This is a genomic window from Pontibacter sp. LHS1, assembly GCF_058932855.1.
The window spans coordinates 1-57,671 of sequence record NZ_JBZYWF010000018.1; the positions used below are offsets into that span (position 1 = coordinate 1).

46 protein-coding genes and 1 pseudogene (1 of these 47 running past the window's edge) are annotated in these 57,671 nt (G+C 47.8%); 27 read left to right on the top strand and 20 right to left on the bottom strand.

Annotated elements, in window-relative coordinates:
• The 3 genes from AC5FXQ_RS20655 to AC5FXQ_RS20665 all read right to left on the bottom strand — a co-directional run.
• A partial coding sequence (locus tag AC5FXQ_RS20655) for a hypothetical protein (protein WP_493604309.1) occupies positions 1–288 on the bottom strand: 288 nt, incomplete at its 3' end.
• A gap of 288 nt (positions 289–576) precedes the next feature.
• Complete coding sequence (locus AC5FXQ_RS20660; protein ID WP_493604310.1) at positions 577–4,215, bottom strand: RHS repeat domain-containing protein; 3,639 nt, start codon at positions 4,213–4,215, stop codon at positions 577–579.
• 1,709 nt (positions 4,216–5,924) lie between these two features.
• Positions 5,925–6,065, bottom strand: a complete 141-nt coding sequence (locus tag AC5FXQ_RS20665) for a hypothetical protein (RefSeq protein ID WP_493604311.1) — start codon at positions 6,063–6,065, stop codon at positions 5,925–5,927.
• A gap of 380 nt (positions 6,066–6,445) precedes the next feature.
• Here AC5FXQ_RS20665 and AC5FXQ_RS20670 point away from each other — a divergent pair, with 380 nt between their 5' ends.
• Entirely contained in the window at positions 6,446–6,619 is a 174-nt protein-coding gene (locus AC5FXQ_RS20670) for a hypothetical protein (RefSeq protein ID WP_493604312.1), read from the top strand.
• Positions 6,620–7,255: 636 nt separating this feature from the next.
• Here the strand turns inward: AC5FXQ_RS20670 and AC5FXQ_RS20675 are convergent.
• From AC5FXQ_RS20675 to AC5FXQ_RS20690, 4 genes are all read right to left on the bottom strand, one after another.
• A complete protein-coding gene (locus AC5FXQ_RS20675) occupies positions 7,256–7,411 on the bottom strand; it encodes a hypothetical protein (RefSeq protein WP_493604313.1) in 156 nt (51 codons plus the stop codon).
• 428 nt (positions 7,412–7,839) lie between these two features.
• The gene (locus AC5FXQ_RS20680; RefSeq protein WP_493604314.1) at positions 7,840–11,091 is read right to left on the bottom strand and encodes a DEAD/DEAH box helicase; all 3,252 of its coding nucleotides are present in this window, start codon (positions 11,089–11,091) and stop codon (positions 7,840–7,842) included.
• Positions 11,092–11,501: 410 nt separating this feature from the next.
• On the bottom strand, positions 11,502–11,867 hold the full coding sequence (locus AC5FXQ_RS20685) for a helix-turn-helix domain-containing protein (RefSeq protein WP_493604315.1): 366 nt from the start codon (positions 11,865–11,867) through the stop codon (positions 11,502–11,504).
• 112 nt (positions 11,868–11,979) lie between these two features.
• Positions 11,980–12,276: a type II toxin-antitoxin system HigB family toxin gene (locus AC5FXQ_RS20690; RefSeq protein WP_493604316.1), complete on the bottom strand. Its 297-nt coding sequence runs from the start codon at positions 12,274–12,276 to the stop codon at positions 11,980–11,982.
• Positions 12,277–13,179: 903 nt separating this feature from the next.
• Here AC5FXQ_RS20690 and AC5FXQ_RS20695 point away from each other — a divergent pair.
• From AC5FXQ_RS20695 to AC5FXQ_RS20720, 6 genes are all read left to right on the top strand, one after another.
• Positions 13,180–13,704 carry a Pycsar system effector family protein gene (locus AC5FXQ_RS20695; RefSeq protein WP_493604317.1) on the top strand — a complete coding sequence of 175 codons (525 nt, stop codon included), beginning with the start codon at positions 13,180–13,182 and terminating at the stop codon, positions 13,702–13,704.
• A 3-nt stretch (positions 13,705–13,707) separates the two neighbouring features.
• Positions 13,708–15,018 (top strand): nucleotide-binding domain-containing protein, encoded by a 1,311-nt coding sequence (locus tag AC5FXQ_RS20700; protein ID WP_493604318.1) that lies wholly within the window; start codon positions 13,708–13,710, stop codon positions 15,016–15,018.
• A gap of 262 nt (positions 15,019–15,280) precedes the next feature.
• A complete protein-coding gene (locus AC5FXQ_RS20705) occupies positions 15,281–15,841 on the top strand; it encodes an SH3 domain-containing protein (protein ID WP_493604319.1) in 561 nt (186 codons plus the stop codon).
• A 23-nt stretch (positions 15,842–15,864) separates the two neighbouring features.
• Positions 15,865–16,242: a DUF2511 domain-containing protein gene (locus tag AC5FXQ_RS20710; RefSeq protein WP_493604320.1), complete on the top strand. Its 378-nt coding sequence runs from the start codon at positions 15,865–15,867 to the stop codon at positions 16,240–16,242.
• A 154-nt stretch (positions 16,243–16,396) separates the two neighbouring features.
• Positions 16,397–17,401, top strand: coding sequence for a CBS domain-containing anti-phage protein (locus AC5FXQ_RS20715; protein WP_493604321.1), 1,005 nt, complete (start codon positions 16,397–16,399; stop codon positions 17,399–17,401).
• 160 nt (positions 17,402–17,561) lie between these two features.
• Positions 17,562–18,257 (top strand): hypothetical protein, encoded by a 696-nt coding sequence (locus AC5FXQ_RS20720; protein WP_493604322.1) that lies wholly within the window; start codon positions 17,562–17,564, stop codon positions 18,255–18,257.
• Positions 18,258–19,828: 1,571 nt separating this feature from the next.
• Here the strand turns inward: AC5FXQ_RS20720 and AC5FXQ_RS20725 are convergent.
• The gene (locus AC5FXQ_RS20725; protein ID WP_493604323.1) at positions 19,829–20,773 is read right to left on the bottom strand and encodes a hypothetical protein; all 945 of its coding nucleotides are present in this window, start codon (positions 20,771–20,773) and stop codon (positions 19,829–19,831) included.
• Positions 20,774–21,970: 1,197 nt separating this feature from the next.
• On the opposite strand from AC5FXQ_RS20725, the gene AC5FXQ_RS20730 reads away from it, so the two are divergent.
• From AC5FXQ_RS20730 to AC5FXQ_RS20745, 4 genes are all read left to right on the top strand, one after another.
• Positions 21,971–23,521: an esterase/lipase family protein gene (locus AC5FXQ_RS20730; RefSeq protein ID WP_493604324.1), complete on the top strand. Its 1,551-nt coding sequence runs from the start codon at positions 21,971–21,973 to the stop codon at positions 23,519–23,521.
• A gap of 5 nt (positions 23,522–23,526) precedes the next feature.
• Positions 23,527–23,907 carry a hypothetical protein gene (locus tag AC5FXQ_RS20735; protein WP_493604325.1) on the top strand — a complete coding sequence of 127 codons (381 nt, stop codon included), beginning with the start codon at positions 23,527–23,529 and terminating at the stop codon, positions 23,905–23,907.
• A 63-nt stretch (positions 23,908–23,970) separates the two neighbouring features.
• The gene (locus AC5FXQ_RS20740) at positions 23,971–24,948 is read left to right on the top strand and encodes a peptidoglycan-binding domain-containing protein (RefSeq protein WP_493604326.1); all 978 of its coding nucleotides are present in this window, start codon (positions 23,971–23,973) and stop codon (positions 24,946–24,948) included.
• 79 nt (positions 24,949–25,027) lie between these two features.
• Positions 25,028–25,825, top strand: a complete 798-nt coding sequence (locus AC5FXQ_RS20745; protein ID WP_493604327.1) for a hypothetical protein — start codon at positions 25,028–25,030, stop codon at positions 25,823–25,825.
• Positions 25,826–25,883: 58 nt separating this feature from the next.
• On the opposite strand, the gene AC5FXQ_RS20750 is transcribed toward AC5FXQ_RS20745, so the two are convergent.
• Together AC5FXQ_RS20750 and AC5FXQ_RS20755 are read right to left on the bottom strand one after the other, a co-directional pair.
• A complete protein-coding gene (locus tag AC5FXQ_RS20750; protein WP_493604328.1) occupies positions 25,884–27,674 on the bottom strand; it encodes a hypothetical protein in 1,791 nt (596 codons plus the stop codon).
• 90 nt (positions 27,675–27,764) lie between these two features.
• The gene (locus AC5FXQ_RS20755) at positions 27,765–29,579 is read right to left on the bottom strand and encodes an ATP-dependent nuclease (RefSeq protein ID WP_493604329.1); all 1,815 of its coding nucleotides are present in this window, start codon (positions 29,577–29,579) and stop codon (positions 27,765–27,767) included.
• 835 nt (positions 29,580–30,414) lie between these two features.
• On the opposite strand from AC5FXQ_RS20755, the gene AC5FXQ_RS20760 reads away from it, so the two are divergent.
• Positions 30,415–31,272, top strand: coding sequence for a HEPN domain-containing protein (locus AC5FXQ_RS20760; RefSeq protein ID WP_493604330.1), 858 nt, complete (start codon positions 30,415–30,417; stop codon positions 31,270–31,272).
• A 31-nt stretch (positions 31,273–31,303) separates the two neighbouring features.
• On the opposite strand, the gene AC5FXQ_RS20765 is transcribed toward AC5FXQ_RS20760, so the two are convergent.
• Positions 31,304–31,537, bottom strand: a complete 234-nt coding sequence (locus tag AC5FXQ_RS20765; protein WP_493604331.1) for a helix-turn-helix domain-containing protein — start codon at positions 31,535–31,537, stop codon at positions 31,304–31,306.
• A 551-nt stretch (positions 31,538–32,088) separates the two neighbouring features.
• On the opposite strand from AC5FXQ_RS20765, the gene AC5FXQ_RS20770 reads away from it, so the two are divergent.
• From AC5FXQ_RS20770 to AC5FXQ_RS20795, 6 genes and pseudogenes are all read left to right on the top strand, one after another.
• Positions 32,089–32,451, top strand: coding sequence for a hypothetical protein (locus AC5FXQ_RS20770; protein ID WP_493604332.1), 363 nt, complete (start codon positions 32,089–32,091; stop codon positions 32,449–32,451).
• 125 nt (positions 32,452–32,576) lie between these two features.
• Complete coding sequence (locus AC5FXQ_RS20775) at positions 32,577–32,810, top strand: hypothetical protein (protein ID WP_493604333.1); 234 nt, start codon at positions 32,577–32,579, stop codon at positions 32,808–32,810.
• A 94-nt stretch (positions 32,811–32,904) separates the two neighbouring features.
• Positions 32,905–34,257, top strand: a complete 1,353-nt coding sequence (locus AC5FXQ_RS20780) for a TlpA family protein disulfide reductase (RefSeq protein ID WP_493604334.1) — start codon at positions 32,905–32,907, stop codon at positions 34,255–34,257.
• Between the two features lie 231 nt (positions 34,258–34,488).
• Positions 34,489–37,689: a SusC/RagA family TonB-linked outer membrane protein gene (locus AC5FXQ_RS20785; protein ID WP_493604335.1), complete on the top strand. Its 3,201-nt coding sequence runs from the start codon at positions 34,489–34,491 to the stop codon at positions 37,687–37,689.
• Between the two features lie 20 nt (positions 37,690–37,709).
• A pseudogene (locus AC5FXQ_RS20790) lies at positions 37,710–38,327 on the top strand (RagB/SusD family nutrient uptake outer membrane protein); the annotation flags it as partial.
• 63 nt (positions 38,328–38,390) lie between these two features.
• Entirely contained in the window at positions 38,391–39,068 is a 678-nt protein-coding gene (locus AC5FXQ_RS20795) for a RagB/SusD family nutrient uptake outer membrane protein (RefSeq protein ID WP_493604357.1), read from the top strand.
• Between the two features lie 83 nt (positions 39,069–39,151).
• Here AC5FXQ_RS20795 and AC5FXQ_RS20800 read toward each other — a convergent pair whose 3' ends face one another.
• On the bottom strand, positions 39,152–39,460 hold the full coding sequence (locus AC5FXQ_RS20800; RefSeq protein WP_493604336.1) for a hypothetical protein: 309 nt from the start codon (positions 39,458–39,460) through the stop codon (positions 39,152–39,154).
• 272 nt (positions 39,461–39,732) lie between these two features.
• Positions 39,733–40,308, bottom strand: a complete 576-nt coding sequence (locus tag AC5FXQ_RS20805; protein WP_493604337.1) for a Crp/Fnr family transcriptional regulator — start codon at positions 40,306–40,308, stop codon at positions 39,733–39,735.
• 459 nt (positions 40,309–40,767) lie between these two features.
• Here AC5FXQ_RS20805 and AC5FXQ_RS20810 point away from each other — a divergent pair, with 459 nt between their 5' ends.
• The 9 genes from AC5FXQ_RS20810 to AC5FXQ_RS20850 all read left to right on the top strand — a co-directional run bounded on the left by AC5FXQ_RS20810 (position 40,768) and on the right by AC5FXQ_RS20850 (position 49,101).
• On the top strand, positions 40,768–41,370 hold the full coding sequence (locus AC5FXQ_RS20810; RefSeq protein WP_493604338.1) for a LytTR family DNA-binding domain-containing protein: 603 nt from the start codon (positions 40,768–40,770) through the stop codon (positions 41,368–41,370).
• A gap of 63 nt (positions 41,371–41,433) precedes the next feature.
• Complete coding sequence (locus AC5FXQ_RS20815) at positions 41,434–42,372, top strand: DUF8464 domain-containing protein (RefSeq protein ID WP_493604339.1); 939 nt, start codon at positions 41,434–41,436, stop codon at positions 42,370–42,372.
• Between the two features lie 136 nt (positions 42,373–42,508).
• Positions 42,509–42,898, top strand: coding sequence for a plasmid mobilization protein (locus AC5FXQ_RS20820; protein ID WP_493604340.1), 390 nt, complete (start codon positions 42,509–42,511; stop codon positions 42,896–42,898).
• Entirely contained in the window at positions 42,886–44,175 is a 1,290-nt protein-coding gene (locus tag AC5FXQ_RS20825; RefSeq protein ID WP_493604341.1) for a relaxase/mobilization nuclease domain-containing protein, read from the top strand. The genes AC5FXQ_RS20820 and AC5FXQ_RS20825 overlap by 13 nt, the downstream gene beginning before the upstream one ends.
• 5 nt (positions 44,176–44,180) lie before the next feature.
• Positions 44,181–46,175 (top strand): conjugal transfer protein MobC, encoded by a 1,995-nt coding sequence (gene mobC / locus AC5FXQ_RS20830; protein ID WP_493604342.1) that lies wholly within the window; start codon positions 44,181–44,183, stop codon positions 46,173–46,175.
• 338 nt (positions 46,176–46,513) lie between these two features.
• The gene (locus tag AC5FXQ_RS20835; protein WP_493604343.1) at positions 46,514–46,957 is read left to right on the top strand and encodes a hypothetical protein; all 444 of its coding nucleotides are present in this window, start codon (positions 46,514–46,516) and stop codon (positions 46,955–46,957) included.
• Between the two features lie 42 nt (positions 46,958–46,999).
• A complete protein-coding gene (locus AC5FXQ_RS20840; RefSeq protein ID WP_493604344.1) occupies positions 47,000–47,653 on the top strand; it encodes a hypothetical protein in 654 nt (217 codons plus the stop codon).
• Positions 47,654–47,677: 24 nt separating this feature from the next.
• Complete coding sequence (locus AC5FXQ_RS20845; RefSeq protein WP_493604345.1) at positions 47,678–48,442, top strand: sensor histidine kinase; 765 nt, start codon at positions 47,678–47,680, stop codon at positions 48,440–48,442.
• A 5-nt stretch (positions 48,443–48,447) separates the two neighbouring features.
• The gene (locus tag AC5FXQ_RS20850) at positions 48,448–49,101 is read left to right on the top strand and encodes a response regulator (RefSeq protein WP_493604346.1); all 654 of its coding nucleotides are present in this window, start codon (positions 48,448–48,450) and stop codon (positions 49,099–49,101) included.
• A 411-nt stretch (positions 49,102–49,512) separates the two neighbouring features.
• Here AC5FXQ_RS20850 and AC5FXQ_RS20855 read toward each other — a convergent pair whose 3' ends face one another.
• From AC5FXQ_RS20855 to AC5FXQ_RS20885, 7 genes are all read right to left on the bottom strand, one after another.
• Positions 49,513–50,019, bottom strand: a complete 507-nt coding sequence (locus AC5FXQ_RS20855) for a M15 family metallopeptidase (protein ID WP_493604347.1) — start codon at positions 50,017–50,019, stop codon at positions 49,513–49,515.
• Positions 50,020–50,041: 22 nt separating this feature from the next.
• Positions 50,042–51,889 (bottom strand): transglycosylase domain-containing protein, encoded by a 1,848-nt coding sequence (locus tag AC5FXQ_RS20860; protein ID WP_493604348.1) that lies wholly within the window; start codon positions 51,887–51,889, stop codon positions 50,042–50,044.
• Between the two features lie 48 nt (positions 51,890–51,937).
• The gene (locus AC5FXQ_RS20865; protein WP_493604349.1) at positions 51,938–52,462 is read right to left on the bottom strand and encodes an O-methyltransferase; all 525 of its coding nucleotides are present in this window, start codon (positions 52,460–52,462) and stop codon (positions 51,938–51,940) included.
• A gap of 115 nt (positions 52,463–52,577) precedes the next feature.
• Entirely contained in the window at positions 52,578–54,134 is a 1,557-nt protein-coding gene (locus AC5FXQ_RS20870) for a glycosyltransferase (RefSeq protein WP_493604350.1), read from the bottom strand.
• The gene (locus AC5FXQ_RS20875) at positions 54,131–55,426 is read right to left on the bottom strand and encodes a hypothetical protein (RefSeq protein ID WP_493604351.1); all 1,296 of its coding nucleotides are present in this window, start codon (positions 55,424–55,426) and stop codon (positions 54,131–54,133) included. The genes AC5FXQ_RS20870 and AC5FXQ_RS20875 overlap by 4 nt, the downstream gene beginning before the upstream one ends.
• Positions 55,427–55,440: 14 nt before the next feature.
• On the bottom strand, positions 55,441–56,727 hold the full coding sequence (locus AC5FXQ_RS20880) for an HlyD family secretion protein (RefSeq protein WP_493604352.1): 1,287 nt from the start codon (positions 56,725–56,727) through the stop codon (positions 55,441–55,443).
• A 51-nt stretch (positions 56,728–56,778) separates the two neighbouring features.
• A protein-coding gene (locus tag AC5FXQ_RS20885; RefSeq protein ID WP_493604353.1) for a peptidase domain-containing ABC transporter crosses the window boundary here: on the bottom strand, positions 56,779–57,671 show its final stretch. It continues 1,285 nt past the right edge of the window; the window shows 893 of its 2,178 coding nt (coding positions 1,286–2,178); its start codon lies beyond the right edge, outside the window — the gene reads right to left on this strand; it ends in the stop codon at positions 56,779–56,781.

Genomic DNA, 57,671 nt, shown 5'->3' on the forward strand with positions numbered 1-57,671 from the left:
AAGCGCCGCGCGCTCCACCGCGTCCGGCACCAGGTCGTAGCTGCTCACACTGGCCATCTGCATACTCAGGGGGCCTTCGGCCAGCGTCTCTCTTTGCTGCAGCATCTCCTGCCGCCGGAGCTGTACCGGCGCCTCCGTGTCCCCTTCCCGGGGGTGGGGGCTCTGGGCCAGCAGCGCGGGCGGGTAGAAGAGCAACAGGAGGGCCACAATCAGCAGACCTGCCACACGCAGCAGGCGGGGGCGGGAAAGGGAAAAAACAATTGAATTCATAGAAGGCGTTATTTGCATGATCCTGTTATCTTATAGATTTCAACAAAAAGCTTCCAGCTACCCGCTCCTAAGCTAACCTCTACTTTAAATTCCTGGCACTACACCTTCTCTCTGGTCTTCGGGTGGTAAAGACGCATGCCCGGCATTCAATTTCCACAGCGCGAAAGCATTTAAAAGGAATACTTCAGAAGTTGCTTGAGCAACTGGAAAGACATTTGGGTTCCTGTCTGCTTAGCCCACAACCAGTTCTAAGTACCGGTTTGTGCAGAACAAATTGGCAAGTATCCAGGTACCACTATACCAGGCTTACTGCCCGGCATAGTGGTACTCATAGCTCCTGAGTATATTCCCCTCGTGATCCTTTACAGACTTCAGCCGGCCATTCATATCGTATTCATAGTAAGTCGTTTTACCGTTGGAATCGGTTTCAGAGATTAAACCAAATAGAGGATCATAGGAGAATGTCGTCATCATGGCTCCTTTAGGGTACAGCTGTAAGTCATCTATCACCGCACCGCCATTTGTCTCCACTGTAACCTGGCCAGGGTTCTGAAGCGTTATCAACCGCTGCCCCCAGTCAACCGGTACTTGTATGGCATTGCCGTTTACATTGACGCTTCCCCCTCCTTTGGCCTTAAAGCTTACAATGTATTCCCCGGCTGGCAAAACAGTGTGGCCTGGGGTGAAAATAGAGCCGGAGAACACCCACCTGCCTGTCGTGGCATCGTGACTTTCTATCAGACTTCCCGCTTGTGACCAACCGGTTGTACCCAGTGCCAGCTCAAAATCACTATAGGCAACTTGGTTTGCTGCTGCTCCCTTTACCTGGGCAAGCAGCAGCATCTTTGTCTCATCCCAGAGCAGTGCGTTTGTGAGACCCTTAGTGGAAAACTCCAGGAGGTTGAGTTGACCGGAATACTGCTCAAACGCGTACTCCTCCCGATATTTGTTGTCATAGAAAAACATCCCCTGCCCGTTCAGGCCAGACCTTATGTAGTCCTCTCCCGCCACTGGCTGGCTTGACTCAAAGTTCAGCACCTGCCGTAGCACCGCATAGCCTCCAAAGGGCTCATATAGTGAAAGTGTACCACCCACCAGGAGTGAATCTACCCCCCGGTAAACCCATTCCTGGTTTTCTATGGGTTTACCAATGGCATGGGCATCCAATAGAACACGCAATCCCAGCGCCGGTCCACCCGACTGAGCCGGAGAGGCATTTGTAATAATATCTCCAGGGTATACCATCCGGGATCCCGTGCTATAACCTTTGCTGTCACTTCTCATAATCCTGGTGGTCTGGGCATGGCCGGGGTTGTCGTAATGGAAACGGGTAGTCGTCGCCACGTAACTGGTCGTGTCACCGCTGTTGAAGATCCGCTCTTCGGTGCTGGAGAGATACTGCCAGACGGACAGATGCTTAAATGACTCAACAAGAAAAACGGCAGACTCAAAGCACGCATGGCAGCCCCCCTTATGGTGCTGGTATGCCGGTCTTATTAACACTACCTGAAGCCCCAGGGCGTGCATTTCATTCGTGCCATTCGGAAGATAGTAATTGCCGCTTTCGCTGGTGCCAACGGGAAGCGTGTAATCGCGGCTATAGCTATATTTTTTCCGGCGCAAGGGCTGATAGGCGTGTGTTTCACTAGAATACAAATAGTCCGTCTCCTCCAGCAGCAGTCCCCGGGCCCATTCTTTGCTTGTCGGGGGCGTGAAAGGGGGGCCCTTGTGGGGGACATAGTCTTCCTCGAAGGAATAGCGGTAGGTAGAAAGGTTTCTTCCTGTGCCCGTCTCACTCAGCACACTGACTGCCGTGTAGGCCACACTGCTGCCCGACAGGGTGGAAAGCGGAGTGTTACTTCGTGTCGACTGAACAGTGTATTCGCAGAACTCCTCATGATTTGTTTGTGTTAGATCTTCCAACAGCCCTGTCCACACCGCATTTGGATAAGTGTATTCCGGTTGGTATAGAATCCGTCCGCTGGATTGAGTGGAGTCCTGGAGCGACCTGTAAAGAAATTCCCGCACCATTGGCTCACTTCCTCCTGAATAATCTGTTATCTTTTTCACTCGGAGCCCACCGGCAATCTGGTTAGCCGTGACGGACTCCATCTGAATTTCATACCAGTATAGTACCACATGGGCCTCGTCATAACTGCCCTGCGTCTCTATGACGAGCTTATACTCACCAGGCAGTAGCGCCAGCCGCTCCCCCTCGGGAACAGACTTGTTTGTAAAAACCCTATGGAAGCTTGGATCTGTAACGCCCCTGATCTCAGCCCGGACATAGTCCGGCGTGTAAAGCGTTGCATCCGAAACTTCGTATTTGGCTGTTACACCGTATGCCCCAACAGTCGGACCAACCTCGAATGGAAGCTCCCTGATAATAACAACATCACTGGGTTCATAGTCTGAGTTGTAGAAGGTCGTGTCCTTAAACACTTCATTGGCAACTGATTTGGTATGATAAGAATCGTGGGGTTCGAAATCGAATGTCGTATACCCTCCTGTCGGGTAGGTGAGTCTGCTGAGGGTCCACGCCCCCATCAAATCAGCGGATGCTTCCCGGTCTCCCCCATCCTGAAAGCCCCAGAGAATGTCCTTGGGTAGCAGGCTGGTGGTCCCGTTAAAGAAACCCCAGTGGTCCTGGGCCTGCGACATTCTTGAAGGGAGATTGACTGACTCGTTATAGTCTATCAGGTAGGGGGCTTTACCTTCCTCCTCGACAGCGAGCAGTTTTAAGCGCAGCATTTCAGGTGAGGTACCGGTGCTATCACAATCATCCTCACCGGGCACAGCTGATCCTTCAGAATAGAAATAGCTTTGGGACAGGCGGAACACTTTCCTGCTGGTACTCCCGTCGGCCTTCACTTCCACCTCTTTCAAAGCGGCACTCCCCGGGAGATCTGCCCGGTCACAGGAAGAGTAGTGAAACAGCACCTCATGCCCCCGGTTGCTTCTGATGGCTTTAAGCCGCAACGCCCACGTCACCTCTGTCCGGCTTTCTGTTCTGGTGTTATAGTTGGTGTTACAGAACTGACCGGGCTTTTTGAGATAGCGGGTGTAGGACACCTGGTTGCTGAAGCTGTAGCTGTACTGATCGTATTCAAACCGGATGGTGTCGCCGGATGGCGTCGTTATGAAGGAGAGATGATAAACAAATGAGTAGGGCGTGTAAGCCCCCTCAACCTGCGGTCCAAACTGAGGCCCGTATTGCTGGTAATAGGTGATGGAGATCTCGCGGTCTGCAAAGGTGTATTTGACTCCCTGCTCATCCGTAATCGAGTACTGGAGGTTTTGGGCATGCACTATCTTTAGGGGTTCAAAAGGGACCGTAAAAGCCTCTCCACTGGGCGTATGAAAGAACTTACCGGAACGCCCACCCAGGTTGTAATAAAAAAGGTCCGGCTGTAAATCGAATGCGGAGTTTGGGTTTATCCCGGTGTATGACGTCATCCCAATCAGCCTTGTCAGCAGTTCATAGTCCGCCGCTCTCAAAGAATCTTCATTAGGGGGAATGGGGATCATGCCACTGTAGGGACTGAGTTCCCTTTCCTTCGGGAAATCACCGGCCGGGTTGCCGGTCGCATAGCCGTTACCCTCTAAATCCGGTTTATCAAACACGGTACTCGAAATATTCCCCCCTGCAGAGAGTGTCCATCCCAGGCCAACGGAGGAGGCGATCTCATCTACCCGGATGCCACCGGCGTGGTAATTCAGGGAGATGGGGAGTGACACCTCTCTTAGTTTTATTTCATAAAGCGGAATTGAGATATTGGGCGTTCCGGTAGAGTAAGAAACAGGAACCTGCGCGAACTTCGCAAGAGCGGCCGCCTCAGGCGTAGGCGGAATCGGAGGTCTGAGTTCATAATTTTGGCCTAAGGCCGTTTTTACTGACAGGATAAAAAACGATAAAATGCATAGAACTAGCAGAGCGTGTTTCATTGTGATAAAGAGTGAATACGCGTTTGGAATATGTTTTTATGCTAATAGTTAAACTAGCTATAGAAAGTGCTAGATATAGGGTAAAAAAAGATAGTATCATCATTAGATGGAAGGTTGTGGATTAAGCGTCACTTGTAAATTTCCTGGAATAGACCAGGCACGTCAAGTATACCTTTATGATGCAAAAAGCCAATAATAAAAATATATTATTATATAATTATAGGATTAATACAGATATCAAAACAAATGGTTGTATTATTTTATTATTTTTATTTAAATAATTGCTTTTATTTATTGCTGACAGAGATTTTAATCGTTTGTTAAAGCTGGAATGAGGTGTCACTTTGGTATTATTACTCCATAAAAAAGACTAAGCTGAAATTATTAAAGCCAATTGAGGATATTGTTTGTGTAGAGCAGCCAATTACTTAAAGTAAACTATTGGTCTTGTGTATAAGGCGCACTGTGTTTAGGGCCTCAATTAATTCCATATAGGCGTAGCGGGGAGCGTTCTGATTGATATTATTCACAAGATAGACACACATACTCCTTTTGCTAGAACGATGATCTGAGCTCGTGGCACCTGCTAGCTGCAAGCGTTAAAAAAAGTCTATTTATCTAATAAAAGTAGGTTGTTTATAAGTCTCCCTACCCGTGTGGTGGACACTGCCATAAGAAGCTCTTTCCTTCCTGTTATCATTTTCAGCAGTTTTAAAATATGCTGTTTTGGGTTTCATATTATGCCAGGGAGCTGTGCTATGAATGGGTAGCCATCTGTGTTAGCTACTCCCCTGAGGTAGTGCTGCCTTACTCTTTTGATATTGTGCGCTGTGGTTGGCTAACTGCTTCATCATAATTACTATGAGTCTCCAGTTTTCACATGCTGATTTTATCAGTATTGCCTGCTGCAGTTGGTTACTATCGCAGCACTGATTCTCCTATTTATGTCGGTTCATCTACCCAGTTCTTATATTGTGAATTCCGGATTTATCAGAACCAGGCGATGATAAAGCTTAGTTCATGCCCATGGTATTTAACCTAATGGCAGTTATGTGTATCATTTCTGCCATTAGGTTAATAAATTTGTAAAGGACAAGCGATAGGGCTATATGCCTACTGTGATATTAGTTCATACCTTCTGATTATCGTCCTCCTTATGGCATTCAGGACAATAACACTTTTGGGCATATCGGTCTTCCTTAATGTGCCATCCTGAATTGATGGCCATCTCTGCAATGGTTACAGAGTCCCCCATAGCGGAATACCCGCGGTGATCATCAATGAATGTAGTGTCGCAGACATCGCACACGACACTGTACATGGTTACTTTTGTTATCATGACTGTTTCTTTTTTTCATTGATACTGAACCCGCTGTCTTTTAGCTGCGCATTTTACATGAATGGAGGACGTGTTTTGATGAATCTCTCTCGTACTTAGATAAAGCTTATAAAGTATTAGAACTTCTTTACAAGCATAATTTATCAAAACTATCCTTTCAGTCCACAATTCCGCACGTAAGGGAAAGTCGCAGACCATCCGTGAACCGGCAAGCCTCATTCTTACCACCTATCCTGGCTCGGTTGAGCCTGGCACCATCAGCATTCAGGCTAAAAACGACTTCCTGACCTTAATTAAGCTAGAAGGTATACGGGTATGCATTGCAAGCCAGCGCGACCCCGGTACCGGACTGTAGAGTAAGCTCAGGAAACTAGCGGATGAACTCAACTGTGATATCATCATCTGCGCGACCCGTACCAAGCGAGAGGCTGTCAGGATCATAGACCGGGTAGCCCGGAACAAGAGCTATGACACTATCCGAACTTCCACCTACCAGATTAATGCAGGCCACCGCGCCACAGCCAATAAGCTAAAGGCAAAACACCTGCTGGAACTACTTTAAAACCTAAAGTTACTTTTCATGCCGGATGCAGATTTTGCACTAACTTAAGCAAAGGAGCAGATCAGCACAAAATTTTATCTTTGGGGATCAAAATCTCCAATTTATCCGCTTTTACTATTATGTTATTCGATGACCTTCACGTTTAGGACCATAGTTTACCAACTTTATAGATTTCATTCGTTGGAGATGTTATTAGTAAGTTTGGTAGCTGATCTGACTTCAGCTGGCATCCAATTTGTTACCTGCTAACAGCCAGATGGATTCTTATAAGAAGGTGACAGTATACTTTACCAATAAGGGTATACTTTGAAACTATAAATTGATAGACCGTGAAACGACGAGACCGTTTCCCAACATTGCACGACGAGGCTTTTGTTCGCTCTATGGTGATCAAGTCTATTTACGGCTCCAGAATGCTGGAGAACCAGGTCGTGAGCAAGAAGCGCCTGGAGCAACTTTACGCCGAAGTCAAGCAGGAGAAGCAGCTTAAGGTTGCTTCCTGATCATTTGTCTCAGTTCTTAAAAATCATAGGTACCTGCAAGTTCTATCGCTTGCAGCTATTCTTTTCTCTCATCCCCATCCCGGTGGTACAATTCCACACTGTGGTGGCCGTGCATATAAGCTTACCTACACGTGAGTACTCACATTGAACGTCAATTCCCTTTTATAAAAGGACGAATATGTATAAGCTTGTAGTGTACCCGGCAGTCCATGATTTGAAGCCTTTGAAAAAACTTTTCCCAGGTAAAGACTGTCCCTGTTTTCAAAAAGCAAATTGTTAACCCCATTTTGAACCAGGTATCTGCTAAACCCGGCACTGATCGTTCCGGTATCCGAGCAGGGGACAATCATCAGATTGCTAGGTCGACAGTTAAATAAGTCTATGTTCCTGACCTCAACTTTCGGTTTTGTCTCAGGCATATTTGAATTGTCATCCATTGGTATGATTGTTTCAGTGCTTTGATAATTAGGAGAATCATGTGCTGACTCATGGTGCCATGCTCTTTCAGCTCCTTATTTCCTGAATAGGCAAAAACTGAATTGAAGGTAGAAACAAGATCGTTTTGTAGCTTATCCTCCCTAGTAGAGGTCAAAACCCACAAGTGGCCTCTAAGTGGACATCCATAATATTTCCTTTTTAGAGGTGAAAGGGAGAAATGGCCAGGAGTTGATCCACAACCATGTCCATGCGTTGTTGGTACCAGTGCAGGGCTATGCCAAAACTGCCGCCCCTCCGGGTAATCTTGGCCAGGGGAATCTCGACAATGGTCTGCCTGGAAGCATCCAGTTGCATGATTTGAAAAAATCTTTCCTGGGCCAGAAGTCTTCGTCCCTAACAGAGCTGATCAATAGGTCAAAACCAGCATGCTGGTCCTGAAATTGCTTGAGTTCTCGTATAAGCCGGGGAGTGTCGGTGGGGGTGTTGATCAGTATCCTAATCTGCTTCCCGTTCCTGTCTACCCCCTCCAGTACAGCCTTAAAATCTTTGAAGGAAGCAGGCACTGCTTTTAGCACATCCGTAAATCCCTTTGCCAGCAAGCGCTGAGTCAGCCGGTAAATACACTCGCTTTTGCCGACGGATTGCGCACCGCCGATTAGTAAACAATCCATAGTATAATTTTAAACAATAATTAATTAGGCTGGTTTAATTAGCCTGGGCAAGAGGATAATCCCCGTTACTGTTTATAAAGTGGATGCTCTTCAACGTAATGAAGTTTTTTCCTAATGGCTTGAATAAACTTTGAGTTCTACATTGCCCACGGTGTGGAGATAGTGATGTGTGTTCCCTAAGAGCAACAGTATACTATCGGAAGCACTTGCTTTGCTGAAACCCGGTTGCACGATATAGATGTGGAACCTCATTTCTTTCGTCCATTTTGCTGCATTCTGCAGAAGCTCCAATTGCTCTGCTGTCCCCTTCACCAAACGATTGCACGTGGCTCCCGCCTCTTTCTTCTCCAGGCGCCGAAGCAGATGGTCAAAGAAAAATTTCCCTTCCCTGTGTTTCCAGTTTAGGGACTTCTGAGCCTGTCCACAAACCTGGTACAGGTTGTTGATATCATTGCCCACTCTTCCCCCGATGGCATACTTGAGATGATACAGGTGAATGTCCATGTGCTTTTCAGCATCATTGATAGCGACAATGTCCGCTATCTCCCCTTTCCCATCATCATCATATACGATTTCATAGTCTGCTTTTATCTTTTCGATAAAGAAGTGCTGAATAGAGGTGGTGTCATAGGGCATAATCCCCTGTGACTCTTTTCTCAGGTTCACTCCGGTCCAGTCCATAGGGATTATACTGTCAAGTGGTATGTGATCCACTCTTTCTCTCAGCTTCACATACCTGTTCTGAAACAGGTGCGAGCCATCTGCAAACCAAAACGTGGGGGTAAATGTCTGGAAAAAATCAGCCAGGATTTCGTCTCGACTAGCATACCTGATCCGGGCTGGGGTCAAGTCCGTTTTTTTCACCTCGTAATACGGCACCTGTGCTCCATCACGCACCTCGACTCCCAGGATTAAATCAAAGCTGACCAGCTCCTGCTGTGTTTCCAGATAAAATTGCAATGGACTGCCAGCATCTGTCTCTGCTACGCCAAGCTCTATGGAGGACAGATCATAGGAGCGTCCGTTCAGCTCTAGCTGGTAACGGCTCTCCGGGTACATGAACATCTCTGGGTGCCATTCGACTGCAATCGGTGCAACGGCAGGCCGCTCCACAATTGTTTCCGGTACCAGTGTATGCTGCAATACCACGTTTGGATCAATGTTTGGATTCTCCACAATCTCCCCTATCTCCCGACACCACTGGGTTAACTCTTCCAGGTTTGCCCTGCTGTGAGACCAGATCTTCCCTTTTACCGAGCAACCCAGTGAAACCTTCTCCCCTTCCCTATAGCCTACCCCGAAGATGTTGTTCTTCACAAGCGTACCCTGTTCCAGTAACCTCAAGCCGTCCTGCACCCCGCGCCCAAAATAGGATTGGAACGTGATATCACGCCCAATACCCCTTCTGGCGCCTACATTAAACAATGAAAGCCGGTGCACATCGTGAAATATCCTGAAGACATTCATTCCGCTGATTTTGGTACTTCCCTCACCAAAAAGCGCTGTCACCAATTTCTCAGAGGCCAGTCCTTTGAAGGAGGTATTCACAAAAACCCTGTTGACATTTGGTCTGTAATCCCAGAATACCACGATCAGGTTCCAGTCCATGTTTTGCACAGTGTCAAAGTTACCCCAGTCGACCTTCGAGACTTTTCCCAGGATGATCACAAGTGTGTTGGTATGGGGGTTGTAGTCACTGAATTGGTGATCGTATGTATCCAGTTGCGTAATCCCCTTCTCCCAGTCCCGGGGATGCCACTCCTGTGCATCCGTCTTGTAAACTACGGTGCTCAATGCCGGGATAATGTGCTGAAAGGGAATCATCGACTCCTCCAACCGCCCGAAACCCTCCAGAAATGCCTTGAAATCAATCTCTTTCTGCGTTGCCCCTTCGCTCATTGTCGGCAGCAAAAGGTTCCAGTCCGTATCCTTTGCATACAGCTGATCCAGCTCCTCCTTGATAGGAGGATAGGCCAGGTTTGTAATGAAGCTCGCCTCCCCTAACCGGTCATAAGATGCCCTTGTGAAACGTCCGATAAACTGCAGAGTGATCGGAAGGCTCTGCCTTTCGTCGTGGATAGCGGCTATTTTCAGTTCCGGTAAATCAAAGCCCTCTCCCAGCATGTCCACACAGACAATGATTTTGTGCACTTTCCGTTTAATGGCGCTGATTTTCCCGGATAAACCGACTACCCCGGTGAATACCAGAACGGGGTTTAGATCTGCATGCTGCTCGTAGTACTGGAAAACCTCCCGCGCCCGGTCCTTTGTCCGGCACCGGGCCATCAGAATATGGTCGTAGCCGTTGGCCCGGTCCTCCCGCAGGCGCCCAACAGCCTTTATCGCTATGGCTTCATCGGCCTTCTGCCTGTCGTACTCCCGGATGGGCAGGTAGTTTATCTTCTTGTAGTACTGCTGCTCCTGTGCTTTCTTAAGTGAAAAGTTAAAAATGAATTTGCCCTCCAGTTTTTTCCCGTCATTCCGGTATGGAGTGGCTGTGAACAGGAAGACCTGCTCTTTCCTGAATACCCGGATCAAGTCTTTCCATGTACTTGCTTCAGAGTGATGGGCTTCGTCCACAAACAAGTGAGAAAACTCTTCTGATAGCAGCGCCTTTTGTGTAGCGGACATACCCGCCAGGATGCTCATGGTAGTGACCACCACATTGGACTGCGCGATAAAAGCCCTTAACGCGTCTGATTCTTCTATACCGCTGCTCATCATCCCGACAAGCGGGTGATGGGCCTGTTCCCCGAGTACACCAAACTTCTTCAGGAGCCCAAGCGACAGGAACTTGCCATACAACTGCCCTCGCAATGAGTCCGAAGGCACCGCCACCAGTAGCTTTTCACATTGGTTTGCCACCAATGCGCAGAGCATGGTTTCTGTCTTTCCTGTCCCTGTGGGCATGACAACAATTCCGATATCATCCGCGTTCTGAGTATGTGCCAGAATGGAATACAGTGCCCCCACCTGTGGTGGTCTAAGGCCGTCGGTCCTGGTTTCCGGCACTTCTTTGACAACCTGAAACCGGTCCTTCCAAGACATGGTAACTGCTTCAGGCCCCATATTTTGGATGTTCGGGTGCCTGAGCCATTCTTTTATTTTCAGGTCATCATTCCTGAAGTCCTTTCGCGTCGGCTTCCTGGAAGTTAGCAGAACGTAATCAAATGAGGCAGGAATCTCCTCCCCCCGATTGCTGGTCAGGTAATAGGTACTGTCTTCCGACGCTATCACAAAGGGGTGTATGCTTACCAGTTCACAGTTACTGATGGTCTCGGCTCCCCCAAAGTACTGTTGTATGTAATTTCCACCGCCTGCGTAAACTGTCCTGATAACGGAAGGTAGTTTCAATACTGTCATGCCCCTGCTGAAAAGTTGAGTCTCTAAATAGCACACACCTTGTGATTAAGACCTGAAAGCACAGTGCTTCAACGACCATAAGCAAGGGTCTACTCCTAGAAGAATTTATAAGGGCGCAATTTAGGGAATACTTTTTTGTAAGATCCTGATAAAATACCCGGTCTACTTGTGAAAAATCACACTAAACAGGACGATAAAATTTCACTGCATTCTTTCCCTGTACCATATTACTTACCGGCCTTTGCTGGACTGAATGTAATCTATATTCCTTCTTTTGAAGGCATTGTTGAGCCCGCGATGGTAAGTGCCAGGCTAATCATAGTGGAACAGGCATAGTGACAAAGAAAAAGCCACCCGGTTGGGGGTGGCTTCCTTAAGTTATTTCCTAAATATTAAATTACTGTTTCTGTCTAAGTTGTTAAACCTAACAGCAAATCAGCCGGTATGCGGAGCGCCACATGAAGGCGGCGAATCATGTCCAAGGTCAGCTCCCGCTTCCGGTTAAGAATCTTTGACACAACGGTTTTGTCACCTATCAGAGGCTCCAGGTCCTTGCGTGTCAAATCCAGTTCCTCCATCCTTACTTCGATGGCCTCGATAGGATCCAGTACATCAAGAGGATATTTCTCATCCTCGTACTTCTGTACCAGTACCACCAGGAGCTGTAGCTCTTTGGATTCTTCGCTGCCCGCTGGGGCATGAAATATCTCCTCAATCCTGTTGATTGCGTCTTGGTACTCTTTCTCTGTCTCTATTAACTTATTTACAGTCATCATATTTTTTATCTACAATTCCATTCGACAGCCCGGCCCTTCATTACCATTACTTCTTTGGCGGCGCTTGCACTAAATAGTCTCAGTAGTATATCGTCATTTCTCGTTTAGCGCTTTAGGAAACGCTAGAGGCATCTATGCCATCGTACTCTGCGTGGGTACCCACCCACTTAATCATTATGTTTTTGTACACAAAGCTGATTCTCACGATCAGGCGGTATTTATTACCTCCTATGTTAAAAACAACCCTGTCGTCTCCTACCCAATCTGCACTAGGGTAGTCCTTTCGTATGTCTGAAAAATTAGCCCACTGCGCTCTTTCAGCGTTTCTATACCATGTCAGTAGGACAGCCTTGGCCCCAGCGTGACGCTCACAGAACTCGAGTATCTTCTTTTTGCTTATAACATTCATTGACAGTTAGATTGTACATAGCGCAAAGGTAAAACAAAAGTTGCCTATATAGCAACTGAAAGTTGACAAATTAGCAACTTTTATACTGAGACATTTAAACTCAGACAGTATGGCACTATTAATCAAGCTGTTGCCTGTTTCTAAATCGAAAATTTTGAAAATCAATTAGAATTACGAAGAAAACCAACTGTGTACAATGTGAAAATTCACATATGTAATTCTTAAATTGAAATCCTATTATTGCAAGGTTATAATGATTTAACCTCTCCATTGTTTATGAATTACTACAATAACCTGAACGGTGACTCTGGCATTCTTGCTTATAATATCGGCCCTGACTTTATCGAAGTTCAGTTTCGGACCGGTAGAACATACTTGTATACATACGCTAGCGCGGGAAGCGGCAACGTAGAGCGCATGAAGCAACTGGCAAGTCAAGGAAGTGGCTTGAACAGCTTCATTAACCATTATGTAAAATATCGGTATGCCCGTTGATTTTCCTGAAACACCGCTTTGAGGGCCGCCCCCAATGAGCACTACTAAGCTGTTCTAAATACGGAATGACGTTCTCACTCCTACCTCTCTGCCCTCTGAGTTTAGTGAACACCGTCAGCTACGCTTTCACCTTAAGGCTAAGATGTTGAAAGTAGTGCCTGTAAATCCAAATACAGAAATACATGCGGGGAGATTAGTATTACAGTAGAAACTATTCTGAACTTACTATAACTGATTAGGCTTTGTAGGTTAGCTCCATAGTATTCCAGAACCTTGAAGCACTAAAGCCTTATTATTCAAAAGACGCCCTCAGTTTGCAGCAATCAGAGCCAAATGAATATAAATAGTAGTATATTTAATTTGAGTATATAGCACCTCTTCAATATGATACAAAATTTAGCTGCTTGAATGGATAACAAAGAAAAAATTACCCACATAAAATTTATTATCGGCCGGTATGATTTCTACGCCAACGCCGTCAACACAAAAGGCAGCTTCCTACTAGCGTTTAATTCATTTGCTGCAGGAGGATACATTATTAAGTACATGGACTTAGCAGAAAAGCTTCGGGAAGAATGCATGCTGTTGGCGTGGTTTCAGGTAATTTCGGCTCTGTTTATTGTCAGTTCGCTTCTGTCCATTTGGTTTAGCATCAGAGCCGTTTATCCGTCACTTGGCTCGGGCAATCGCAGAGGTGCCTATCAATCACTCATATATTTTGGCTCAGTAAGTGAATTAGAGCCAACGGTCTACATCGATGAGATTGCGAAGCAGGATGAGGCAGGTACCGTTGATGATTTAAGCAGGCAAGCACATCAGGTTGCTACGATAGTGAGTAAAAAGTTTAAGCTTATAAGCTGGGCCAGCCGAATCGTCTTTGTTGAATTAGCTCTTCTACTGGTGTTGTTTCTGTTATTTCTGGTTAACCTTTAATTTATGAGATTATTCGATAATTACTTGACAGGTTTAGACGAAGTCCTGTCAAAAAAAGTAAAAATTACGCCGGAACTTATCAACGAGCAGCGTCGATTTAGTGCCACACTCAATAAGGCAGTAGAAATAGAAAGGCTTTCAGGTGACAAGGAGCTCGCTGTACCCGAAAAAATTGGTGGTCCGAAGGTGCTGTTTAACTATGATAAAACATATCTGACCAAGTACTTCGGCATTAACTCCGATGCATTCAGTGAAATCACGATTGGGCCTCATCCTGATTTTGCTGCTATAGATTTTCACGAGCAAGTGTATCATCATTGTGTATCTGTATTTGTAGACATCAAAGGCTCTACACGATTGATAGAAAAATATTCATTAGCAGAAGTCAGGCTTATAAAGGATTCCCTACTGACCCTGGCCATACAGGTAGCAAACCAATTCGGGGGACACGTCCATCGGCTGCAGGGGGATGCCATCTTTATGCAGTTCGTTCGTCGAGACGGAACTCCAAATGATGCTATTATCAATGCCCTTAATGCCTCTGCCATACTTACACAGTTTGTCTCCACCGACTTAGCTAACATCATGGCACAAAACCAAATTAAACCTCTCAAAATACGAGTAGGCATTGATTTTGGGGATAATGATAATGTATTGTGGTCGCACTACGGAGTTCCAGGCTGCAAGGAGCTCACTACGACCAGCCTACATACTGACATGGCCGCTAAGCTTCAGGCGAAGGCAGCCGACAACTCTATCCTGATCGGCGGGAATGTGAAAGAGGAGCTTGATCTAAAAAAGGATTTTTGGAATTACTTTCAGGTCGAGGAAAGCATGGAGATGGTATATTATATTTCTTCAAGATTCACGTATTCCTTCTATCTGTTCGATTGGAAAAACTATCTTCTGTCTCTGCCATTTATGGTAAAAAGCTCAAACGGAAGGGATCTTGAGATGAGAAATAACAACGTTACGATCGCGTGCTACATTTCGAATGAAGATGGCAGCGCAGAAGAAAAGTATTACCCCAATTCAAAATCAATTCCTAAAGGAAAAAACATAACTTATAAGCTAATGAGGGGAAACAGTCCGTATTTCAAACAATCCTATGAGAAAATAGAGTGGTTTGCGAATAACTCAGGAAACCAGGCCGCTGAAAAAAAAGCAGAAAAACATGACTTTAACAAAAAGTACCATGATCTCAATTATTGCGAAACAACAGCTGCTTTCCTCGGACACCATTATGTGGAATGTAGAATAATTAAACAGCACTCTGGTGTAGAAAAAGTTTCTTTCCCCATATTTGTTCAGTAATAATTCAAAGTATTGATTGGCAAATTACTAATGACTTTTTCTCAGAGGCATTAGCGGCCAGTTCATCAACCTGGGCAAAGTCGGGCGTGACATCCTATGCTTTCTCTTCTGCGGGTCTTTCATTCCTTTGTTTCTCCCTTTAAAAGACTTTCTCCGGTTTCGGATCATGTCTGAGGGTAAGCTCAACAAAAGGTATAACGGTTACAAGTTATTTAAACAAGTGTTCATCTACTTCACAAAAAGAAGTCAAACCACTGATTCTATGCTGAAACTTTTACCTCTACTTTTTCTGATTGCTTTTAGCATTACGTCCAGCCTTAGAACAGAGGCAACTCCTTCTTCCCTCCTTCCTGTAGCCACAAGGCAATCAGGACAATCCATGTATGTGAATGCTTCAAAGCTAAACCTGCGGGAGGCTCCCTCGACATCTTCGAGAGCTCTACTTATTTTGAAAGCACCTACCTTGGTGGAGGTAATTGGCAAAGAAGGCGAATGGAGCAGGGTGCGTGTAGCCGAAGTTACTGGCTACGTCATAACTTCTTACCTGGTAGGTACGCTTGATGAGATTACGGTCAAAGACCTTGATCTGGCTTATGCCAGAAGACACCCCCGACTAACATACACAGAGCCGCTCACTGTTAAGAAGACACCCTCTACTGCTCAGGCAAAAGGAGCTACTGTCTATTATTGTGCCAGCGGAAATACTGTTAAATACCATAGAAGTTCCGGTTGCCGTGGCCTGAGCCGCTGCGGGGCTTCCATTGATCCGATTTCTCTTAGAGATGCTCAGCGCCGGATGGACCCGTGTAAGATCTGCTATTAACCACTTAACCCTAAACTCTTAACATGAAAGTCAGAAACGTTTTAATTGCTCTTTGTACCTTATTTACATTTTATGCGACCAGTTGCTCAGAGTCACCGAATGAAAGCGACATAAAAGGCACTGTTTACAAGGCAGAAGACTATGGTGATATGTGGCCATTCTCTGTAAAGGAGATAGAAGTATTTTGCCATGGCTATAAGCAGATTTATTTCCGAAGCGAGGGCAAAATATATGCATTGAACGGAAGCGCACGCAGCGCTGTACAGAACGGCAGAAACGAATTAAATGCAATTGATATGGAGGATGTATGGCTAGATAACCCCGAACTCGACGGCACCAAGATACCGCTCCTGCCTGGGATAATTTCTAATGCGCTGGAGAATTGTAAAAATACTGAATAAGCGCGACATAAAGCAGGCTATCAGGCATAAAGGAATCCGAAAACATAGTTCTGATACAACAAATAACGCCTAATATTTCATAACACCTCACAAAGTATAAATTACAAAAGTATCTTTCTGTAAGTAACCTACCAAATACTCTTATACCAGCAACATGCCTACTAAAGATTTTTTAAATATCGTAAAAGCGCTAGAAGAAAAAGAGGGGCACAAAGTTACTTTGACTCCTAAAGAGCTTTTACAGCATTTTGGTTACGAAAAAAGGACAAAGTATAATATCTCTACCATTAATAACTTTTTAAAGGAACATAGACTTGAAGTTATTCCTGACTATATCACGTCGTACATGTACGCAAAGGTTGAGATCAGACAAAAGGAAAAAGCAAGAGCCCGAAATAATAGCAAGGATTCGCAGGTAGATTTTGATCCGGTGAACAGAATTAAAGTATTATCTGCGGCAAACGCTAAACCAGTTTCGGTCAAGAAAGAATCAAAGCTAAGTGAGGCAATCACACTCATGATGATGCATGATTACTCTCAGTTGCCTGTCATGCAAAATGATCGAAGCGTTGTTGGTATTATAACATGGAAATCAATCGGTCAGGCACTTGTCCATAATATAAAGTCTGATACGGTTATTGACTTTATGTCAAAGGATATTGATATACTGGAATATGAAACCCCACTTTTCCAGGCGATTAAGAAAATCATAGAAAAAGAGGTGGTGCTGATCAAAGCAAAAGACAATACGATCTGTGGGTTGGTAACCACAACGGATATAAGTGATCAGTTTCTAAAGCTGACAGAACCCTTTTTGATTTTAGAGGAAATAGAAAACCATATCCGAAAGATTTTAGATAATCGATTCACTATCGAGGAAATAAAGGAATTCATCAAGAACACCTCCGAAAATGGAAAGCAGGTGAAACTTGTTTCAGATCTCACATTTGGACAATATATAAATATCATCGAAATGCCGAACAATTGGGAACGGCTTAACTTATGCGTGGACCGCAGTTTGTTTATCAGCAGACTTGATGAAGTCAGAAAGGTTCGCAATGATGTGATGCATTTCCATCCAGATGGTATTTCAGACCAGGACAAGGAGCTATTGCGTAAAACAGGCAATTTCTTTCTAACGCTTGACGAATTCGCGTAGCGCCTGAAGATGAGTCACAAATAGCCTGAACACTTTAAACTTAGTAAAGAACTAAGCTAGCCCAGCAGGCATTTTAATCAAGCAGACCAACTAAGCCTGCCTACATAATGCTTAAGAATACGAACATAATAATTAGCAAATCTAAAGCTACCTTTTACCCTTGGAGTACTTAGACAGATTTCTGGATTACATCAGTGACAACAGCAAGCACATCACTACGCGCGTTTCTGTAGTAGTTGTCAGCCTGCTCCTCCTCATCTTGATAGATGATGTGTTCTCTTTTTCTTACAATTACGCCATTAATAGCCGGGTGAATAATGCCCGGAACATTACGGAGCTGATTAAGGATGATTCCCTTGCTCCTGGCTCCAAAGAGGCACTTTTCAGGCTGCGAGAGGAAGTCTTAGCACATAAAACCAGCAGAGATTACGTGGCAGGTTTTATGAAGGATTTATTTTCAGCGGATAACCATAAAGATGATATAGAGGTTACTACGAGCGGCAAGCCTGCAAGAAACGAATCATGGCATCTGATTTCATCTGCTGGCATATACCTGCTATCTATCCTGTTGTTAGTGCCTGTTATTCTGTTCTATAGCAATCTCGATCGCGTAATGCAACGCATAGTATCGGCGTTGGGATTTACAGTGTTGGTCCTCTCAATTGTTTACCTACACTATAAGGCTTTCGAATTGCTCCCCGATATGCTGTTTGGTTCGTGGACATGGAATTACATAGCAAATGCACTACTGCAACTTCTCTCGGTGTTGTCTCTCCTGTATTTTACAGGTAAAATTGAAGAGAGAAGAGAAAAGAAACTTGCGTTTCAAAAGCTCGAGAAAGAATCTCAACTGTAAGCTAATCGGGACAAAGAAAAGTAACAAGATGAAATAAAGATGCTGGCCTATTCCTCTCAGTTACATTCTGGCACAAGTTTTTACATTTCTACGGCAGTTCATTTAGCAGGAGTTTCTTCTTGGGTAGATAGGTTATCCAAGAATAAGGATTTCCGGAGCCCTGATCCCGTAGAAAGCAGGTATAGGCACGCATCTGATAACAATGGATGTAGAATTTACGGCATGCCAAACGTGACACAGCCAGCTATTCCTACTTCTACCCATTGCACATGACAGCGAATCTTTAAAATCAAAGGGCGGAGAACTTGTAATGGCTAGAAAAGCAACCACCTAACGTTGTCACTTTTCGAAGAATACATCTACACAAATACCTAATTCAAGCTGTATGTCAGCTAATTACATAAAATAAAAATAATATAAAAAGGGCACTGCAAGCAGTGCCCTTTAAATTTTGCCAACCAAAAGTATGCTAGTCCGTAACTTTATCTAACTCTGACAGGAGGATAAATAAAGTATAATTTAAAACCAGCAAATTATGATGGACAAATTCATCAGATTGTGCTTAGCAGCAGCGCTGCTGATAGCACTCATTGTCATTCTTTTACAAAGCTGCGGTTAGCAGTAAGTTTTTCACCTGCCCCCTGCCTGTACATCAGGTAGCGGGGCTTTTTTTTTTTTCGGGTATCGCTTCTATGTTCATTCAAAAAGTTCTTCTCTAAATTTTCTCCTCGAACTGACATAATCTCCTCTTTCCCTTACTTTATCTTTTTTCTTTCAATTAAAGAATTACAAAATTTTTAGAAACCACCCTCCAATTTATCTTCACTTCCATGTTTGATAAATGCTCCCTAAAGTTATTATATCCTTTTGGGATAGATACAGTCAGTTGGATATCATTCAAAATATATTCATCTTGATTTTAGCGCTTCATATAAATAGGAATGAATAGAAGGGAAAACCTATCTGTTTCACATCTAATTTTTATTTCCCCTGGTAAATTACTCAAACTTCCATCAATTGTAAAATCTTCCATAAAAGCATTCTAAACATCTAAATCCAGATATTTAATCAAATATTTAGAATTTTAAATATTATTCTAAAGCCGCTTATAACGTTTCAGAAGCTTTATAATTTCTCAACCTAGGGTATTCTGAAACACCAAGTTTTCAAGCTTGTTAATTAATATAAACTTAATTAAAATCAATAAAGGGTACGAGGGATTTAATTAAAATGTTTATGATCATCTCTTTTATCATCTAATTGATTATCCCTTTCAACTTCTATTTGATCATCTTTTCCAATTTCTATTTGATTATCTGTGTCATCTTCTAACTCTTTATCTTCTAGATTTCCTTCCTGTTTCTCTGTCTTTTCTATACTTTGAAGAACTTCTTTATTCTTACTTATAGTATCTAATTCAACCCTAGCAATTTCCCTGGCATTATTAGCCAGGACAACATATGCATCAAATCAACTTTAATGGTATCAGCAGATGATTCTTTTACTACCATTAGAAAACAATAGTGTTAAGGGAATATCATTTGAATAATCAGCTGTTTAATCCTGCCATGCTATTCATCAAAGGGGGCAAAAGTTTCTCTATAAGGCTTAGGCTCGTATTCATGCAGTATAAAATCTCTGTAAAGATAATCAAGCAGGTGTCCTGGGAAGAAAGTAGCTATGTAGAAAAACTGTGACACTGAGGCGGTACTGTTATGGTTTTCTAAAATAGAATTGTGGTACCATTTTAACGGCATCTGTTTCTGGACTAGATTCCCTACATCAATTCCTAACCTATACATAACAATCTTTGAATCTTTCAGTGAGTCTATTCTGGTTGCATTTAAGTTTCTAAGTTCTGCAGTATCTTTAATCACAAATTCTGCCTCCCTTGTAAGAGTTTCCAGATACTCCACCCATAATTCAGAGATTCTTTTATTCCTGTCATAGACAAGACTTTCTCTTGATGATTTAGTCGAGTCCAATGCCCTATTCACCTTTCTTATAAAAGCTTGATTTGAAGCATTGTCTCCCGTTCCAACTTTATCAAATATAGAATTATGGAGAACAAATGAAGTAGTGACCTTTCCATTGTACACAATGGCTAGCCTGGATGTTGGCATTTGCTCCTTGAAGTCCAAGGGTTCAATGAGGTCCCTGTATTCCTGGAATATCGGGTCAATGCTTTGCGAACTGTCTTTTCCGTAAGGATCAATATTCAGCCTGCTTGCGCCAAAATAGAAAACGTTCAGGATTAAATAACTGGTAATTGATATCTTGATTGCCGTTGGTCTTCGGCTTTCTACAGCAAATCCCAGCATCAGAACCAAGTATAAAGTCGAAAGCCCGGTCAATAGGGAAGAAATATACCCGTAAAAGTAGTCTTCAGTATTTAAATAAGTTGCATATGCCAGAACAATCAACGGTGTGAATAATAACTGGTAGGTTAACACATAAAAGAATACTTTTTCAAAATAACCCTTGCCATAAATTCTTGTCACTAAAATAAACAGCATTAAGGTTGGCATTGAAAGATACAAGCTAAAAAGCAAGGGCTTCACCCATTCCTTCGCCGACACCCCCACCCCGAACAAGACGAAAATACCGCTGTATATTACTATGTAAAAAACATACTGGTTTACCAGATCCTTTCGGGGCTTATTAATTACACGTGAAATAAAAACTCCGGGCTTTCACAAAAACTCAACAGCCTCCTTTAGCCACTCAAGCACATCTTCCGCCTTAAAATTCTTTAGGTATTCTTGCAATGTCTTATTTAATCAGGTTATGTAGTACAGGGAATATCAATTTGACTGAAAACTCTGCTGTTAACTCCTAAAGATAATTATTTGTAATTTTAATATGCCGAAAGTGAAGCTTATTGTATTATAGCCAATGGAATATAAGGCCTGCTCTGTTCTAAAAAGCCTTGTGGCTTACCAAATATTCAAGCGATATAAATCCCTTCTGCCCTCCACTTATGACTCCAATCAACCTTATTCGCACAGCCCCTTTGACTTCTTTATTCGTAAAAAAGGCTTTCACATGCAGCATCAACTCCTCTCCCTTTGCCGTAAATTTCCAGTACTGGTCATCTTCTAAATACTTCCTCTTGTCATTAGTGTCAGTAATCAAACAGAGTAATCTTATCTGAACTAAGTTTGTATGTAAAACACCTGTCAGTAAGGCTACACACCCCTTGGACATGGATAACCCTACCTATGGCAAGGCTTTCTGGCAGGACACAGAAGAGGCATTTGTAGATTGATTTCCTATAGACGCCGCTGACAAGCAGATAGAAAGGCTGATCACAACGGTTCTTCCAAAATATGTGACACTAATTGCCTTCGGGCTTAATGCGTTTCAGGATGAATCCTTCGACCTCAATACCAGCCCTCAGAATTTCTGGTCGTTTCAGCATTGACCTCCCCTGAAAAACCGGGCCACTGTAAATACTAGCATCAATACAAAAGTGAGTTCTATAAACCTGCACCAAAGCTTCTACCTGCATCTGCCCGGTAGGCCAACAAAATAAATACCTGAAAATGTTTTTATATTATTTTAATATTTAATAATATTATACTCAACCTATTCACTGTAAAAAGTTCATCGTCACTACTCGGTGTTACCTACCAAACGTGATTTGAAAGAGAACACTTGCAGCTATAATTCCTCACTCTTCTTGAAAGTCAGAAAATCAAAACCGTATCTGTATGTCAAAGAAAATCACCCCTCCCTACTACCCTATCATTTATGTGAGGGGCTATGCAATGACCACAGGGGAAAGAGAAGATAACTTTCACGATGCCTACTATGGCTTTGCCACCACCTCTGTTGAAAAGAGGCAAGGCTCGCCCTCGGATCAGGGATATCTACTCGCCGATATTTTCGAGGGGCAGTTTATCCGTCTCATGAAGAACCACGGGTATCATGATTCTTTTAACCAAGGAAACGTTAATTCAGAGGATCCTGCACGCTGTGTCTGGATTTGCAGGTTTTATGACAGAGATCATTTAAATGGGAAGGTACGGGACATCAAGGAGCATGCGCAGGAGCTATACGAACTCATCACAACGCACATACCGCATCAGTTAAAAAATGACTGTGGCGTGGACCTCGGCCCCGAAGATCAGGATTTTAAAGTCATTCTTGTAGCGCACTCGATGGGCGGCCTTGTCTGCCGGACAGTGATTCAGAATCTGATGCCCCAGAATGGCAAGGATCCCAAATCCTGGATTCACCGTTTGGTGACCATGGGAACACCACATAGAGGCATAGACCTTGGAGTAGTGCCCGATGCCATTGAGCGACTTCTTGGGCAAACCATGAATCCCTATAATGCCGGTATTTTCCTGGACCCTAAGCGGATGCGCAACTACCTGAATCTCAAGCCTCACCACGACCTGCACAGCCTCGGAGACTCAGGCTTCCCCATAGATCGCTGCCTTTGTATCATCGGTAGCGACCATGAATCTTATAGTGGTGTCCGCCATTTGACGGGTGGGTTCAGCGACGGATTGGTCCGCCAGGATAATGCTTATATCGTAGCCGGCAATAGGCCCAAGGATGGGGTTTATACAGAGGAGAACACCTGCTTTTATGCTAATGTGCACCGTGCCCATTCCGGTGTCCGTGGAATAGTAAACAGTTATGAAAGCTATGAAAATCTTCACCGGTTCCTGTTTGGAAATATAAAAGCCAGCCTGCACATGCATGACCTCCAGGTACATACCTCGCTCAGCGATCCGCGTATCAGTGCCTTCTACGACCTCGAATACCATTTTTCCATCAGGGGAGCACTGGCTTACCTGCACCAGCGTGTCCAGAAACCGTCCGAAAATGCACGGCGCCTGACTGCCGAACAACTGAAGGATCTCACACAGAAAAAACGCGGGATACACCTGCACACAGCTTTCCTGAACTCAAACCTGAGCTTTTCCCGCTCCAAGAGTTCCCATTTCCAACTCGCCTTGAAAGTGGTAGAATACCATGTAAAGGACCGCCTGCTTTGGGACAGGCATTACGACGGACGAACGATTTACAGTGAAACATTAGAAATCAGGCTCCGGGATATCTCCGGCGATGCCGAAGCCGATACAGTAGAATACCGGTGGCTCTCCAGAATCTCGAATTGGGATGACAGCTGGATTACCTTAGGGGAAAAGGATGGTCAGTTGATCATCCCCTTGCTTAGTGGAAAGACTGTCACCGGCAACTTGGTCATCAGGGCTGAGGCCTGGCCTGCAGCATACCTGGAGGGATAAAGGGCATGCGAGACACTACAACAGGTATCACGGTACAGGTTCCAGCGAACCAGGAGAACTTCGATACCGGGATTCAGCTGGAAGGAGGATCCTCCTACAAATTGGAGGCAACAGGAACCTGGATAGATTTGTGTATCCCTTCTACCCCCGACGGGTTTGAAAAGTGGTACATGGCACCTTTTAAATTTTTCAGGCGCCACCCATCTTATCCATGGTTTGCGCTGATGGGACGAATAGAGGCCGGTGAGCCTTTCCTAATTGGTTCCTTAACCACACTTACACCTTTAGCCCCTGGCAGACTGTTCTGCTATGCCAATGATATACCCGGATTCTGGTACAACAATAATAAAGGCGCAGTTCACCTGACCGTGCTAAAATTGCCTTAGAATCTTCTATCTAGTTAGTTTCAGTCCATTTTTCATTTTACATCATCATAAAAATAATGTATCATGTTGAGACTTAACGACAGGAATCCCACAGTGGCAACAGTCCAGGAGTGGCTCAATTTTTTAGGATACCAATACAAAAAGCCTAACGGCAAAGTAGAGCCTCTCAAAGCTGATGGTCACTTTGGAGCAAAAACGGAGGCCGTGGTCCTGGACTTTCAGAACAGCATGGGGATTTACGCGGACGGGGTTGTAGGGCCCCAGACGATGAAGCTCCTGCAGGAAAATTACCTGGCCAGGGTCAGCGAACTCAGTTCGGTGGACACTGATCTCGCTCCTACCACTCCTTCCAAACACTGGCTCAGCAGGGTCAATGCGGATCCGATGTTGAACGGCTATGCCTATTTGTCTCTTCGGAACGATGCAGCCGAAGCTTATAATGCGGTGCGGCAGGCTGTGCTGTCAGCGGGTGGGCTTCTTACCTCTTCAGGGGGAATAAGGGACCTGAACGCAAAAGTCACTTCCAGTAGAAGCCCCGTTTCCTTTCATTATCTTGGTCTCGCGCTGGATTTGCAGATATACACGGGTATGGTGGATCCGTCAAAAGACGCATATATCGTCCAGAAGGAAGATAACCATGGCCACCACCGGGTTTTTGCAAGATGCAGTAAAAACTGGAGGCCAAATGAAAAGGATAAGCCTGGCAAAATCAACTTGCCGGAAATCAGGGAGATCAAGAATATAGTTACATACAACCAGCGCAATCCCAACAAAAACAGACCTGTGGAAGATCATTTCCTCGATCTCACCGACCTGTTTGCCCTCCATGGCTTTGAAAGGATAAAGGCCCGTAAATCTTTCTACCAGGGCAATGCTGGCATGATGGCCGCCGAGTGGTGGCATTTCCAGTACGAGCGAAACCTGGTGCGCGGCCAATCTACCTTTGGGGAGGAGTTGCTTAAAATTTATCCCGAAGCGAAAGTAAAAACAACACCGCCCTGGCTCGAGCGCAACCGGGTATTCGGGTTAAACTGGCATTAAGCACATGGATTTAGCTGGGCATGTGCTGTATGCCTCATTCTTTCTGAATAAACATCTTTCATAAATCAATTATGTACCTATGAATACAGTCATGGAATGGCTCGAGAAAAAGGACAAGTCCACCTTGATCGGGCAAGGAATAGGCTTGGTCTTATTATTATCATTAATTACTTCAGTTATAATCCTGGAGCATCAGCCAAATGATTTACTATCCGTTGCGATCCTAGCTTCCGGCATTTCGCTTGGCTGGATTATAGGCATCTTGGTTTCTCCCCACAGCCACTATAACAATGAGGCAGAAAAATTCACGAAAGCGCAGCAGCTTCTCTCCTCCTTTGTGACTGGTGCAGTTGCCGTACAACTTCTTCCGCTTTTAACTCAAGGCAATCTGGTGAAACTGTTTAATGACACCACCCTGCTCTCCAGGATCCTGTACTTTACCGCCGCCGCTGTCCTAACAGGGGTTATCGTGTATTATGACAGGGTCTACCTGGAGGACCGGGAAAAGGCTAAGCTTTCCTTTAAGTGTAATGGATTGAGCCCCGGTGAGGTTGTGTCTGTATCTATTGCGCACATAAATGACCTGTTAAAAATTTGCATAAACAATAAAGGAGAAACCAAGCTACGCCTCCTACGCGCAGATCTTTATACACCAGGCAGCGGGCAACAGGCAACAAGTATCACAGGAACGCCCATCCTAATACAAGCAGTAGAAAATGGCGCTTCATTTCCCGAAAACAAAATCCTTATTCAAGACGATACCACTCCCACCCACGAAACCAAATTCCCTATCAAGAGACTTGCCCCGAAGGGAAATTTCCTTTTTATCGAAAACCAAGATACCAAAGATGCCCATTTTATCGTTCGGATTGTCTGATTTGTCTCAGCACCTACTTTAAGTACACCGACCCGATACACCACCTGATTAGAGCGGGTTATGGCTTACAGCAAATGTAAACCTCCACATTTTGTTCTGCGCAGCTTGAGATAAGGGACGATATAAACCAGAGAATTTGAATAACTTCATTTCTTTCTCGGAAAGTTTGTCCATTTTCCAATAGTTCTAATTTTTCCGTCAGCCCGATCTTAGAAATAAAATTAATTACCAAAAAAATCTGCTTCTTGACATTAGGTTGATATGTTAGCTTCTTGTAATAGGCGACGCCATTGTCCACAGTGTCCCCGCATCTTAATCGGGATATCTGCGTTGTTATATTATCAAGACAATATTTCCCATTCCACTTAGATTGCTTACTACTCCATTGATAATCCGATGGGCAAAGATTCCCAATATTTTTTTGTGCCTGACCTATAACATCCTGAAAACTGGAAGCGGAAAAATTTGACGTATTATACTTCGAAATATAGAACGCCAATCTATCCTCAAATAAGGCGACATGGTCCGCCCATTCCGTACCTAAGTCATCACAAAAGCAATATTTAGCTTGCGCTGTAAGGGTGGTTTCAACAAATCCAAAAACGGAATCTTGCTGAAATGCATTAGATGCACCGGTAAAGCTCCCCTTTTCACTCGTAACGTTATTTAAAGCAGCATACGGAATAAATATCTTTAAAAAGTGATCGATATTGCCTAGAAGTCTATTGTCTCTGAAAAGCTTTCTGTTAGTATAAACTAACTCAATATTCTCAAAGTTTATCAAAAAGCTATTCTGCTGATTTATATATGCTAAGATAGATTGATCCTGCGCATTCTCCTTAACTAATTTTAGTTTGGAGAATTTATCTGACGCGACTGTAACTGACTTATCATTAAATCTTAACGTTAAACCTTTAATCTTTGGATTCACAATTTTATACTCACCTGATTCAGGATCTCTGACCACCTTACAAAGGCGCTCTAAACCAGCGATCTTTTTAAAAAGAATTTCTCTATCTAGAGTCCTTTCAGAGTACTTAACTTCTGTGAATTTATTATTTTCAAAATCCCCAAATAACTTACTAAAGTCGAAGAGGAAAGATATGGGCACTAAATTATCTCTGTATGTTTCAAACTTTATCGGCTCAGAAAATACATTCAAAAAAGTTGTTTTGTCCTGATGTGAATTAATTCTGTCGATCATTTTGATAGACCACAGAATGAAATTTTGTACGGGGTTCTTAGAACTAATACTATTAATCCTAGACGTATTTAGAGCTATAGAAAGCTTTTCATCATCATTATTTATTCTCAGCGCATCTAATACATAGGAGTTCGCCCCATACGCACTAAAAGAATCCTTTAAGTTAACAGCTTCTAATGTTTTCTGCCTAATTGCTTTATCCGAAAAATTTGTACTCTTCATTTGAAACTTCTCGAACGAAGTATCATCATTAATGAAAACTGAGGATAAAGTTTTATAATCAAGTTGCTCTAAATTCTCCAGAAATGATCGCAATTCTGTTACATTTTTTTTTGACAGAGCAATATAGTCTCCATAATCTACTATTAAGAAATATGCTAGTTTTGTCTCATCCCAACCCTTAACTCTTTCAACTAAGAAGCTAGGTTTGTGAGAATACTTAAATACGCAGAATGCCCAATTACAACTTTTTTGGTTAATAGTATCAGGTGCATATTCCTTTTTAAGCAGATAGCCTCCTGTCTTACGGAAAGATATTTCTCTGAAAAGATTATTCACATAAGTTTTAGAAAGTCTGAAGTTTGGTTGCTTTTTGAAAATATACGCGTTATCATTTAATATTATCTGAGTCAGTAAATTAGCCATACTTGCTGGTCTGGTGTCTAAATTTAACCAAAATTGAGGGGATGGAGAACACCACCATCGGAGGGTTAGATGGTTTTGTCTCCATCAAATCTAATTGAGATGATTAAGCAAACTATCCGAGGATCGTAGGACTTGTTCCAATTTCTCCTGCAACTCCTCTATAGTTTCCCACTCAGTGCATTTATTCGGTACTGGCGCTTCATGATTAAGTAATGCCTGAAGAAGACACTCAATAATTCTAAACTTTTCAGGATCCTCAGAAATAGTTTTTAGTGCATTATAAGGCTTCTCTGTAGATATTGCTTCACCAAAATATGCTTGTTCTAAGTTTGGGAGAGAAGCTAATAACCTTGCCTTAATCCCTGAAGGCTTAGCTTGTATAGCTGCCAGTATGTTAGGATTACTACCCCAAGCAGGATTAGCCTTGTCACCATTTTTTGTAAGAGGAGTATCGCTATCGTGAAGCACTGAATAGCTCGTGCCAAAATGGTTAAGAATTTTGATTAAAGAAACTATAGTTGCTTTGCCTCTTGCTCTTATGATATGTACATCTCTATACTCCTCAGGCTTACTAGCTTTAATATAATTGAAAGCTGTATACTCTGTGTCTCCTTCTACAATGATGACTTTACCACCAAAAAAGAACTCTGCCACATAGGGATCGCATAAGTTTAGAAGTTTCAGGTTCTTCTTGTCATCTTCATCAAGTCTAGCCTTTGAAGGTCTAAAAACAGTAGTCCCTTGTATATCGCCGTCTTCGTCCTTATTTACCCGTACGATTGTGGTATTGTCTCTTGAGAAGTCAATAAAAATAGGTGAATGAGTAGTTACCATCACCTGCCAGTTTCCTGAGCTTGGTAAATCATAAAGCACATTGCATGCTTCCCTTATTGCATTGGGATGCAAACAGATTTCAGGCTCATCCAACAATAAAAGATGTGGTCTGATAGGCGTGCCATCCCCTGCTATTTTTTGATTGTTCTCGGAAATATATTTCAATGCTGTCCAAAGGAGTGTTCTCCTTGCCCCACTACCCTGTTTATCAATCGTACTTAAATGGCCGTTTGCCGGCCCCATCAGAAGCTCTGCATCAGCTTTAAAAAGGTTAAGCGTTTTTTCTATATCATTCTCAGGTTTTGCGTCAAAATCAACCTTATAACCGGGGAATACTTTTGATATCAGCTCTGACAGATCAGCATTTGCATTATCAATTTGCTCCTGCGCTTCATCAACGATTTGTTTCTGAAGCTCCCGAACTTTATCTAATAGCTGGTGGTATTCATTTTTTTCTTCTGCATGAGCAGCCTGTAGATTCTTCACACGCTCAGTTATGGCGGCCATCAGTAGCTTCTTTATAGCCGTAGCTTGAACGTCTGGATTGTCAAATGCATTAACCTTGTGAGGCTCAGGCCTACGCTGGTTAGCAATGTTGGCAGGACCAAAAGGAAAACTCTTGGGATCCCAACTGCCTAAAGCCACATTCCAACCTTGACGTTTTGGCTTTCCCACATTCTCCCAAGTCCACCGCTCTTTCACCAGCCATTCTCCTTCAGCTGTTTGCTCTATCCACTGTTCACCTACTCTTTCATCATACACAATGGTGTGAAGCTCTATTTGAGGGAGATTCTTATCATCAATTTCATTGTTAGGGAAATCATCTAATTTAAGGTCTGCTTCCTTAGAACCTTCTGACATCACTAATTCGTAAGCCTTCAGCAATGAGCTTTTACCAGCATTATTTGGGCCAACAAGAACCACTATTTCATCCAAGTCTATTTCTACACCTTGTGAACCAATACACCTAAAATTTTTAACTAGTAATTTTACAAGCCTAGGTTTTTGCATAGTTAAAATTACTTCATCGTTCTCATTTACCTTTGTCGTACTTTTTGTAGTCTTTGCCATCTAATACATTTATTAATTGCTCTCCACTCGTTTGAATATTTATTCATTGAATAAGCAATATATATAAATAATTATTATAATTATCTTGTGGTAAACTTTGATTTTGTATGTGAAAAATCACATACAGAATAATTTAGACTTTTACTGAAATTCTGCTATGATGCATGAAGTTATTTATTAATGCCATATAAATTCTGCTTTCTATTACGAGGTTAGTCTAGGAGTAATAGTCAAGGGTGGAAATGTTTACTTAAGCATACCTAAAAGTGAATCTAAAATCACCATAATGCGAGCAACGATAAAATTAACTATACCCCTATTGATCTCTTTTTTAATTAGTTGTACTTCAGATCAACACCGAGCAAAACAAACAAAGCTATTAATCCAAGAGCAAATCACCGCCCACTACGATAGCTTACATTTAGAGGGCTACCAACCGCTCTTCTACAGCGACATTGATACCATTGCTGTACAGCGTAGGCAGAATGGGGATATTTCCGCAATAATCGGAGAAGTCACACATCGGTATCAGATAATTCAGGAAGGCAGTTTAAAAGAACAAACTCAGGTATTCGATGTACAGGTATACGAAAAAGATGTAGTTGTACTCCCCGCTCAACCTACATCCGAAAAAACTGAACCGCCTCACATAAGCATATAAAATCAGTACTTAAAACAGTTTTAAAGATCTGATACTGTACGCAATGGTCTTTTAAAAGAGTTGTGTACTTAAAAATCCTTCAGATGTAAAACTGAATACGATAACGACCTGCCACATGCCTATTCCGTTTCTCCGGCATTATCTGTATTTTTATAGCACCCTATGTTATAGCAAATGAAAACAACCCTCTCACACCTTCCTGAAGACAAGAAAAACCAGATTTTAGAACTGAAGGACTTAATCCTGAAGAAGGTACCCAATGCTGAGAAAATAATTCTTTTTGGGAGCTATGCAAGTGGTGACTGGGTAGAAGATAAGTACACGGAGGATGGCATTCGGTATGAGTATGTAAGTGACTTTGATGTGCTCGTAGTTACTACTACTCGTGAAGAAAAAGAATATGTCTCTCAAGATAAGATAGTGAACAGTTGGCGTTATCACACTCCTGTTAATCCGATTGTTCACACTATTGACTATGTCAATGAAGGATTAGAAAACGGTCAGTACTTTTTTGTTGATATCGTTAAAGAGGGGATAATCCTGTTCGATGCAGGTAAGAGCTTTTTCTCAGAACCTAAAATATTAGATTCAACTAAAGTTAAGTTGTTGGCTCAAAATAACTTCAATCAGTGGTTTGAAAATGGGTGTGAGTTTCTAATTGATGCTACAAATGCTAAGGAAAGAAATAGCTTTAATAAAGTAACCTTCTACTTACATCAAGCTATGGAAAACTTTTATAGCGCAGTACTGCTTGTATTTAGTGGTTATAAACCCAAAACACATAACTTAAATATACTTCGAGAATATGCAAAGCCCTACTCTAAAGATTTATATTGTATTTTCTCGCCACTACCAGAAAATGATAACGAAAATAAACTCTTCGCAATGCTAAAGAAAGGATATTTGGAAGCCAGATATAATTCAAGCTTTACAATTGATATACATAGCATTGAAGCTTTACATACTAGGGTTGAAAAAGCTTCTTCTATTGTAAGGAAAATTTGTAGCGAAAGGATATCTAATATCCGCTAAATTCAAATCAAATTATAGTGTGTACCTTTTGTTAACCTTCTTGCACTGGAATATCAAAAAATACTTTGGGTTCATAGCCAAGAGCATGTGCAATTGAAATAATATCCGAAACTTTTAAATGGTGAGTCGCATTTTCTAACCTAGATACTTGATGCTGTTGTATCTCTAAGAGCTCAGCCAAATCTTCCTGTGACAATCCCTTCTCTAGTCTTAGCTCCTTAATTTTTTCACCAATTGCTTTCTCAAATTGTAGATATCTTTTCACTTGGTGAAAGTCATACTAACCTTTGAAAAATATTATACCATTTTTGGTATAAACAAATAATTTGTCTATTTTTACTAGACAAAAGCAATACTTATAGTCTCCACTACTAAGCTTGAGAACCTTAGTGTAAGAGACGATGACAACAGGTTTACCATATGTAAGAGCAGTAAGTGCGGGCACTCCTTTGGCATGGACCGGCAGGTTCTCAAGCCTTAGTAATGTCCACGGGAGTCCCGCGCTTTACTTTTTCCTGCTGCTGCGCCTGCCTTTGCTGGCCTGGCACCTGTCTCACCCTGCCTTTTCTGTTTTGCCATATATGAAGCCCGCTGCGGCGGCTTCTCCCTATACAACACCAGGCATCCACAACTGGATCCTCCTGATCTCACCACCAGAGTGAGCTGACACTTCCCCGTCGCTGCCCCGCCAACACAGGCTATCATAGCCCTGTGCGGGCAGCCGTCCCCTTTTCCCTCCCCGGCATGCCCGGCTCCCCACCAGGAGTCAGCAGGAACCCTATTCTTTCATTTTTACCGATTGCTCCCATGAACACCATGCCCTACACCTTACCTGAATTCAAACTCTCCGAGCCCGACCAAGCCCTGACGGACTTCTGCGGCCGCTACCCGCAGGCCGAGGCCCAGCAACGCCTCTGGAAATGGTTTATCCTGGCCCTGAAGGACAGCCGCGCCACCAGCCCCGGCCTGCAGAACAACGAGCTTATCGCTTTTTATGAAGATCTTAAAACGCTTGTTTCAGCTGTATATCAGCTACATGACCTGCCGGGGGAAAACAACACGCCTCCCCCCGTACCGGAAGCCTCTATACCCGGCAATACCTCGCTGGCCGCCGCCCTCGACATGCTGCACGCCACCGTTTCCCCCAACTGGATGCTGGTGGTATGCCCGCCGGAATAGCCCTGTTTTCCTCCACAGGGCAAGCCAGGGAGCAGTTCGGTGTACCCCATGCAAGCCACCCGCCGCCCTGGAACGGATTTCCGGTTTCAACCAATAGCTAAAAGCATCAAAACAAGATAAATCCCATGACAACACTTCATACCGATCTGATGGAGGGCAAAACGCCGGAGCAGGCCCTGCAGGCTTTTTGCCAGACCTATACCTACGTAGAGGCGCAGGCCGCCCTCTGGCAGTGCCTGCAACCGCGCGTGCTTGAGTTGGCTGCCCAGCCACCCGGTGAGGAGACGGACCGCCAGCTAGCCCTCTGCGGGCACCTCGAACAACTGCTGGCCCTTGTGTACCGGTTTTCCCCGGGCTGAGACTAATTGCCGGCTGAGCCAGGCTGACACGGCGGCTGCTTCTGTGAAGCAAACCACGCCTTTTCTTATCGTTTTACTATAATTTTTTAAGTCCATGTTTCTGAAAAAATGGCTTCCGGGCCCCTTCATGCCTTTACTTTTCCTTTTGATCCTCCTCCTGCTGCACCTGCTGCCGGGCAGTTTGCTCTCCCTTTGCCGGGCACAGCCACCGGCAGCCGAGGGGCTGGCTGTGGGGCAACGGGTGCCGCAGCACCTGCCCCTGCAGCTGGTCAATCACCCCAAAGCCGTGGCCACCCTCTCCGACTTCAGCGGCAAACTGCTGCTGCTCGACTTCTGGGCCACCTGGTGCAGCGCCTCCCGGCAGCCGCTTCCCCTGCTCGACTCCCTGCAGGCAGCCTACGAGGGGCAGCTGCAGGTCCTGCTGGTCAGCTACACCGCCGCCCGCGACAACAAGGATGACGTTACCGGTTTCTTCGACAGCTGGCGCAAACCAGACGGCACCCGCTACCGCCTCCCTTCCGTGGTGGAGGATACCAGCCTGATCCGGCTCTTCCCGCACAAGCCTATCCCGCATTTTGTCTGGGTGGGCCCCGACGGAACCGTGGGCGCTATTACCCGCGCCGAGCAGGTTACCCCCCGTAACATTGAAAGGGCGATCAGGGAAGGGGTAATGCCACCCTCTCTGCGCCCCGACCTGGATCTGGACCGTCCCCTGCTGGCAACCGAAGGGCTGCCGCCGCAGGCCGCCCGCTACTACGCCACGCTGCTGCAGGGCACCGTGGACGACGGCCCCGCCCGGCTACAGGAGCGCCAGAGCGGTGGTCAGCCAAACGGCCTGGTAGCCGCCAACATGTCGCTGCTCGGGCTCTACACCAGCGCCAAGCGCCACCTCTACCCGGAGCTGGGCACCAAGGGGCTGGTACTGGAAATCAGCGACTCCTCCCGCCTCTTCCCCGAAAAGTCCGCGCTGGCGCCGCTTGAGTGGAAAGCGCGCCACACGTACGCCTACGACCTGCTGCTCCCGGAAGACAGCGACCAGGATCCCTACCGTGTGCTGCTGGAGGACCTGAACCGCTACTCGGGCTTCCGGGCGGCCCTGGAGCTGCGCGAGACGGACTGCCTGCGGCTGGTGCGTAAGGGTCGCAAAGACAGGCTCCGGAGCAAAGGAGGAGCGCCGGCAAACAGGCTCTACAGCCGCAACGCCCCCTCCCTGCAAAATCTGCCCCTCACTGCGCTGGTGGCGCGCCTCAACAGCAACAACACGCTGCCCCTGCTGGTGGTGGACGACACCGGCTACAGCGGCCCTGTGGACATCGGACTGACAGGCAGCCTGACGGACCTGCCCGCGCTGCGGGCACAGTTGCGGGCTTACGGGCTGGACCTGGTGCCCGCCCGGCGCAAAGCATCCGTGTTTGTGCTGCGCGAAACGTCCCCTTTAAGAGAGTAAAGGCGGAGGCCGGGGCGGCCGGGCCCGTCTGGCTGTTCGGGCGGCAGCCTCCCCGGGGTGATAGATTAGTTCAGAATAGTTTAAGGTTAGTCCGAAGGGGAGAGCCCGGAAGGCGGCACCCAGTCCCGCCGCCGCTGCCGGTCGCCCCGGCCTCCGCTTATTTTTTCCATACAAGTCGCTGCGACACAGCACAACACTTGAAGATTTTTTTAAACCTAAACCACAATTCAGATGAAAAACAGTTTACTTCTGCTTTCCCTGCTGCTGCTACCCCTCTGGGGGCTGGCTCAGCAGGACGTCCGCGGCCGCGTCGTGGCCGCTGCGGACCGGGTCCCGCTGCCGGGTGCCACTGTCCGGGTAAAGGGCACCACCCTGGGTGCTGTCACCGACACCGCCGGCTTCTTCTCCCTCAACAGACTCCCGGCGGACGCAGTGCTGCAGGTGCAGTCCCTGGGCTACGCCTCCCGCGAGCTTTCACTCCCGTCCCCGCTCCCCAGCCCCTTCGTCATCGCCCTGGAACAGCAGGCGGGCCAGCTGGGCGAGGTGCTCGTCTCCACGGGCTACCAGCAGCTGCCGCCCGAGCGCTCCACCGGCGCCTTCGCCCGGGTGAGCCAGGAGCGCCTCAGCGAGCAGGTCACGCCCGATGTGATCAGCCGCCTGGAGTCGGTGGCCAATGGCCTGACTGTCAACCGGGGCACCCTCGGGGGCGGAGGGCTCATCATCCGGGGCCTCAGCTCCATCCAGGGACCGAAAGATCCCCTGATCGTCGTGGACAACTTTCCCTACGAGGGTGACCTCAACAACATCAACCCTAACGATGTGGAGAGCGTGACCGTGCTCAAAGACGCGGCCGCCGCCTCCATCTGGGGGGCGCGGGCCGGCAACGGCGTGGTCGTGATCACGACCAGAAAGGGCCGCTTTGCGCAGCCCCTCCGCGTGGAGTTCAACTCCAACCTCACCGTAGGGGAAAAGCCGGACCTGGGCTACCTGCCCCTGATGTCCACTGCCGACTACATTGATGTGGAGGAGATGCTCTTCGGGCGTGGCTACTATAACAGCAGCATCAACTCAGCCAGCAGGCCCGCCCTCTCCCCGGTGGTGGAGCTGCTGCGCCGCCGCCAGAGCGGGGCCGTCACCGAAGAGCAGGCTGCCGCGCAGCTGCAGGCCTGGCGCCAGTACGATATCCGCGAAGAGTTTGATAGGCACCTGTACCAACGCGCCCTCAACCAGCAGTACAGCCTCTCCCTGCGCGGGGGAACACCGAAGCACGCCTGGCACCTGTCGGCGGGTCATGACCGCAACCGGGATCAGCTGGACGCCGGCTTCCGACGCCTTAATATGAATGCCGGCAATACCTTCCGTCTCACGGACCGGCTGGAGCTGAGCACGGGCCTCTACCTGACACGGAGCGAGCGCAGCAGCGGCCGCCTGGGCTACGGGGACCAGCGTTTCAGCGGCACGCGCATGTACCCCTACCAGCGCTTCGCAGACGAGCAGGGCAACCCGCTGCCCATGCCCCGCGACCACAGCCAGACCTGGAAGGAAACTGCCGGGGGCGGCAGACTCCTGGACTGGAATTTCTACCCGCTGCGCTTCCATCACCATGACCGCAGCACGACCGAACTGCAGGACCTGCTGGCCAGTACCAGCCTCGCCTACCGCCTGCCTTTCGGGCTGGAGGCCTCCCTGCGCTACCAGTACCAGCGGCAGCACACAACTACCGGGCACCTACAGAATACCGAAAGCTACGCCGCCCGCCACCTGGTCAACCTCTACACCCGCCTCGACCCCGATACGGGGGAGCCGGTGCGCGCCATCCCGCTAGGCGGCATCCTGCACCAGCACAGCAGCCTGCTGGAAGCACACAACGGCCGGGCACAGCTGAACCTGGACCGCACCTGGGGAGACCACGAACTGGCCGCTCTGGCCGGAGCGGAGGTACGCCAGGCCCGCACCTCCGGCAGCGGCAACCTCTTCTACGGCTACAGCCAGGAGAACCTGACCTTCGGCCTTGTGGACTACGCCAACCGCCACCCGACCTTTGTGAACGGCAGCACCGCCCTGATTCCTAACGGCCAGAGCCTGAGCGAGCGCCTCCAGCGCTTTGTTTCCGTGTTCGGCAACGCCGCCTATACCTACAAGCGCCGCTACACCCTCTCTGCCAGTGCCCGCCAGGACGGCTCCAACGTGTTCGGCGTTGAGGCCAATGACCGCTGGAACCCGCTCTGGTCTGCCGGCGCCGCCTGGAACCTGGCCGGTGAATCGTTTTACGGGCTGGGATTCCTTCCGACGCTGCGCCTGAGGGCCACTTACGGGTACAGCGGCAACATCGACCTGAGCCGGACCGCCGTTTCCACCATGCTCTACTCGGTTCCCTCCTCCTATATTCAGACGCCCACCGCCGTCTTTGACAACTACGGCAACCCCTACCTGCGCTGGGAGAAGACGCGCATGGTCAACCTGGCCGTGGATTTCGGCTTCCTCAACGACCGCGTGACCGGCAGCCTGGACTTTTTCCGCAAAAAAGGCACAGACCTGCTGGGGCGTGCGCTGGTGGACTACACGGCCGGCGTCGGCTCCACGGTGCTCAAGAACGCGGCCAGCATGAAGGGGGCGGGTTTTGACCTGGAGCTCAACAGCCGCAACCTGCAGGCGGGGGCTTTCAGCTGGACCTCCCATTTGAACCTGAGCCGGGCGAAGGACGAGGTGACGGAGTATTACCTGAGCAATCTCAACGGCAGCAGCTTTGTCACCTCTGTGCCTACCATCTCAGCCCTGCCAGGCCGGCCGGTCTACGCCATCTATTCCTACCGCTGGGCCGGACTGGACCCGCAGACAGGCGACCCGATGGGCTTTGCGGACGGAGAGCCGAGCAAGGACTACCTGCTGCTGACCGGTCCCAGTACCCAGGTAACTGACCTGCGCTTTCACGGCTCGGCACTGCCCACCCTATTCGGTTCACTGGGCAATACGCTCTCCTACGGCAACTTTTCGCTCACGGCCCGCATCAACTACAAGCTCGGCTACTTCTTCCGCCGGGAGTCCATCAATTACAATGCACTCTACAGCAACGGGATCGGCCACCGCGACTATGCCCGCCGCTGGCAGCAGCCGGGAGATGAAGCCCACAGCCAGGTACCCTCCCTGCCCTACCCGGCCAGCTCACGCCGCGATACGTTTTACGCCGGATCGGAAGTTCTCGTCGAACGGGGTGATCATGTGCGGCTCCAGTACGTTTCGGCCAGCTATACCTTCACGCAGGAACGCTGGCGGCAGCTGCCCTTTAGCAGCCTCCAGGCCTATGCCAGCGCCAGCAACCTGGGACTGCTGTGGACTGCCAACAAGCAGGGCATCGACCCTGACTTCCAGCTGGGCGGCAACGCCCTGCCCCCCGCCCCGAATTACTCGCTGGGCCTGAAAGCATCTTTTTAACTTTTTAAGTCTTTACACAGATGATAACCAAATATCTAACCGTATTCCTTGCCCTGGCAGGCCTCTGTCTGTCAACCGGCTGCCGGGATTTCCTGGACGAAAAGCCCAACAAACAGCAGGTGGTGCCCTCTACGCTGGCAGACCTGCAGGCCCTGCTTGACCGCTCCAACATCATCAACGACAGTGACCCGGGCGCCGGCGAGGTCAGCGCCGACAACTATTACCTCACCGAGCAGGACTGGGCGGGGCTCAACGAGCCCTTCCGGCGTATGCACGTCTGGGAGAAAGATAATCTCTTTCCCGGCGGCTCAAACGACTGGCTGTACGCCTACAGGCCCGTTTACATCGCCAACACCGTCCTGGAGACGCTTCCCCGCATTGACCGCACGCCCGGCAATGCTACCGCCTATGACAACGTGAAAGGGCAGGCGCTCTTTGTACGGGGCAAGTCCGTCCTGCAGGCAGCGGTCATCTGGTCGCCCGCCTATGAGGAGGCGACGGCGGGAACAGCCCTGGGCGTGCCGCTGCGCCTCAGCACAGATTTTGAGACGAAGTCCGTCCGCCCCTCCCTGCAGGAGACCTACCACCAGCTGCTCCGGGATCTGCAGGAGGCCGCCGCGCTGCTGCCCCCCACACCGCCCCACCCGATCCGGGCCTCCCGCGCCGCCGCCTACGGCCTGCTGGCCCGGGCCTACCTCTCCATGGGGGAGCACACCCTGGTGGAGGCCTACGCGGATTCCTCCCTCCGCCTTTACAGTACGCTGCTGGATTTTAACGAGCTGAACCCGAACGCCGCCTACCCGGTGCCGGAGTCCAACCGCGAGATCGTGTACCGCAGCAGCATCAACATTCCCGCACCGTTGGCCGTCAGCAGGGGGAAGATTGCCCCGGAGCTATATGTATCCTACGCAGAGGATGACCTCCGGAAGACCGTGCTGTTCAGAAGCAACGGCAACGACACCTATGGCTTCAAGGGCAGCTTTGAGGGAAACAACAACCTGTTCTCGGGCATCGCCACAGGCGAGGTGCTGCTGATGCGGGCGGAGGCCCGCGCCCGCAACGGCAAGGCGGAGGCAGCCATGGAGGACCTCAACCGGCTGCTGGCCGCCCGCTGGAAAGCGGGAACCTTTACCCCGCTGGCTGCGGAAAGCCCGGACCAGGCGCTGGAGCTGGTACTCGGAGAGCGCCGGAAGGAGCTGCTGATGCGGGGGCTGCGCTGGATGGACATCAAGCGCCTTAACGCGGCAGGGGCTGGTATCTCGCTGCAACGGGCAGTCGGGGAGGACCGCTTTGCCCTTCCGGCCCGTGACCCGCGCTTCGCACTCCCCATACCTGAGGATGTGATTGAGCTGTCGGGTATGCCCCAGAACCCCCGCTAGCCTGGCACCAGCCACAAACAAAAAGGCCCTGTACTGCGCTTAAGTAGCGCAGTACAGGGCCTTTTCTCATGTACTAGCCGACTTTACGGCTTGCGGGAGCTGGCATCCTCCAGAATTCTGGCTTCGTCCCGCTCGTCCAGCCAATCCTCGAGCGTGCCGCTGTCGATCGTTACCACGCAGGGCAGATCCCCGCCACCGCAGGATGGTCCGTTTCCTGTCACTTCCGACCAGCGTTGCAGGTTGTACACCTCGTTCATGTCCGTGCCGTTGAACTGGTACTGCACCGCCACCGGCTCCTCTTCGGCCACTTTCGCAGGCGCTGCCACATTCGTAAACGCCATGGCCGCCACAGCCACCAACAGCGCCACTAAACTCAACATATACTTTTTCATAATAGTGGATGCTTTTATAGATCAAAAAGCAAGCGAAAAACTTTAGTTAGATAAACGTTACAATGCCTACTCTTGCGACAGGTTTTCGGCCTCCCCTGCGCTATCCGGTCGCCTCGCGGCCGGCAGCATCCTTATGCTGGTAATTTCCCGGTGCACCTCCTTTCTGATGGTATGATCCAAAGGTAGGAGGGCTTATTTTGTATTTTTCTGTTGCAGAACAGGAAATCACCCGTATTTTAAGAAACTTCTGATCCCCTTTATCCGTAAGCGCCCTACTTTCCGGAGCGCAGTTTACTCAGCGTATCCGGGAACATACCCAGGAAGGAGGCGATCGTCTTGATAGGGGCCACCTGGAAAAGCTGGGGACGCTCGGCCATCAGTTTTTCGTAGCGGGCCTGCGCCGGCAGACTGGTACGCTCGTAATAATGCCGGTAGATGCGGAGCAGGTAGTCTTCCATGATGTAGCGTTCAAGCAGGCGGTAACCCGGCACCTGCGCTGCCAGCCGGTCCAGTGCCCGGTAAGAGACTGTCAGCAGCTCGCTGTCGGTCAGCAGTTCAATGCTGAAGCTGGTGGGTTGTTGGCGACAGAAGCTGTCCAGCGCCACCATCACCTCCCCTTCCTGCCAGAACCACATCGTCACTTCCTCTTCTTTTACCTCATCATAAGCCAGTCCACGCGCCGCGCCGCTGCAGATGTACCAGGCATGGCGGGGGGTGCTGCCTGGTTGCAGCAGCAGGTGTCCCCGCGGCAGATGCTGGCAGGTGATGCTGCCTGACAGAGCCTCTCTGAAGTCATTCCCTAAGGGATAATAGGCATCGAGGGTCTTGAAAAGTGTTTCTGTTTTCATAGGTGTATTGCTCTTCCGGAATAAAAATACACCCTTTAATTAGAGCAGAATCCGGCACGGGTACAAGCAGAACGGAGAAGACGGGGAAGCTACTGACGGGCACATTGCCCCGTAAGGCAATATGTTGAGGGCCAGACCAGGATAGAACAGTTTGATTTCTGACAAGTCCGGGGAAAACCGGAAGATTATAATGGGAAAAATCCCGGCCAGCGTTCCGGGAATCCGGAGCGATTCTGCCTATTATAACACAAGGTAAAACAGCCATATTCCCCTTGCGGACGGGAACAGGTCGTTTTCATGCAAATATTACTATAAACAAGTAAACTGAACACTACCCTTTCATCAGCCCCCTATATCCTTTTGCCTCCCCCTCCTGTATGTATCTCCAGATCAGCCCGGCAGTTTACAGCCGGCTCACCGACAATCCGCTCCTTCTATCACCCTTAAACCATAATCGCTATGAAGAACAGTTCTGCACATCGCCCATGGCTGACCTCCTTTCTTCGCCAGCCCACCCCCTTTCCCCCGCACTGGTGGGCCATCGTTCCGGCTACCATGGCATGCCACCTGCTGCTCACCCTGCTCTTTACCAGGTGGGAAGACACCTTTCCTGCCACGGCACTGCTCCTCTCCCTCTTCACCGGGAGTATGCTCACCTGGGTTGTCACATCACACGTTGCCCTCTCCCCAGGTACTGCCACCACCACAAAGTCCCCTGCCCCGGGATGCCGCTTTCTGATGGCACAGTCGGCAGACAAGTACCTGTCAATACCCGTAGAGCAGGTGAGCTGTATTTATAGGGTGGGACGGCACACCCTGCTCCGCACCTTCGACAAAACGGAGTATCTGCTGCCCCACTCCCTCCGGGAGGTAATGGAACAGCTCGACACGCGCCATTTTTTCCAGGTAAACCGGCGCCTGATCGTCCACCGCAGGGCCTGCGTCAGCTACCAGTCCGCACCTTTCGGTAAACTGCTTCTGACCCTGCAACCGCCTCTTTCAGATACCGTCACCGTCAGCCAGGGCAAAGCGCCGGCTTTCCGCAAGTGGATGGCATGCTGACTGCGTGGTAAGCCCCCGGCAATACCGGTCCCTTCCCCCACCAATTTTGAGGAGGTGGGGCCAATGCCCCTACGCTTTGCTATCTTACCCGGAGAGCAAACACCGATCACCATGCAGCAGCACTACCTTACCTGCCGCCAGGCGAATTCCTTCGACCTGGTGGATTACCTGCAGCGCCTGGGACACCGCCCCGCCAGGATAAGCCGGCAGGACTACTGGTACCGTTCCCCCCTGCGGGAAGAACTCCAGCCCTCCTTCAAAGTGAACCGCAGCCTGAACCGCTGGTATGACCATGGCTTGGGGTGCGGGGGCACCCTCGTGGATTTCGGGATCCGCTACCACGACTGCAGTGTCCGGGAACTCCTGCAGACACTGCAGGAGGGTACCTGTCTGCCGTCCAGACTCCCACTCCCCTCCCAAGAGGCAAAGCAGGAGGAGACGGCGGAGGGTAAGATCCGGATCCTCTCGGAGGGCCCACTGCAGGCTTCGTTTCTTTGCCGCTACCTGGCCCGGAGAGGCATCTCCCTGCCACTGGCCCGTACCTACTGCCGGGAAGTGCGTTACACCCTGCGCGGCCGGGAGTACCGGGCCATCGGCTTTCCCAACGATGCAGGCGGCTATGAGCTGCGCACGCCCTCCTTCAAAGCCTCCAGCTCCCCCAAAACCTTCTCCACCCGGGATAACGGGGGACGGGAGGTCATCGTGCTGGAGGGGTTCATGGACTTTCTGGCTTACCGGCAGCTGCATGCGCGCGAAGCACATCCGGTCAACTTTCTTGTACTGAACTCCCTCGCTTTTTTTGAGCGGGCGCGGGCTTGCCTGGAGAGGCACGAGACTATCCGCCTCTGGCTGGACCGGGACACCGCCGGCCGTCACTCGACACAGCTCGCCCTTTCCTACTCACCCCGCTACCGGGATGAAAGCGCCCGGTATGCCCCCTGCAAGGACCTGAGCGAATGGCTGGAGCAGCGGCGGGCAAGGCGGAAAAGCCTTTCTCCCTGAGCCACCGCCACGCCGGATTGCCTGCTTTGCCGCAATCGGCAAGATGTCCGGTTGTATCACAACCGCAGTTTGCCGCCTGCACTCCGGAGTCGTGGGCGGTGCTTTTGAATGACTGACAAACCCTAGCTTTTAGCATATGACAGAACAGGAAGACAAGCGCACCCGGTGGCTGCACCTGCGCCTCACCCCGGCAGAATATGACCGGCTGGACCGGGAGTTCCGGCAGACGACCTGCCGGCAGATGAGCCGGTTTGCCCGACGCAAGCTGCTCGGACAGCCCATCACGGTGCGTTACCGCAACCAGTCACTGGACGAGTTCATGACAGAGATGATCCGCCTGCGGACCGAACTCAGCCGGCTGGGCATCAACTTCAACCAGGCGGTAAAAAAACTACACAGCCTCCACCAGATCTCCGAGTTCCGGGGCTGGCTGCTCACCTGGGAAACAGAGCGTGACCAGCTGCAGCGCCAGGTCACAGCAATCAAGCATCAACTCAATTCCATCGCCGACCAATGGTTGCAGTAATCAAAACGGGCTCCTCCATCCGCCGCATCTTCCACTACAACGAGCAGAAAGTGGCGGAAGGCGTGGCCAGCTGCCTGCTGGCAGCTAATTATCCGAAAGACACGGAGCACCTGACCCGGGAGCAGCGGATCCGGCTGCTGCTGCACCAGGCCGCCCTCAACGAGCGCGTCACACGCAACAGCGTGCACATCTCCCTGAACTTCGCTCCTTCCGAGCAGTTGCCGGATGAGCGGCTGCGGGAGATTGCCTGTGCCTACATGGAGGCGATCGGTTTCGGAGAGCAGCCCTTCCTGGTCTACCAGCACCGGGACGCAGGGCACCCGCACCTCCACCTGGTCTCAGTGAAAGTAAGGGCCGATGGCAGCCGCATCGACATGCACAACATCGGGCGCAGGCAATCTGAAATCGCGCGGAAGGAAATCGAGCAGCGCTTCAGGCTGGTGCAGGCAGAGGCAAACCGGCGGGAGCGGAACCTTGCCCAAACGCTCTCTCCTGTTCGTATCGTGCAGTACGGACGCACGGAAACAAGGCGCGCCATCCAGCAGGTGCTCACCTCCGTGCTGCCGCACTACCATTACTCCTCCCTGCCAGAGCTTAACGCCGTGCTCGGTCTGTACCGGGTAGCGGCGGACAGGGGAAGCGAAAACTCCCGCACCTTCCGCAGCCGGGGCCTGGTGTACCGGGTTCTGGACGGGGAGGGCAGAAAAGTCGGTGTACCCGTCAAGGCAAGTGACTTTTCCCTCAGGCCGACGCTGGCCTACCTGGAGCGCCGTTTTGCGGAAAACGCTTCGGCTCGCCTGCCCCACCGGAACGCAGTGCGCCAGCGGGTGGAGCTCGCTCTGCGCCGTCCTGTCAGCTCCCTGGAACAACTCCGGCAGGTACTCGAGAAAGACGGCATGCACCTGGTGCTCCGCCAGAACGAAGCGGGGAGGGTGTACGGGATTACCTATGTCGACCATCGGTCACGCTGCGTGTTCAACGGCAGCACCCTAGGGAAGGGCTACAGTGCACAGGCTGTCCTGGCCCGTTGTGAGGCAAACACAGCGGATACAGGTTTACAGCAATCCTTACACCTCCGGCAGGCGAGGCGGTCGGTTGCGGAACCAGGGCAACCAATACCTGCTTTTCTGCAGCACAGGCCTGCCCCTGCTCTCCCGCCAGCCGGGGCAGGCGACCTCTCGGACGCAATGCTCCAGGCGGGACCACCGGGTGAATACGTGCCGCACCAGTTGAAACGAAACAGAAAAAAGAAAAAGCGTCTTTTCAAAAAGCACTGATTCCTATGGCTTACCAGACCGGCGAAAACGAGCAGGCACTGCGCAAAATCCTGGACATGACCAGGTTGATCAGCCTGGTTCTCCTCGTACTACATGTGTATTATTTCTGCTACGCAGCGTTTGAGGAGTGGCAGATTTCCCATCCTTTCACTGACCAGCTGCTACGCACTATTCGGAATACCGGACTCTTCGATACCTTCCACCGCTCCAAAGGCCTCTCCTTCGGATTCCTGCTTGTCTCCCTGCTGGGTGCCCGGGGGCGAAAGCATGAAAAACTACGTTACGGGCGCGGCCTCGCCTGCCTGCTGGTGGGACTGCTGCTTTTTTTCGGCAGTTGTCTCCTTCTTGCCTTTCATATTCCCCCACAGTTGTTAGCCACAGGATACCTACTGCTGGTGGGAATCGGTTACCTGCTGACCCTGTCGGGAGGCATCCTGATGACACGCGTCATCCGAAGCCGCCTGGGCAGCGCGGATGTCTTCAACCGTGAGAACGAAACCTTCCCGCAGGAAGAGCGGCTGCTGGAAAACGCCTACTCCATCAACCTCCCGGCCCGCTACAGACTCAAAAATCAGGCCCGCAAAAGTTGGATCAACATCATCAACCCTTTCCGGGGGCTGCTGGTGCTGGGTACGCCCGGCGCCGGGAAGAGCTATTTTGTCATACGCCATGTCATTACCCAGCACATCCGCAAGGGCTTTGCCATGTTTGTTTATGACTTCAAGTTCGACGACCTCTCCCGGATCGCCTACAACGCCTGGCTCCGGCACGGGAAGCGGCACCGGGTGCCTCCCGCCTTCTTTGCAATCAACTTCGATGATCTTTCCCGCAGCCACCGCTGCAACCCGCTGGCCCCGGGCACCATGACCGACATCACCGACGCGGCCGAGTCGGCCCGGACCATCCTGCTCGGCCTGAACCGGGAATGGATCCGGCGCCAGGGAGACTTCTTTGTCGAGTCCCCGATCAACTTCCTCACCGCCATCATCTGGTTTCTCCGCAGGTACCGGGACGGGGAGTTCTGCACCCTGCCGCATGTGATCGAGCTGATGCAGGCTGATTATGAGCGTCTCTTTACCGTACTCCGCACGGAACCAGAGATTGAAGTGCTGATCAACCCCTTCGTAAACGCCTTCCGGCACGATGTGATGGAGCAGCTGGAGGGGCAGATTGCCTCTGCCAAAGTAGCGCTGGCCCGCCTCTCCTCCCCCCAGCTGTACTATGTGCTGTCCGGCAACGACTTTACGCTGGACCTCAACAACCCGGAGGCACCCAAAATCATCTGCATGGGCAACAACCCGCAGAAGGTCCAGATCTACGAGGCCGTCCTTTCCCTTTACGTGACCCGCCTGATCAAACTGGTCAACCAGAAGGGGAAACAGCCCTGCAGCCTGGTATTCGATGAATTCCCCACCCTCTACCTCTCCAACATGGACAGCCTGATGGCCACGGCCCGCAGCAACAAAGTCGCCACCTGCCTGGGTCTGCAGGATTTCAGCCAGCTGCGGAAAGACTACGGACGCGAGCAGGCCGATGTGATCACCGGCATAGCCGGCAATGTGATCTGCGGACAGGCCACGGGAGAAACGGCACGCCTCCTCTCCGACCGGTTCGGCCGCATCCAGCAGGACCGGCAAAGCATCTCAATCAACAGCGGAGACACATCCGTCAGCCGCTCCAGGCAGTTGGAAGCCGCCATCCCCGCCTCGCGCATCGCCAGCCTGAGCTCCGGGGAGTTCGTGGGCATGGTGGCGGATGACCCGGACTGCAGAATAGAACTGAAGGCCTTCCACGCCGAAATACTGAATGACCATGAGGCCCTGCGCCGGGAACAGGCAGCCTATCGGCCGCTTCCTGCTGTACGCACTCTCCCCCCGGAAGCTGTCCAGCGCAATTACCGGCAGATCAGGCAGGATATTGAAAACCTGCTCCACAGTGAAATGGACCGTGTGCTGCAGGACCCGGCCCTGGCTCACCTGCTGGTGGACAGGGCGGGCTAGATAATGTTCCGCTTCCGCTTTGACTGCCTGACCAGCAGGAACCCGATGCCTGTTAAAACCGGCAGGTTATACTAAAACAGCAGTAATTTCCAATCGGTCTGTGCTGTGATTTTACACACAAAAGCGAGGTATTTTCCTGTGTACCTTCCCTTTTAACCCATCCGCCAGCCGTGAGAAAAGCCGGAGAGCCGGAATATCCACATCTACACATATGCAAAACATTAAAAATCAATAATTTATAAACACCACATTCACTCCCGGAATTACATGCGGTTGAATGGCGGGACATGAGCGAGCACCTTCAGGCACAAGTTTTTTTAACCAAAATTTAATAAACTATGCCGAAGCTGTTGACCCGGACCCAAACGGGATCCTTTACCTTTGCCGAAACACCCGCGTGTGATTTTGGCAATCCAGAAAATAATGTTCTACATTCGCAGGCCGTAGCGCCTGAAGAGCTCAAAGCAAACTGTGACCGGTACTGGCAGCTGTTGCAGACGCAGGCCCCGGCCCTGGCTGACACGATGATCCGCGCCTCCACCTTCACGGCTGACTCTTTGCGGGAGCTGCTCAACAGCCAGCCCGGGGCTGCATTCTTCCGTGTCTACTATGGCGTCCGGGAGAACGGGGAGCATTTGCTGTTCATGGGGCCGGTGCAGGAAGAGGAGACTGTCGCATCGTTTTCCACCGAAAGCGAAGAAAGTCTCTATGTGGAAAACTGCTGCCACTGTCCGCCGCGCCTTAACTGCCCGAAAGATGAACTCCTGGAATGGGATAATTAACTTAAACGGGGGGCAGGCAACTGCCTCCCTCTCTTTTTAACAATGTGGGACCTTTGGATATATTTCAGCCTGTTGGCCTTTAACCTGCTTGCCTGGTTGATCCGTTTCCGGCAGCACTCCCCAGTACTCCACTTGTTGGGAAGTGCATTACTGGCAACGTTCCTGCTGGAGGGTTACAGCGCCTTTCTGATGATGAGGCAGGTACAGAACCTGCACATTTACCAGCTCCTGGCCCCGGTCCAGTATGCGCTGTTTGCCGCCACTCTGGGGTTTCTGATCAGGGGATCAGGATGGCGCAGGGCAATTGCATGCTCCATCCCGCTTTACGTGCTGCTCGTGCTGCTGATCACCTACCGCTTTCAGGCAGAGGAAGCGTTTAACTCTTTCGCCCTGGCACTGAAGCATCTTCTGCTCATAAGCTGGTCTCTGGTATATATCCGGGAAATTTTCCGTTACATGACCGTGGATCGGCTCGAGCGGGAACCTTCATTCTGGATTGTCAGCGGGCTCCTTTTCCACGCCCTTGGGAATTTCTTCAACGACGGCCTGATGAATACGATGCTGGGAGAGTCTTTCGACGCCGCCCATACATTTTATTTTATCGGCATTTTTCTGAGTTTTTTGCTTTATTTGATGACGCTTGTCGCCTTCTTACTATCTGGTCGTAAGAGTAACCCCGCCTGTTCAATCACATAGATCGGGGTATAAGCGCGTACTCCTATGCCTGAGACACCTGTTATCATTATTGCCGGGACAGCGCTAATGCTGGCGCTTGGCCTGATTATCATCATGATTACCCTGGCCTACCAGAAAAAACAACTGCAGCATCAGCAGGAACTCCTGCGACTGGAGGCGGACTACCGGCAGGAAATTCTGAAAGCGCAGCTGGAAATACAGGAGGAGACCTTCCTTTCCTTCTCACAGGAGCTACACGATAACATCGGGCAGCTTCTGCTGCTGGCCCGGCTGCAGCTCGGGGTCGGAGCCGAAAACGCTGGCCAGGCATCTGCCGTTTTTTACAAAAGCAGGGGAACCCTGGACCTGGCCATTGATGAGGTCCGGGCACTCGCCAGACGCTACAACAGCCTCTACATACACGAGCAGGAGCTCACGGCCCTGTTGGAGGCGCACGTTGAACTTATACGGCAGGCCGGTACGCACCGGGTTGATCTCCGGCTGGAAGGACCGGAACAGCCGCTCCCCTCCGAGAAAAAACTCCTGCTCTTCCGCATCGTACAGGAAGCCCTGAGCAATATCCTGCGCCACGCCAGGGCACGTTCCATTACCATTCTTCTACGATATACCGGTAGCAGTCTGCAGCTGCAGATAACGGACGATGGTCGTGGTTTTGAGCACAGCAGGGCTACGGCAGGAACAGGGCTCCACAACATGCGCAACCGTGCGCACCTGATCGGGGCCAGGCTCAGGCTGGAGAGTCAGAACGGTGCAGGGACCAACGTATGGATTGAATTACCCTTAACTTAAACCCTATGGAAACAACTATACCGATAACAAAAATTGCCTTGGTGGATGACCACCGCCTTTTCAGGGAAGGTCTTAAAGAGGTCATAAATAGCTTCAGCGGCTACACTGTTACGCTGGAAGCCGATAACGGGAAGGATCTTATCCGCAAGCTCTTCCCGGATCGTATTCCAGCTATAGCACTGCTCGACATCAGCATGCCGGAAATGGATGGCTTCGAAACAGCCCGCTGGTTCCGGGAGCACCATCCACAGGTCAGGCTACTCGCGCTTTCCATGCGGGATGATCACGCCTCAATCCTGAAAATGCTGAAATGCGGTGTGGATGGCTACATCCTCAAAAGTGCGGACTCCGCCGAGCTTCGGATGGCACTGGATGCCCTCGAAATCAACGGGAGCTACTACACCGGTAGCGTCAGCGAGATCCTGCGACAGGATATGATCAGCCCCTCTCCTGTCGCTCCTCCTCTGACAGAGGAGGACCTGGCTTTCCTGGAGCTGATTTGTACGGACCTACCTTACAAGGCTTTTGAGGCACCCCTCAATATCAGCGGGCGCGCGGTGGAAGCAAAGCGGGACAGGTTCTTCAGGCGATTTGGTGTGAAGACACGTACGGCGCTGGCCGTCTATGCCATCCGGAGTGGGCTGGTGAAGCTAACTTAACCCTAGAACCGCCTACTGCTTACATTAGCCATAGCCAGCCAGATTGAGCTCGAAGAACAAGGGCGGCTGGATGCGCGGCGGCTGACCCGCAGGCGAGCAAAACGTGGGCTGTAGGTTTTATTTTATTAATTGCAGGAGGCATTTTACAACATCAAAAACATAACGGCAACAGGCGTGAGGAATATAGTAGACTGGCAAGCGGAGGCAATACCAAGATCGACAAAAAGAAGCTTGTGCAGCCTTGCTATTGCCTGATTACTAAGTCAAATAAATAGAGAATTAACTTATTTGAAAGTTAGGATAGAAGGAGGTAATAGAGTCCTCTTAACCGATAATCACTTTATTATCCCGCCACACTACAGGGGGCAGAACGGGTTCAGAAAATACTAATCAAAGGACAAGATTTATCTATCATACCTCCCATTTGTCATCCCTCCATCCTGACAATTCGAAATGCGGGAAATCCTTTAAGGAAGAATAATTCCCACCCCAAACTATTTTATCATGCTGAAGCATAAAACCCGCAAATTTTCTAAACAAATCCACATCCCAATCAAGCTTCTTATCTGATGTTATGAAAGCCACATCGAAGGCTCGTGCCTTCTTGAAGTTATGCGCAGATTGACCAGGTGGTGCATGTGTGACGACCAAGTCATTTTCACTCTTGCTTAATGGGTGCAAATTTGCTTGTGCCCGCAGCCTGTTCACCTCTTCTACATCCTCACGTCCTTGTGCATATAGCGCTGCCTGTTCCTCCATAGAACGATATCCGCTCATGATAAATGGATGAGGCAGGTTAGGGTGCACTCCTAAATAGGCTTCTTTTGAACGAAGGTACTCTTTTATCAATAGTGGATGAAGGTCATCCAATGCCATCAAAAAGCTTAAATCAGAAACAGATATTATATCAACAGACATGTCAGGACTCCTTTATTACCAATTAGTTCAAGAATAGTTCCTTACCCCGAATTGAAATGTTAGACTCTAAAATACAAATAGCTTCTTCTTCAGTTATGACACCCTGATTCACAAGCGCCCTAGAGTACCAAGCCAGGTGTTTCCTCAGATTGGTTTTTAGCTGTTCTGAAGAAGAGAGGAAGGCATCCAGAAAGAATTTAGGACGCGGTATTATATAAGTCAGGATTAAGCACTCTTTTATAGTTAGCTGAGAAGGCTGTTTGTCAAAATAAAATTCTGATGCTTCCTTAACACCATAAACGTTAATCCCCAACTCAATGACATTCATATAAATCTCCAATATTCTACTTTTAGAGACCTGAAACACATTCTCAAGTAAAAGTGCAACAATAATCTCTTCTATTTTTCTGCTGATTGCTTTCTCATGACTCAAGAACAAATTTCTAACCAACTGCATGGTTATGGTACTTGCACCTCTTATAAACCGCTTATTTTCATAATTATATGCGAAGGCATAGCCCAGCATCTGCAAATCGACCCCAAGATGCTGATAAAATCGTGGATCCTCAGTATTTAGAATCAAATTTGCCAATACACTTGGGATATCATCTATTTTTATGAAACTTCGGTTTGTTTCACATAAGTGAATGCTCCTAATAAACTTTCCGTTTTCGAGGACGTTGTGCATGAATGAGCCCGCCAAATCTGCAAAAACGGGTGGATAAGACAACGGCTCCAACGTATGATCTATTTTTATATCCAGCAGATTGTTATAAGAGTCATTAACTTGGAAAGCTAAAATGGCATCCTCAATGGAAAGTTTACCCTTCAATTTAAACTTATTCAGATACCCAAATAAAGAAATTGGTAAAGAACCAATGAGATCTTCCACAGCAATCTCCTCCATTGAAAAAGCAACTGCCACCAAATTGTCCTCTACAAAATCATGCTTAACAGAAAAATCAAGCCTTATCCTATTGTAATCGATAAATGAGGAATCCTCAACCATAAAAGCATCTTCTGAAAGCTGACAATTAAGTCGCCCCTTTAAAAGTGGTATAGTGATTCCATCATGCAGTATCTTCCCGTTCTTTATAAAAGTATCGTTTGCACAAAACTCAATTGAAATGTTCAGAGGATCATTGACAGCCACCTGTATGGATAAATCGTTCGTTACAAGTCTGAAACCATTGTTTGGTATAGACACCAATTGATTCTGATCAAGCGATTCTATGCTATTAATGGAAATTACTTTGTTTTTCTTATCAAGAGCACCAACTAAATTAAATTGTTGTGAAGCGAGGCCTGAAAAACAGGCTCTAGCCGTGAGGACCTCCTTAAACAATTCAATATTATTTATCGATAACAGATAGCTATGCTTGTCACTTGTGGAAATCTCTATCGCATCGGCTCTAAACTCATAAGGAATACTTCCAATAAACTTTTCTGCATACCTAAACACAAAAACGTAGTATTTTCTAATTATTTGGGAGGAATGAAAACTACTTTCATTAGTTGACTTGCTGGAATGCATTTCACTCTTTTTGGCAGTAATTCTGTTAACAATTTTCCCCACACTATGGCACCTGAGCCGAAACTTGCCCTTCAGAATTGCCTCAGATGATAATTTTATACTGACATGTGGTAGGTGAGTATAAACCTTACTAGATTGAATGCGCAAATCCTTTATGACTACTTTGAATGCAGATAACTCTATTGCACCCACCTCCATAGTGATAAAGAACAGCTTACCTGCTTCACTTATGGCATTCCTTTGTAGTTTAAGCGTCCATTCACTTTTAAATAAAGCTGTACACCCAATTATCAAAAGATTCTTTAGAACTTTGCCTTTAAAAATTATCTTTTTCACTATTGAGAAGCTTAATAGTTAATCTTTTAGCAAACTAATCATGCATAATCAGCTTTTGATAATTAAAGCACCGTATCTCCCGTATTCGTCCACGGTGTCTGGCAAAACACGTAACCTAAAAGATTTACTCTTCTCTTGTACATATTCTCTATAATAAGGTATATGCATGTCATCTACATACAGATACTTTTTGCACAATTCTAGGGCCTTCCTAAAATAGTATATCCTGGTCTCTATCCCTCCGTAGTCATAAAACACAAAGTCAAATTGTTCGTCATCAAGATCCGTGATAGCGTCAATTGAGATATTTTTATTTATATATTTTGACAGGAATTTTGTCGTTTTTGCTGCCCAGTAGGCGTCATCGTCTACTGTTTTAACATTGCTGAAAATAGCATGAAAATACGCAGAGCTAAGCCCACTTCCACAGTCAAGTACAGAGGAGGAGTTTGAATACTCGATGAGCTGCACACAAACTGTCAGGGATTGAGGACTAGCAGCCATTGGCTTCTGATTATCCCCAAACTCTTCGTAATACTTTGTTGCAATATCCAAGTAGGGTGTGTTTTTCATAAAATTATGTTTGAGATTGATTGCATTGTGATATAGTGTCTTTCCAGTGTTCAGCCTTAACTCATGCACCTCCGAAGGTTTACATCCGAGAAAAAAAAATAATCATCACAGGGACTTAGGATGCCCCTTCCCAATGAGGAAGCATGATGCTTTCAATTGATGCCAAACATGGATTTTCATCAAGTAAATAGCTATAATAGGTATCCAAATCACGTTTACTATAATCATCTTCTGCTTTGTAGAAACAGTGCTTTTTCCCCCTTACTTCTTTATCTTGTAGTCCAGAGTGTATGAGCAGTATATTCCCTGGTCTGGGTTCAGAATTATAGGGTACTGGTGAAAAGTGAAGCTTTCTCGTATCTCTTAAGATAATCTGAACACGTCCCCTATCATTTCTGAACATTCTAGGTCTTGAGAGTATTCCTTTTGTTGAATATTTTGCCGAATCAGAGATGTCAGTGCGATATTGATTGCTGGCGTCCCAAGTATTTACAAGCCAGAAGCTAACTACTGGGCCTCTCTCCTTACCTATGAGATCATTAAGATCACTGAACCTGGGATCAAAACGTTCATCCGCATCAATGAAAAAAAGCCACTCAGCATTAAAAAAAGATGCTAAATCCAGCAAGAGATTGCGATTCTCAAGGTCATAAAATTCATTCCGTTGCTTTTGTACCTTGAGAAGCAACTTATCACTCTTGGAGAGTTCATATGACCCATCAGTGCTATCATCATCTAACAAGATAATTCCGTCACAAACTTTGTCTAAGTGCAGTAACACTTCAGGCAGGTGCAGCTTCTCATTATATGTTTGGATAAGGGCGACTGCCTTAAATTTCTTTGTAAAAACTTCCTTTCCACTTACCTTATACTTCTTAAACTTCGCAAGATAGGATATACACATTTCTTCCGCACTCCCTTTGCTCATGTAATGGTAAATGGTAGAATAGGTGCTCCCTACTTCCTGTCGGCTATAATCTTCTTTTGGAGGATAGTGGAGACGATAGAGGACTGCCTGAGAAAGAGCTGCATTTTTTGCTAACATATTATCTCCCTTCGGGAACATTGCCAGGGCATCCGCCACATAGACCTTCTTTACCCCCCCATACTCTAACTTTGCAGTTACATTACAATGTTCCTCCCCGTCTACATCAAAAAAGCTTGAGCAGCCTCCAACTTGCTCAACATAACTTTTCATAACTAGCAGATTCTCATGAAAGGAGTAAGGCATATGCACTTGCTCGTGGCCTGAGCTGTGCACATTTCCCACTGTTTTGCCAACAGTAAAACAGGCTCCAAAATATTCTGCCATATAGCGTAGCCTAAAGATGACATCCGTTAGGAAAACACACCTAGGATCACAAATCATGATAAAACGCTTTTTGGCGGCATGTATGCCAATATTAATAAGTGTGCTGCGACTTCTCTCCGCTAAAAGCTGGTTGCTCACCACCACTACCCAATTTAGCAAGGGATACTGTTTGATTAACTCTAGGAGGGCTTGCTGTTCCGCAGCCTCCTCTATCGCGATGATTACCTCAATACCGTTTCGCTGAAGATAAGGAGCATTTTTATACAGGACACAGCTAAATTCACTTATATCAGTATGAATAGGAAGAACTATGCTCGTGTCAAAATCAGTGAGAATATGATGATAAGCGGGATAAGTCATAAGGCTTGTAGCTGAAAATTCACCACTTTATTTTCTTCTAATTGGAGTATAAACTCAATTATATCATTGGCATCATAATCCGTCTGGCTTTGAATGATTCCCTCAAGCGTCTGAACGCCATCACAAGCTTTCATCAGTGATGTCTCTTCTCTCCCAAGGCTTCCTATAACTTTGCCTGTGATTTTATTCGTGATGGATACCTGCCCATGGCCGTCTCCGGGAACGTCAGCAAGCGAGATACTGCACGAGAGCTTTGGGACTAACCCCCTGATGCTTTTCGGTTCTTGTAAAATCTGAGACAATCGTCCGACCGCAGATACCGTTTGCACAATCACATTAGACCAATCATTGCGCCAATTATCTTTAAGACAGGTATAGGCTGTACCGCTCAGCGGCTGATTGGCTCCATCTCCAACTATTCCAAGTGCTTGACGGATTTCATATTCCAGTAAGGGAACAGGTATTACCTCATTGTGGTATCCGCCGATTCTCCCTCTAAAGTCAGAACGCTCAAAGTCTGCAAAATTGTCTTTGTTTACAACTCCTCCAAGTCCCTTGTCGCCTGCGATTATTACAGGCTTATCAAAAAGGAGTGCATGTTTAGCTGATTCATCACTGGCAATGACGGCATCATGGCTCTGGATCAGGCCTGCAGTATTATTAGCTTGCAAATTCGAGAATAAAATATTGTCGTTTGCCTGATCCTGGAGTAAAAGGGTATCAGCAGGTGAGGTAACGACTGTTAACTCTGCGTATCTAATTAAGTTGAACGTATTAATTATGCTTCGCACTACCCGTAGCTCTCTATCCTTATCACTGACAAGATAAATTACTCTGAACGTTTTGGCATTCTCCCGTTGATGGGTCTTTTCTGTTAGATCGGAAAGAGAAACCGGTATGGAAATATGTGTAACAAGTTCTTCTGGTATTCCCCACAGGCATGGTTCAATATCTCTATCAGTTGTAATAACTTGATATAGATTAGGAAGCGGCGTACACTGTTCAGACTTGTCTGTTCCATTAGCAAGAAAAACCAATGGTATTCTTTTAACCACCTCGCCAACCTGGAAAAAGTTCTTACTCCCATGAACGACAACCATCTCCCAATCCTCCTCATGTATCTGGGAAAAATCGTCCAAATACACTAACTGTGAATCCGCAATACTCAAAGTTTGACTTCTTAACACGCCAATTTCGTTCCCGGGGATCAGGAGCGCCCTTAGAACAGACATCAGCCGCCTGTCATTTGTACAGCTCATGTTTAAAATATTAGCAATATACAGTATCCTCATAAGCCGGTTTCAATTCAAAATATTTTGTTCACATTTCTAAACAGCCTGCTTAACAGAGAAGCATCCTCAGTGATGATTTCTGCACTAGCCAACATTCCATTCTTTAGTTTTATAGGCTTTGCCCGTTTTGCAAAATCATCACCCGAAAAAATCACCTTCGATACAAAGAGACTGTCTTGCAGCGGCACATCCGATATAGATTCTATTTCGCCCCAGATGGTGCCGTACTCTTCATAAGGATAACTTTTGAGCTTAATAAGCACTTTCTGTCCTTTCTCCACCTTTCCCATATTGTATTGCGGGATGTGCATCTCTCCAAAAAAGGAGGTATTTCCGGGGTTTACATAGAACACTTCCTGATTAGCGTTTAGATGTTGGTTCTCCTGGATTATCCTATTGAGGACTAACTCCCCCCCCTGAGAAGCGCTTAACACATAGGTGCTTTTCCATTTCTCTATTTCGCTCACCAGGCTATTGATAGCTTGGATGAATCTAAGTTTCTCTTCCGCTATTTGGTTATTTAACTCCAGCATCTCCCTTTCCTTGGCGGCATAAACTGAACTGTTCTGTGTCAGGGCAGTCTTAGTTTGCTGCATGGGGAGCTGCTTGCCCAGCAGTTTGCTCTCCTCTTTGTTAAACTCCAGTAATGTCTCCACCTTCTGTTCATACAGGGCCCTGTGCACCTCATACTCCTGACTTGCAAGCTCATAGTCTTTTTCCTGCAAAGCTTTCTGGTCCAGCAACTGTTCATGCTGAACCAATATGGCAGCCAGATCCTTCTGGAGGTAGTCCTTCTTCTTAAGATAAAAACCGTCTTCTATAGATGCCCTGTAGGCAAGACTCGCCTGATAGAAGTTTTGGTATGCGCTCTGAAGCTCACCAAGCTGAAGACTCACAGACAGGTTAAAAGGCTTGACGCTGCTCTGCTTTTCTTGGAAAAATTGGTGCTGTAACTTTTTCAGAGAATTAAGCAGTTGGAGTACTTCCTCATGATTTGCCGTACTTTCCATGAATGCCAGTATTTGCCCTGTTGTAACTTGCTGGTTCTCTTTAACCCGAATAGAAATAAGTTTCCCTGGCACCTTCGTAACAATTGCCTTGGGAGAGTTTATTGAATTAATTTTTAACTGAGTTTCAATTGTATCAGGGTAGCGAATGGATACAGAGAGTATAATAAGCAGTACAAGCAAGGCAAAAAACAGGGTTATGCCCCAACGAAGCAGCCATGAGGGAGGTGCGGTGATAATGTCCTGTACCTCATCCGAATGAACCTGATCAGAGTTTGGGGTAATAGTTGGCATATGGCTTATATCTTGTACTTTATAAATCACTCATGATGGAATAAGGGCCTTTTACACGCCAAGCTCCAGCTGATTTTTAACTAGCCCGTAGTACTCGCCTTTCATAGCCGTTAATTCACAGTGTGTGCCTTGCTCAATTATCCGTCCCTGGTGCAGCACGATAATATTATCAGCGGAACTGACGGTGCTCAAGCGATGTGCCACTACCACGACCGTTCTCCCCCTGAAGAATTCCCGCATATTGTCCATGATCACCCTCTCATTATTTGTATCCAATGCATTTGTCGCTTCATCAAAAAAAAGATAGGTTGGGTCTTTGTACACAGCGCGGGCTATAAGTATCCGCTGTCGCTGTCCCTGACTAATACCGTTCCCCTCAGCGCCAATTTTGGTGTTCAATCCCAATGGAAGGCTCTCTATGAATTCTTCAATATTAGCTATTCTCACCGCATGTTGTAGTTTAGCCCTATCCGGGTACTCATCTCCTACCGCTATGTTGTTGGTGATAGTGTCGGAGAAGATATAACCATCTTGCATCACGATGCCACACTGGCGACGCCAGGCTTTGTGGCTGATCTGACTCAACCTGCCTTCACCGATCCTGATCTCGCCCCTCTCATGCTTGTAGAAGCGCAGCAACAGCTTTAGGATGGTGGTTTTCCCACTACCACTCATTCCCACAATAGCCGTTGTCTTTCCTGCAGGAATACTCAACTCGATGTCCTTCAGGACGGGCTCGTTTCCTGCGCCTGGGTATCGGAAAGTGAGGCCATGTATGTGGATACTTTTATCTGCAGGTAACGTAGGACGACAGTCGCTGCTACTTTCCTCCTCATCTTCCAACTGATGGATTTCATTCAGTCGCTCCAGACTTATTTTGGCATCCTGATATCCCTGTATGAAACCCAGGAACTGATCTACAGGGCTGTTCAGCTGCCCCACGA

Excerpts from the sequence above, each read along its gene's own strand:
- AC5FXQ_RS20695 (WP_493604317.1), top strand. The coding sequence starts at position 13,180 with ATGGATAACAAAGAAAAAATTACCCACATAAAATTTATTATCGGCCGG.
- AC5FXQ_RS20840 (WP_493604344.1), top strand. The coding sequence starts at position 47,000 with ATGTGGGACCTTTGGATATATTTCAGCCTGTTGGCCTTTAACCTGCTT.
- AC5FXQ_RS20845 (WP_493604345.1), top strand. The coding sequence starts at position 47,678 with ATGCCTGAGACACCTGTTATCATTATTGCCGGGACAGCGCTAATGCTG.
- mobC (WP_493604342.1), top strand. The coding sequence starts at position 44,181 with ATGGCTTACCAGACCGGCGAAAACGAGCAGGCACTGCGCAAAATCCTG.
- AC5FXQ_RS20715 (WP_493604321.1), top strand. The coding sequence starts at position 16,397 with ATGCCTACTAAAGATTTTTTAAATATCGTAAAAGCGCTAGAAGAAAAA.
- AC5FXQ_RS20820 (WP_493604340.1), top strand. The coding sequence starts at position 42,509 with ATGACAGAACAGGAAGACAAGCGCACCCGGTGGCTGCACCTGCGCCTC.
- AC5FXQ_RS20880 (WP_493604352.1), bottom strand. The coding sequence starts at position 56,727 with ATGCCAACTATTACCCCAAACTCTGATCAGGTTCATTCGGATGAGGTA.
- AC5FXQ_RS20685 (WP_493604315.1), bottom strand. The coding sequence starts at position 11,867 with ATGATGACTGTAAATAAGTTAATAGAGACAGAGAAAGAGTACCAAGAC.
- AC5FXQ_RS20795 (WP_493604357.1), top strand. The coding sequence starts at position 38,391 with ATGGGGGAGCACACCCTGGTGGAGGCCTACGCGGATTCCTCCCTCCGC.
- AC5FXQ_RS20770 (WP_493604332.1), top strand. The coding sequence starts at position 32,089 with ATGCCCTACACCTTACCTGAATTCAAACTCTCCGAGCCCGACCAAGCC.
- AC5FXQ_RS20835 (WP_493604343.1), top strand. The coding sequence starts at position 46,514 with ATGCCGAAGCTGTTGACCCGGACCCAAACGGGATCCTTTACCTTTGCC.
- AC5FXQ_RS20740 (WP_493604326.1), top strand. The coding sequence starts at position 23,971 with ATGTTGAGACTTAACGACAGGAATCCCACAGTGGCAACAGTCCAGGAG.
- AC5FXQ_RS20865 (WP_493604349.1), bottom strand. The coding sequence starts at position 52,462 with ATGAAAAACACACCCTACTTGGATATTGCAACAAAGTATTACGAAGAG.
- AC5FXQ_RS20825 (WP_493604341.1), top strand. The coding sequence starts at position 42,886 with ATGGTTGCAGTAATCAAAACGGGCTCCTCCATCCGCCGCATCTTCCAC.
- AC5FXQ_RS20660 (WP_493604310.1), bottom strand. The coding sequence starts at position 4,215 with ATGAAACACGCTCTGCTAGTTCTATGCATTTTATCGTTTTTTATCCTG.
- AC5FXQ_RS20680 (WP_493604314.1), bottom strand. The coding sequence starts at position 11,091 with ATGACAGTATTGAAACTACCTTCCGTTATCAGGACAGTTTACGCAGGC.
- AC5FXQ_RS20700 (WP_493604318.1), top strand. The coding sequence starts at position 13,708 with ATGAGATTATTCGATAATTACTTGACAGGTTTAGACGAAGTCCTGTCA.
- AC5FXQ_RS20855 (WP_493604347.1), bottom strand. The coding sequence starts at position 50,019 with ATGTCTGTTGATATAATATCTGTTTCTGATTTAAGCTTTTTGATGGCA.
- AC5FXQ_RS20780 (WP_493604334.1), top strand. The coding sequence starts at position 32,905 with ATGTTTCTGAAAAAATGGCTTCCGGGCCCCTTCATGCCTTTACTTTTC.
- AC5FXQ_RS20785 (WP_493604335.1), top strand. The coding sequence starts at position 34,489 with ATGAAAAACAGTTTACTTCTGCTTTCCCTGCTGCTGCTACCCCTCTGG.
- AC5FXQ_RS20735 (WP_493604325.1), top strand. The coding sequence starts at position 23,527 with ATGCGAGACACTACAACAGGTATCACGGTACAGGTTCCAGCGAACCAG.
- AC5FXQ_RS20745 (WP_493604327.1), top strand. The coding sequence starts at position 25,028 with ATGAATACAGTCATGGAATGGCTCGAGAAAAAGGACAAGTCCACCTTG.
- AC5FXQ_RS20775 (WP_493604333.1), top strand. The coding sequence starts at position 32,577 with ATGACAACACTTCATACCGATCTGATGGAGGGCAAAACGCCGGAGCAG.
- AC5FXQ_RS20805 (WP_493604337.1), bottom strand. The coding sequence starts at position 40,308 with ATGAAAACAGAAACACTTTTCAAGACCCTCGATGCCTATTATCCCTTA.
- AC5FXQ_RS20760 (WP_493604330.1), top strand. The coding sequence starts at position 30,415 with ATGAAAACAACCCTCTCACACCTTCCTGAAGACAAGAAAAACCAGATT.
- AC5FXQ_RS20710 (WP_493604320.1), top strand. The coding sequence starts at position 15,865 with ATGAAAGTCAGAAACGTTTTAATTGCTCTTTGTACCTTATTTACATTT.
- AC5FXQ_RS20690 (WP_493604316.1), bottom strand. The coding sequence starts at position 12,276 with ATGAATGTTATAAGCAAAAAGAAGATACTCGAGTTCTGTGAGCGTCAC.
- AC5FXQ_RS20705 (WP_493604319.1), top strand. The coding sequence starts at position 15,281 with ATGCTGAAACTTTTACCTCTACTTTTTCTGATTGCTTTTAGCATTACG.
- AC5FXQ_RS20725 (WP_493604323.1), bottom strand. The coding sequence starts at position 20,773 with ATGCTGTTTATTTTAGTGACAAGAATTTATGGCAAGGGTTATTTTGAA.
- AC5FXQ_RS20870 (WP_493604350.1), bottom strand. The coding sequence starts at position 54,134 with ATGACTTATCCCGCTTATCATCATATTCTCACTGATTTTGACACGAGC.
- AC5FXQ_RS20800 (WP_493604336.1), bottom strand. The coding sequence starts at position 39,460 with ATGAAAAAGTATATGTTGAGTTTAGTGGCGCTGTTGGTGGCTGTGGCG.
- AC5FXQ_RS20875 (WP_493604351.1), bottom strand. The coding sequence starts at position 55,426 with ATGAGGATACTGTATATTGCTAATATTTTAAACATGAGCTGTACAAAT.
- AC5FXQ_RS20730 (WP_493604324.1), top strand. The coding sequence starts at position 21,971 with ATGTCAAAGAAAATCACCCCTCCCTACTACCCTATCATTTATGTGAGG.
- AC5FXQ_RS20810 (WP_493604338.1), top strand. The coding sequence starts at position 40,768 with ATGAAGAACAGTTCTGCACATCGCCCATGGCTGACCTCCTTTCTTCGC.
- AC5FXQ_RS20750 (WP_493604328.1), bottom strand. The coding sequence starts at position 27,674 with ATGGCTAATTTACTGACTCAGATAATATTAAATGATAACGCGTATATT.
- AC5FXQ_RS20850 (WP_493604346.1), top strand. The coding sequence starts at position 48,448 with ATGGAAACAACTATACCGATAACAAAAATTGCCTTGGTGGATGACCAC.
- AC5FXQ_RS20755 (WP_493604329.1), bottom strand. The coding sequence starts at position 29,579 with ATGGCAAAGACTACAAAAAGTACGACAAAGGTAAATGAGAACGATGAA.
- AC5FXQ_RS20815 (WP_493604339.1), top strand. The coding sequence starts at position 41,434 with ATGCCCCTACGCTTTGCTATCTTACCCGGAGAGCAAACACCGATCACC.
- AC5FXQ_RS20675 (WP_493604313.1), bottom strand. The coding sequence starts at position 7,411 with ATGCAACTGGATGCTTCCAGGCAGACCATTGTCGAGATTCCCCTGGCC.